A 55569-nucleotide genomic window follows, 5' to 3' on the forward strand; every position below is an offset into this window, starting at 1 on the left:
CGGCGTTTCGATCACCGAGGCTGCCCGCACGCTCAAGATCGGTCGCTCCACCGCGTACGAGGCGCTGGCTCGACGCTGAACAGCGGCTACGCCGCCGCGGCCCGTTTCTGCCGTATTCCGGTGGCACCCGACGAAGACGCGCCGGCCGCGACGGAGCCGGGCGCGTTCGACCAGCCCGTCCCAGGCCATGAAGGCCGCGGTCGCGAGAGCGGCCGCCTGCTCGTACAGCAGCTCGGCCGGTTTGTGTGCGAGGTAGGACTCACGGGTGACGACCGCTTCTGCGTAGGCGCCGCTCTCCTTCAGCCGCGCGATGCCGAAGACCTCATCTCCCGACTTGAACAGCGTGACGCCCGGGCCGACCGCGCGGACCACGCCGGCGAAGTCCGAGCCCATCCCGCGAGGGAAGGACCGGCCGGTCAACATCTTCAACTGGCCCTGGCGAAGCTTCCAGTCGATCGGGTTCACCGAAGCCGCCCTGACCGTGACGGCTACCTCACCGGCCTGGGGCGAGGACAGCTCGAACTCTTCGAGCTGCATGCTCTCCGGGCCGCCGTAGTAGTGGTATTGAATCCTACGCATGTGAAAAATGCTCCTGAGGGTTGATCGGGCGCGGTCCCGCCTTTTAGAGGGCCTTGAGCGCGGCGGTGACGACGTTCGCGAGCGGGGTGGGCGGGCGGCCGATGAGCTGCTGCAGGTCGGTGCTGTCGGTGTACCAGTCACCGCGGCTGATGGCGAAGCTGGTGTCGGCCAGCAGGTCGGCGAACGGCTTGGGCACGCCCCGGCCGGCGAGCGCCCGGGCGTACTCCTCGACCGGCAGGTCCTGGTAGACGAGCGGCTTTCCGGACTGGGCGGAGATCTCGGCGGCCAGCTCCGTCAAGGTGAACGCCTCACCCCCGAGTTCGTAGGCCGTGTTCACCGGGCCGTCGCCGGTCAGGACGGCTGCCGCGGCCGCCGCGAGGTCGGGCCGGGTGGCGCCGGAGATCTTGCCGTTGCCGCCCGAGCCGAGCAGCACGCCGAACTCCAGCGCCGGGGCGAGGTCCCCGAGTTCCCCGCAGTACAGCTCGGTGTAGGCGCCGTTGCGCAGGAAGACGTACGGCAGACCGGACTCGCGGATGCTCGCCTCGACCTGCTTGTGCTCATCAGCCAGCCGCAGCGTACTGGTGGCGGAGTTGACGAAGCCGGCGTAGGCGACCAGCGGGACGCGGGCGGCGACGGCGGCCCGCACCGCGTTCGTCATCTGGGGGAAGCGCAGGCCGTAGAGGGCGGAGGGAATCAGCAGGAGCTTGCCGGCGTCGGCGAAGGCCGCTTCGAGCGTCTCTGGTTGGTCATAGTCGGCGTGCCGGACCTGCACGCCGCGCTCGGCCAGGTCAGCCGCGTTCTCAGGGTTGCGTACGGCGGCGACGATCTCGTCGGCCGGCACACCGCGTTCCAGCAGTTCTGCGATGACGATACGGCCGAGGCGGCCGGTGGCCGCGGTGATGGTGATCATAGTGAGATGGCTTTCGTCTGGAATGATGCATGGTGATAGCGGCCACGTCGGGCGCATGGACAAGCCCGGCGCGACGACCGGCGAGCACCTGGCAGGCCCGCGCCTCCTGACCGAGGCTGTTGCTATGCGGGCCCGCCGGCGCAGGGCCGGGTCAGTGCTGGAGGTCGCCCCTGGCTCGAACCATCGGGAGCAGGTCGAAGACGCTCATCACGCGGGTGATCTTGCCGTTCTCGACGGTGAGGTAGTCGATGCCGCGGAAGTCCTTCAGCAACGGCGTGTCGACGGTGTAGACGGTCGCCGCGTTCGTGTCGTCGCCCAGGACGTCGATGACGGTGGCGCCGACGAGCGAGTTCGCGAACGGCTCGACGAAGCCGCGGTAGCCCTCCACTCCCTCGAACGTGCCGGTCGGGGCCTCGCACACGACGTCGTCGGCGAGCAGGCTCAGGGCCTTGTCGACGTCCTTGCTGGTCCACGCGCGGACGAAGTCCTCGGCGATCTTCTGGGCGAGCGCGTTCGTTGCGGTCACAGCGCAGTTCCTTTCGCAGTGCATGTGTCCCCGCCGAAACGGGGACGCTCGGAGCCGCCCCCTGTAGGCGGCCCGTCTGCCTGCAGCTTCACCGAGGTATATGTCAGGTGCTGTCATATACCTGGGTAATTTTGATGGCATGAGATCCGAGCGCCTGCTGTCGATCATGCTGCTGCTCCAGACCCACGGCCAGTTGCCCGCCAGTGACCTGGCCGCGCGGCTGGAGGTGTCGGTCCGCACCGTCATGCGCGACATCGAGGCGTTGTCGGCCGGCGGCGTGCCCGTCTACACCGTGCGCGGCCCCCACGGCGGCATCGCCCTGCTGCCCGGCTACCGCACCAACGTCACCGGCATGACCACCGACGAGGCCCGCGCCCTGTTCGTGCTGCTGTCCGGCCAGGCGCACGCCGAGCTGGGGCTGGGCCAGGCCCTCGGCTCCGCGCTGCGCAAGCTGATGGCCGCCCTGCCCGCCCCGCACCGGCCCGACGCCGACCTGGCCAGCCGCCGCATCCTCATCGACCCCGTGCGCTGGCGCGGCGCACCGGCACGCCCCGGCACCGGCCCCGCCGTCGACCTGGCCGTGCTCCAGCAGGCCGTCTTCAACGACCGGCGGCTGCGCCTGCGCTACCGGCACGGCCGCGACAACCGCGTCCGCTCCTACACCCTCGACCCGTACGGCCTGGTCAACAAGGCCGGCGTCTGGTACCTCGTCGCCGACCACCGCGGCGAGCCCGCGCTCTTCCGTACCGACCGGGCCCTGTCCGCCGCCATCCTGGACGAGCCCGTACGCCGCCGCGACGGCCTCGAACTAGCCGACGTTTGGGACGGCCTGCGCCGCCACATCGACGACATCCCCGCCCCGCTACCCGTCACGGTCAGCGTCCACCGGGACATCCTGCCCAAATTCCTGCGTATCCACGAGGCCGACCTGGCCGGGCCTCCACCCCTCGACCTCGACAGCCAGCCGGAGCGGGTGCACATTGACCTGCGCTTCCGCTCCGTGGCCGCAGCCGAGGTCCTCCTGGCCTTCGGCACCGACGCCGAAGTCCTCGCCCCGGCCGAGCTCCGCCAGGCCCTGGCCCGCAAGGCGGCCGAGGTCGCCGCACGCTACGCCACCGCCCCCGACCACCGGTAGGACTGCCACTCCACGGGGGGTGAACTCTAGCCGGAGCTGAGCGAGCCGACCGTCACGCGCCACTCGCGCAGCCGGCGATCCTTGGTGACCTGTAGCTGTGTGTACGGGTCCTGATCGACGAGCGCCTGCGCCGCGGTCTCGTCCTCGGCCTGTAGGACGATCATGCCGGCCGTCAGGTCCGTGTACGGGCCGGCCGCGACGAGGCTGCCCTGCTCGAAGAGCTTGTTCAGGTGTGCGAGATGGTCCTCGCGGCGCTCCGCCCTCAGCGGGGTGTCGTTGTAGCCGTAGGTCAGGACGAACAGTGCCATGCCGAGATACTCCTTTTAGCGTCAATCCGGTCCAAGCCCTCCGGGCCCCGCGGCCCGAGTCCCAGCAGTTCCAGGTCACCCCTCCAGCCCGTACACCCGTCGTGCGTTGTCGGCGAAGATGTCGCGTTGGTCGGCGAGCGAGAGGTGGGCCAGTACGTCCTTCCACGCGCCGACCAACTGCGGCATCGTGGTCCAGATCTTCTCGACCGGGAAGTTGGTGCCGAACATGGCTCGGCCGGCGCCGAACCAGCCGATCACCTCGTCCGCGACGAAGGAGATGAGGTCGGGATCCAGCCGGTGGACGAAGGTGCCCTGCCCGGTGAGCTTGACGACGATGTTCTGCCGCTCGGCCAGCGTGGCCATCCCGGCCCGCCACGATTCGAGGTATTCGAGCCCGATGAGCATGCCCGCGTGCACGAGGACGAAGGTGACGTCGGGGAAGGCCGCCGCCAGCTCGGCCGCATCCGGCATCTGTTCGGGAAAGACCTGCAGCTCGAACAGCCAGCCGTGGTCGGCGAGCGCGCCGATGTTCTTACGGAAGACCGGATCCTTCATACAGTCGGGCGCACTGGCGAACCGGAACTCCGGGCGCTCGTGCCAGTGCAGTTGCTGACGGATCCCCCGGATCAGCGGCGTGAGCGCGGCCTGTCGTCGCATGGTGTCCGGAGCGCTCTCGTCGAACATGTCGGCCGCTCCGATGACGGCCATCGGCCGGCCCGTCTCCTGATGAACCTCGTGAAGCCAGCGCACCTCGTCCACAACCCGGTCGAGCGGCCAGTTCGTCTGCACGTAGACCGACTCGCGGATGCCTGAAGCCGTGGCGTCGGCGATGTACTCCTCGATCAGGTAGTCCCGCCTGATCGGCTCGTACGGGCCGAAGATCCGCGGCACCATCGGTCCGGACAGCCAGGGCAGGTCCCCGGCCCGCCAGATGTGGTGGTGCGAGTCGACGATGTCGCCCGAGTAGCGGGTCGCCTCCGGCATGACGATCACTCCCTGGTCAAGGTCTGTACCTGCTCGTACGCCGTACGCAGGTCGCGCACGCCCGCGAGCGCGTCCACGCTGCCGAGCACGGCCGACATACCGCGGGTGACCGGCCGGTACGCCGGGTCGCAGGCGAGCGGCGACCACCACAGCAACCGGTGGCTCAGCAGCGACAACCGTCGTACGGCCGCCTGCATGGGCCGGCAGTCGCCGCGTTCCAGGCCGTCGGAGAGCACGATTGTCAGGGCGCCGCGCGCCACGGTGACATGCCGGGCGTTGGCGAGGAACTCCTGGAGCGAGGCGCCGATCCGCGTCCCGCCCTCGGCGTCCAGGACGACGTCGCTCAACGAGCCGACGGCCGCGTCGACCTGCCGTGCGCGCAGTAGCTCGGTGACGCGGGTCAGCCGGGTGCCGAAGGTGAACACCTCGACCCGATCGAGCCGGCCGACCACGGCGTGGGCGAAGCGGAGGTAGTGGGCGCTGTGCTGCTTCATCGACCCGGACACGTCGATGAGCAGCAGCACCCGGCGCTGCCGCCGCGGACGGTTGCGCCGGCGCAACGTCACGATCTCCCCGTGGCTGCGCCTGGACTCACGGCAGATCCTGGCGACGTCGATCCACGGACCTCGCCGGGCGGGCCGCCGGCGTCGCGACCGGATCGTCGGCACCGCTGCGGGTAGTTCCCGCCGCAGCAGCGAGAGCACTGCCCGGTCGTCCTCGCTCGCCGGGCCGAACACCGGGCGTCTCTCGCGCTCCGAGGAGCCGGCCTTCAGGCCCGCCTCCCCGCCGAACATCGCCGTGAGAGGAGCCTCGTCCCCCTTCCCGCCCGACGCGGGGGCCTCGTCGTCGGGGGACTCCTCATCGGGGATGCGCCGTGCCGTAACCTCCCCGAACCAGTGCTCGAACGTGGGGGAGTACACCTCCAGGTCTTCGTGGGAGGTGGTGAGCGTGGCCACCCCGATCCAGTAGAGGTGCATGGCGTCGCGCGGGCCGACGGCCTCGATCGCCTGAAGGAAGACCCGCTGCTTGGGCACCGGTACGGGCAGGCCCCGATCGTGCAGGTCCCGCAGGAACCCGTGCACATGATCGCCGATGCGTACAAGGAGGGACTGCTCAGTCACCGAACACCTCCGCGGTGTGGCGGCCGAGGAGCGCGAGGTCCTCCTCGTGCTTGACGAGCAGCCCCGCGGACCGGCGCATCGCCTCCAGCCAGCTTGAACCCTCGCGGGTCAGCGTCTGCACGCCGCGGGCCCAGGAGACCGACTCGGCGATGCCCGGGCGTTTCAGCAGAGCCAGTCCGCGGATGCGGTGCACCGCGGCCACGAGGCGGGCCGCGCTCCTCTCGTCCAGGCCCGGCGCCTGCGCCCGGATGATCGCTCGCTCCCGTTCGGCGTCGGGAAAGGGGATCCAGTGGTAGAGGCACCGGCGCTTGAGCGCGTCGTGCAGTTCGCGGGTCCGGTTCGAGGTGAGGACGACGAACGGGACGCTCTCCGCCGTGATGGTGCCGATCTCCGGGATGGTGATCTGGAAGTCGCCGAGGAACTCCAGCAGGAAGGCCTCGAACTCACTGTCCGCCCGGTCGATCTCGTCGATCAGCAGCACCGCGCCGGACGCCGCCCGCAGCGACCGCAGTAACGGGCGCTGCAGCAGGAACTCCTCGCGGTACAGGTCGCCGACGCCGCGCCCCTCCACCTCGGCGGCCCGCAGGGACAGCAACTGTTTGGGGTAGTCCCACTCGTACAGGGCCTGGGAGGCGTCCAGTCCTTCGTAGCACTGCAGCCGGATCAGCTCGCGGCCGAGGATCCGGGCCAGGACGTTCGCGACCTCGGTCTTGCCGACCCCCGGCTCGCCCTCCAGCAGCAGAGGGAGCCCTAGCGTGCCTGCCAGGTGGAGGGCGGTGAGCAGACCCTCGTCGGCGAGGTAGCCCTCCGCGCCCAGCCGCCGGTCCAGAGCGTCCTGATCAACCAGCACGGCCGGCCCGCAGCTCGTCGAGTCCGCGCAGCACCTTCTCGGGGGTGAAGGGCATGCTCGTCAGCCGTACGCCGATCGCGTCGTACACGGCGTTGGCGATCGCGGGGATCGGCGCGTTCGCCGTCATCTCGCCGATCCCCTTGGCCCCGAACGGCCCGTTGTCTGCGGGCCGTTCGAGGAACAGGCTCGTCTGCGCCGGGATGTCGGCCGGCCCCGGCATCAGGTATTCCGTGAAATCGACCGGGCCGTGCTCGCGCGAGTGCGGATAGTACGGTTCGGTCGATTCGAACAACGCGTGCGACAGGCCCATCCAGGCACCGCCCTCGACCTGCTGCGTCGCGAGGGCCGGGTTGAGCGCCCGGCCGATCTCGTAGGTGTTGTAGAGCCGCAGCACCTCGATCACGCCGGTCTCGTCGTCGACCGCCACCTCGGCCACCGTGCACGCGTGCGCCTGGCAGGAGTCCGGGTCCATCTCGCCGGTCTCCGGCACCGGGGAGCTCGGCTCCTTGAGGTAGATGCCCCGGCCGGAGATGGTCCGGCCCTGCCGGAAGTGCGCGGCGAGCGCGACCTCGCTGATGTGGATCTTCTTTTCCGACGATCCCTTGAGGCGGACGAAGCCCGTGCCGTCGGTCTCCAGGTCCTCCGCGTCGACCTCCAGTTCGTCGGCGGCGACCTGGAGCATGACCTCCCTGGCCTCGCGCGCCGCCATGATCACGGCGTTGCCGACGCGGTGGGTGCCGCGGCTGGCGAACGTTCCCATGCAGTGCGGGCCGGTGTCGGTGTCGGCGGTGTCGACGATGATGTTCTCGATCGGGATGCCGAGTGTCTCGGCGGCGCATTGGGCGATGACCGTCCGCAGTCCCTGGCCGAGATCCACCGAGGAGAGCGTGACGACGAATCCGCCCATCGTGGTGGCGTGGACGAGTGCCTGCGACGGGTCGCCGCCGAGGTTCATGCCGGTCGGATAGTTGACCGCCGCGTATCCGCGCCCGTGCCGTAACGCCATCGCTCAGCCCTCCGGTCGCTCGGTCGAGGACATCGCCCGGTACTCCGGCGGAAGGTCGTGCCCCACCAGGTCGGCGGCGCTCTGGATCACCTCGACCAGCGCCGTGCCGGACGCGATCTTGCGATGAGCTTTCATGTCGCCGTCCCGGTAGGCGTTCTTGAGCCGGAGCCGCAGCGGGTCCAGGTTCAGCTCCCGGGCGATGCGGTCCATGTGCGACTCCAGCGCGAAGTCGCCGATCGTGACGCCGAACCCGCGCATGGCGCTGGACGGCGTGCGGTTGGTGTAGACGCAGTAGGCGTCGACATGGACATTAGGGATCGTGTACGGGCCGGGCATGTGCGCCGCCGCCTTCGTGGTGCCGTACGGACTGTGCCGGGAGTACGCGCCCGCGTCCACGTAGAGCGTGATCTTGCGGGCGACGATCCGGCCGTCGTCCATGACGCCGTCCTTGATGGAGATGCGCTCGGCCGCGCGGGGGGAGGACACCTGCATCTCCTCGGCGCGGCTGTAGACGTACTTGGCCGGCCGGCCGGTGAGCATGGCGGCGACGCACGCGAGTGGCTCGACGATGACGTCGACCTTGCCGCCGAAGCCGCCTCCCACGGTGCCCCCGACGACGCGCAGGCTGGTGGGCGGGACGCCGAGAATGAGCGCGGTGTTGTCGAGGGTGAAGAAGGCGGCCTGGGTGTTGGTGTGGATGCGCAGCCGGCCGTCGCCCTGGGGGACGACGATGCAGCCGGTCGGCTCGGTCGGCGCGTGTTCGATGGGGGAGGAGCTGTAGCGGCCCTCGATGATGCGGTCCGCCTCGGCGAAGCCTCGCTCGACGTCGCCGAAGCGGATCCGGCGGCAGTGATGTCCCTCGTACACGAAGTGGTTGGTGCCCGCCTGTTTGATGATCGGGGCGCCGTCGGCCAGCGCCTCCTCGACGTCGAGGACGGCGGGCAGGTCGGTGTAGTCGACCGTGACCCGGGCCGCGCCCTCGCGGGCGGCGTCCTCGGTCTCGGCGACGACGGCGACGATCGGCTCGCCGCGGTAGAGGACCCGATCCTCGGCCAGCACCGGCTCGTCGTCAGGTCCCACGCCGATCAGGCGCAGCACGGTGTACCAGTTGTTCGGCACGTCTTGGTGGGTGATGACCCGGAGCACGCCCGGGACCGCGAGGGCGCCGGAGACGTCGACCCGGTTGATGAGGGCGTGGTGTCGCGTGGACCGGTGGATCTTGACGTGCGTCATCTCCGGCAACGTCATGTCCTCGAAGAAGACCGTGCGGCCGGTGACGTGAGCGCGGGCGTCCGAGCGCGGGACGGCGGTGCCGATGACGGCGAAGTCGTCCGTACGTCCGCCCTTGAAGTACGCGGTGTCGATCGGGGTGAGGCGTGCCATCAGACTTCGGCCTCCGCGTTCGTGAGCGGGGCGCCGCGACGGCGTCGCGCGGCGGCGAGGACGGCGGCGATGATCGGCTCGTATCCCGTGCAGCGGCAGACGTTCCCGCAGATCGCCTCGGTGACCTCCTGGCGGGTCGGATCCGGCCTCCGGTTGAGCAGGGCCGTGGCGGACATGATCATCCCAGGGGTGCAGAACCCGCATTGCGTCGCGAAGAGGTCGACGAACGCCTGCTGTACGTCGTCGAGCCGGTCGCCCTCGGCCAGGCCCTCGATCGTCTCCACGGCAGAGCCGTCGATCGTCACGACGGGGATCAGGCACGAGACCACGGGCCGGCCGTCCAGCAGCACCGTGCAGCTGCCGCAGCCTCCTTGCGCGCAGCCGCGCTTGGCCCCCATCAGTCCCAATGTGTCGCGCAGCGCGCTGAGCAGCGTCGTCGACGGCCGGGCGATCAGCTCCCGCTCGGTGCCGTTCACCTTGAGCGTGACGATTGTCGAGGGCATGCGATCCCCTTTCAGGCCCCCAGCAGGGCGCGACGCAGGTGGACGGGGTAGACCCGAGCGCGGTACCAGGCGGAGGCGTAGGCGTCGTCGAACGGCTCGATGACGTCGGCTCCGGCTGCCTGGGCGACGACCTGGGCGTTCAGCGGCGCGCCCAGCAGAACGCGCTCGGCGCCGGCCGCGCGTACCAGGCGCCGCGCCAGGCCGCCGAGCACGAGACGGATGTCGCCGACCAGGCCGTCCTCGACCGTGATCCGGGCCGCCACCGTCACGATGGATCCCGAGTTGAGCCGCCGCCGGCTCGCCTTGTAGAACCGGAACGCGTCCTTGGCCGGAGCGGTGAACCGGACGCGGGTCACCAGGTCGCCCGCCCGCAGGCCGCCGGTGACGACCCGCTCGAGCGGCTCGCGGCGGGCGCCGTCGGCGCCGAGCACGTCCAGCTCCGCGTCCAGGGCCAGGAGAGCCGCCGCCAGGTCGCCGTACGGTTGCGGCACGAAAAGGTTGCCGGCCACGGTGGCGAGGCTGCGGACCTGCGGTGCGGCGATCGACCGCACACAGCCGGACAGGTAGCTCAGCCGATCGTCGTCCTCGATGTCGGCGAGAGTGGTGGCCGCGCCCAGGGTCACCGTGTCGCCTTCGACGTCGATGCCGGACAGTCCCGCCCTGCGCAGGCTGACCAGCCGCAGGTCGCGGCCGGCCTGTTCGTCCAGGCGGGCCAGCAGGTAGGTGCCGCCGCCGAGGGGCACGGCCCCGGCCCGAAGCGCCGCACGAGCCGCTTCGGGACTCTCGGGTGTCTGAACGGAGGTCAGCATGTGCACTCCAGTTATCGATATCGATAATTAACTTACGTGGCATGATCGAAGAGTCAAGGGCCCTCTACGTCAGGAGGTTCGTTGTCGGAACCCACGGGGAGCCCACGCTCCGCGCGACCGACGCTGAGCCGGCAGATCCGCGACGGTCTGCTGCAACGGATCGTCTCCGGCGAGCTCGGCGAGGGCGACCGGCTCATCGAGACGAAGATCGCCATTGAGTTCGGAACGAGTCAGGCCCCGGTCCGGGAGGCGCTTCGGCAGCTTGAGGGCCTCGGCCTCATCGACGGCCGACCTCGTCACGGCAGCCGGGTGCTTCCCTTCGCCGAGCAGACGATCCGCGAGGCGTACATCGTACGGGCGGCCCTCGAGGAGACCGCGACGCGGCTCGCCATGCTGGCCGGAACCCTCCCCTTCGACCGGCTGGGGGAGGCGGTCGAAGAGATGTACCGCTGTGCCCGCGACAGCGACGTGCATGGCATCGGCCTGGCCAGCGCGCGCTTTCACCGGCACGTCGTGCAGGCCGGCGGCAACGTGCTGCTGACCCGTGCCTGGGAGGCGCTGCAGATCGAGGCGCGCACCGCCATCGCTCTCATGGTCACCGGCCCGAAACTCGAGCGGGTCGCCGACGAGCACCGCGAGTTGCTGGACGTCATGCGCGCCGGGGACGTGGAGGTGGCCTGCCGGCACGCCCGTGATCATCAGTGGGCCTACGCCGACACGCCGCACGACCCTTACGGAACGCCGAAACCTTGACGGAGCGCCCGGATTCGGGCCGGTCTCGTCCCGAGGCTGTGATCGCTCTCGGCCGAGTTGGCACGTGCAAGACTGGGGCTATGGCGACCGGTGTGGGTGGCGCGCAAAAACGTCGAGCGGGCAGGGGCACAGGCCGGCTCCCGACGATGAAAGATGTCGCGGACCATCTGGGGGTTTCGCGTCAGTTGGTCTCGCTCGTTTTGAGGGGCGTTCCGGGGCCGAGCGAAGAGTCGAGAGAACGGATCCTGGCCGCGGCTGACGAGCTCGGCTACCGGCCGAATGCGTCGGCGCGGCTGCTGCGCCAGAACCGTACGCGACTGATCGGTGCGCTTTTCTGGATGCGCAATCCGTTCCAGGTGCGCTTCGTCGAGCGCTTGTTCGTTCGTGCCGCGGAACGCGGATTCGGGCTGGTGCTGGGCCCGGCGACGTCGGATCGGCCGACCGACGTGGTGGTCGCGGAGCTGATGGAGGAGCGGGTCGAGGCGCTGGTCGCGTTCAATCCGGATCCGGCCTCGCGCGCCTTCGCGGATGCGCGCGAGCTTGTGCCCGTGGTGTGGCTCGGGGAATGGGTGGACGAGCCCGATGCCGACAACGTCCATGTCGATGAGATCGAGGGGCTTCGCCTGGCGGTCGAGCACCTCGTGGAGCTCGGGCATCGTGAGATCACCTATGTCGGCGGACGAGGTGGAATTGTCGGCCGTGTTCGTGCGGAGGCGTACCGGAGTGCGATGGCCGCGGTCGGGCTCGCGGAGCACGCCGAGGTGCTCGAGAGCGACTTCTCCGAGGAAGACGGTGCCACCGCCGCGCGGCACATCCTGGGACGAAGCCACCGGCCGACGGCTGTGGTGTGCTGCGGTGACCAGTGTGCGGCAGGTGTGCTGGCGGTGTTCGCGCGGGCGAACGTCGATGTGCCGGGCGAGATCTCGGTAGTCGGTTTTGATGACAGCTATGTGGCATCGCTGTCGTATCACCAGCTGACGTCCGTGCATCAGGATGTCGAGGCGACGGTCGAGGCGACGTTGTCGTCGGTGCTGGATCGGCTGGAGGGTCATGACAGGCCGCGCCGTGTCAGCGCGACGCCGACGAGGTTGGTGGTTCGGGAGTCGACGGGCAGGGCCCGGACCGGCCCGTGAACGCCCGCGCGCATTCACGGGCCGGCCCAGGGCGTACAGGTCGGCCGGCTAGCGGACGCCTCGGATGGGGATGACGACGAGCGCGCCGACGAGCGACACGATCCCGGCGCCCCACAGGAGCGCCGGGTAGTTGTCGCCGCCGCCGATGCCGAGCAGGAAGAGCCCGCATGCGGGCGCGAGGGATTGCGGCAGGGAGTTGGCGATGTTGATGACGCCGAGATCCTTGCCGGGATTGTCGGCGTCGGGAAGGACATCGACGACGAGGGCGGTGTCGACGGCGGCGTAGATGCCGAACGCGAGGCCCATGACCACCTCGGCCAGGTAGAACCCGCCGACGCTGTCCACGAGGGCGAGCATGACCAGGCCGACGCCGAACACGAGGGTGGAGCCGGCGACGAAGATCTTCCGGTGGCGCAGCCTGTCCGAGAGCCACCCGGAGACGGCGGTGCCGATCATGAGCGCGATCGTGTAGAAGAGCACGCCGTTCGCGACCGCGGGGACGGCCTCCTCCGCCTTGAGGCCGAGGTGACCCTGCATGTAGAGAAGCCGGTAGGTGCCGAACAGCATCGAGGCGAAGATGATCAGGAACCTCGACCACCACGCGAGCCCGAAGTCGGGGTGCTTGATTGGGTTCGTCCAAAATGTGCCGATGATCCGCGCGAACGAGAACGGGCGGGGCGGTGTTTCGGGGATGCGATCCGGCGAGACGAGTACGTAGACGGCGACACAGACGACACCGATGATGCCGGGGACGATGAACAGGACCGGCAGGTTGTGGACGAGCAGGACGGCGCCGTAACTGCCCGCGAGGATCGACACGTTCTGAGCGAGTGCGAACACGCTTGAGGCGCGTCCTCGTTGCGCTTCGGGGACGTTGTCGGCGAAGCTCGCGATCAGGGCCGCCGAGGCGGCGTTGGAGGCCAGCTGGCACACCAGCCAGGCGAGGGTCAGCGTCAGCACGCTCGTGCTGGCTGATACCCCCGCCAGGCCGGCGAGAAGTGCGATGATGCCGCCGGCGAGCCACGGCTTGCGCCGTCCCCATCTGGTCTTCGTCGCGTCGCTGAGGGCTCCGAAGACCGGGTTGCCGATGAGCGCGCCGAGTGCGCCGATGGGCAGGACCGTGCCGATCACCGATGCGGGGTCGTCCGGGTTCATCTCCTGTGCTTTGAGCTGCATGCTGACGAACACTGGTGAGAGGATCGCCACGAAGATCCCGAACTGCGCGAGCCCGAGAACGCCGAGAAACCAGTTACTCACCGGCTTCGCTGGGATCGGGGTCGTGGACGGGTGAGCCGGCAGATCTGTAGCCACCGACGCCTCCTTGAGACGGGCTGGAACCCTCAGCGACGCGGCCAACCATGACCGATTTAGCTCGTGCTAATCTGAGGTTGCCTTTACGTTAGCTCGTGCTAACTGCTTTTTCTATAGTGCTGTGAATTGGAGCGTGGGCATGCTGCCTTCCCATCTGCCCGACCCGGACCTCTACCTTCCCGAGAGCGGTGAGCCGTCGCTGCGATGGGGCATCGTCGGGCCGGGTTGGATCGCGGGCGAGTTCGCGAAGGCTCTGCGCGCACACACGGCGCAGCGGCTGGTGGCGGTGTCGTCGCGCTCGGTCGAGCGGGCGCAGGCGTTCGCGACCGAGCACGGAATCGAGTACGTGCTGGGCTCCACCGAGCAGCTCGTGCGTCACCCGGAGGTGGATGTCGTCTACGTGGCGACCCCGCAGAGCGCGCATCTCGCGGTTGGACTGGCGGCGATCGCGGCGGGTAAACATGTGCTCATCGAGAAGCCGATCACCGTCACCGCGGCGGAGGCGCGCACCCTCGCGGAGGCCGCGCGGGCTGCCGGCGTGCTGGTGATGGAGGCGATGTGGAGCCGGTACCTGCCGCAGACCTCGGTGATCCGCAAGCTCCTCGCCGACGGAGTGTTCGGGGACGTGCGGGTGGTGCTGGCCGACCACGGGCAGGCGATCACCGCGGATCCGCAGCACCGGCTCTACCGTCCCGAGCTGGGTGGCGGGGCTCTGCTGGATCTGGGCGTCTACCCGGTGCAGTTCTCCTCGATGGTCCTCGGCACCCCCACGCAGGTTGTCGCGGTCGGTGGGATGACGGATACCGGGGTGGACGCGTACTCGACGCTCGTGCTCACCCACGAGCGGGGTGCGCTGTCGACGCTGTACTCGTCCATCCAGACGCGCACCCCGACGACCGGAGCGATCGCCGGCACCGAGGCGACGCTCAGCGTCGACGGCCCCTTCTACACGCCGACGTCGTTCAGCCTGTCCGGTGCCGGCCACTTCTCGCCGACGCTGCGGTGGAGCGACCCGACCGGGCTGCGCGGCTTCGACGCACTCTCCTGGGAGGCGACCGCCCTGGCCCGATTCGTCGGCGAGGGCCGCACCGAGTCGCCCGTGCACCCGCTGGAGGAGACTGTCTCGATCATCGCCACCATCGACCAGGCCCGAGCCCAGCTCGCCGGGTCCTGAAACCATCCGCGACCCGAGGGAGAGCCCACCCATGACGGATCTGATCACCGCGCTGGAGCAGCAGGAACAGGAGCTGGCTTTCGACGCGTTCGACCACGCCGACGCCTGGCGGCTCGGCTCCCGCATCACCGCGATCGCGCAGGAGGCCGGGCACAAGGTCGGCATCGACATCCGCCGGCCCGGTCTGATCCTGTTCCGCGCCGCGCTGCCGGGCATCACCCCTGACCAGGACGTGTGGATCGCCCGCAAGGCCGCGGTGGTGCTGCGCATGGAGAACAGCAGCGCCCTGGTCGACGCTCGCCTGTCCGCCGCCGGTGTGAACCCGGCAGCGATCGGATGGCTGGGTGCGGACTACGCGGTCACCGGCGGATCGTTCCCCATCCGCGTCCGCGGGGTCGGGGTCGTCGCCGCCGCGACCGCGTCCGGCCTGTCATCGATGGAGGATCATGACCTCATCGTCGCCGGGGTCCGGGCTCACCTCGCCGAGGAGGCCGGCAAGTGAGCGACGAGAAGACCCCCCAGCGGGTGCTGCGGCCTGGTCAGTCCGCGCGCATCCGCGTCTGGGACCGCGCGACCCGCACCGTGCGTACCGTGTTCGAGTCCCGCGATCGGCTCTACGAGGCGCCGAACTGGACAGCGGACGGGCAGTTGCTCGTCAACGGTGACGGTGAGCTCTGGCTCCTGCCCGCAGACGGTTCCGCCCCGCCACGTCAGATCCATGCGAGGGGCCTGCCCGCCGTCAACAACGACCACGTGCTCGCCCCCGATGGCGTCACGGTGTTCGCATCCGCGAACGACTGGCACATCTGGGAGGTCCCCCTCGCCGGCGGGGCGGCTCGCCGAGTGACTGTCGAGGACGGGGGGATGCACTTCCTGCACGGCGTCAGCCCCGACGGGCAGCGCCTCGGCTACGTGCGCCTGGAACCGGAAGGCGACAACTGGTGGGCGTCGGCCACCATCCATACCGTCGGGCTCGACGGGCAGGACGACGTCGCGGTCACCACCGACCCGGGCCCGGCGGACGGGTGCGAGTGGACGCCCGAGGGCGAGTGGATCGTGTTCAACACCGAACAGTTCTCCACCGCCCCAGGGCACGCGCAGCTGGCCCGAGTGCGGTCGGACGGGACCGGGCTGGAGCAGCTCACCTTCGACGAGCGGGTGAACTGGTTCCCGCACGTCGCGCCCACCGGCGATGTCGCCGTGTACCTCAGCTACCCGCCCGGCACGACCGGGCACCCCGCCGACCTCCCCGTCGAGCTGCGGCTCGTGTCAGTCGACGCCTGGCAGGCGCCGACGACGCTGGTGGCGCTGCATGGCGGGCAGGGCACGATCAACGTCCCCAGCTGGGCGCCCGACGGGTCGGCGTTCGCGTTCGTGGACTACCCCACAGGCACCCAGAACGACCTGGTGGCGGACTGACCGACAAGGAGAACCCCGTGAGTACCACCCTGAAGCACCGAACCGCGATCAACCCGCTGCCGTGGATCCTCGGCGACGGCGTCTACCGCCTCGACCGCGGCATCCTTCATGAGGCGATGACCGCCCTCTCCCAGGTCGGGTTCACCCATCTCACCATCGAACTTCCTGCGGACATGACCCCCGCGGAGTATGGGGCCCTGCTGTCGGAGCATTCGCTCGCCGCGGCGCCGGGGTACTTCTCCGCACCGTTCCACGACCGGCAACGGCATGCCCAGGCTGTCGAGGACATCAGGCGGCACGCGCACGCGCACCTGGAGCTCGGTGTCGACAGCGCCTTCATCGCCGCCGACCTGATCCCCGACCGCATCGCGCACCCCGCCGTCGGGCTCGCGCCGGACGCCGACCGCAACCTCGTGATCGCCGAGGGGCTCGCAGCGGCCGCGGAGGCCGCCGCCGCCGAGGGCGTCCGGTACGGGCTGCACCCGCACGTCGGCTCCACCGTGGAGGTCGAGGAAGAGGTACGGGCCGTACTGGACGCCACCGCGGGCAGCGCGCTGTGGTTCGGTCCCGACACCGGCCATCTGCGCTGGGCCGGCGCCATCCCGGAGAAGGTCATCGCCGACTACGCCGACCGGGTCCTGAACGTCCACCTCAAGGACGTCGACGCGACCGCCGCCGCCGGGGCCCGGGAGCGCGACGAGGACTACATGACCGCCACCGGCCGGTCCAAGGTGTGGATCGAACCGGGCCGTGGCGTGATCGACTTCGACGCCGTCCTCACCGCGCTCCCCGATGGTTTCGACGGCTGGTTCGTCATCGAAGTGGACGTTCCCAACCTTCCGACCCCCGTTGAGAGCAGCGCCGCGTCCCTGTCGTTCCTGCATCGGCACCCCTACTTCGCCGGCGGTGCCGTATGACGGCCGGCATGGAGCCGTTGCGGGTCGCGATCAGCGGGACCGGGCAGATCGCGGCTGCCCACCTGCGGGCCGCCCGCGATGTCGGCGCGGTCGGGTCCGCCTCGGAACGGTCCTGCACGCCGTCGAAGCCGGGCTCCGACGCGCTGTTGCGCAGCCCCGCCTCCGCCGCTTGGACGCCGATCGGCACGACAACACGAATGTCGAAGCGCGGCCTGTTCACCGGGCGGCGGGCGGACGTGCCGTTCGAGGAGCTCACCCGCCGCGCCGCGGGATGGGCCATGACGGGCTGGCGATCGCCGAATCGGGCGACCACCTCTCGACGTCGGCAGCGTCGTGCAGCCGGTGTCCTCCCACTCGATCGAGATGGGCCCGTCGTAGCCGATCGCCGGAAGGCATCCTCCCAGGGGATGTCGCCGTGGCCGGAGTCGGGTACGTCCGGTCGCTGCTGTGAAACCTGCCGGAGGCGTCGTTCGACGCCGCGTTAGGCAACCAGTGAATGTGGAGGGAGATCGGCGATGGAGATTGAGGTGTTCGACGACGGCGGCTTCGTCCCGCTCTTCGACGGGAGCACGCTGAAGGGCTGGCATGCCGCGCCGCGCGTGTACGGCAGCCTCTACCCGGGCGGACCGCACGTGCACGAGGTCTTGGCTGAGCGCGGTGTCGAGCCTCCGTACGAGCCGGAGAAGCACCCCGCCGTGTGGACGGTTGAGGACGGCGCAATCGTCGGACGGCAGGACGAACCCGGCAGCGGCTACGGCGGCTACCTCGTCAGCGACCGCGCGTTCGGCGACTTCGAGCTCTCCCTCGAAGCCAAACCCGACTGGCCCGCCGACACGGGCATCATGATCCGGCGCCGGCTGGACACCTGGGAAGGCTTCCAGGTCCTGCTCGACCACCGGGAGTCCGGCGGCATCGGCGGGTTCTTCGGCAACGGCCTGGCCAGCTTCTCCGCCGTCCCCTTCGCGATCCGTTCCCGGCGCGACGCGCACGGAGACGTCGTCGGGCTCCAGGCGGACGATCCCGTCACCAGCACAGAGCCCGTCACACCCGACAAGATCGGCAGGCTTCGCTACGCGGCCGACGTCGAGGACTTCCTGAGCGTATGGCGATGGGGCGACTGGAACGAGCTGCGTATCCGGGCCGTCGGCGCCCTACCCGTGATCACCACCTGGGTCAACGGGCTCAAGATCGCTGAGCTGAACACGGCCACCCTCGAGTCGCCCGACTACGACCCTGAAGCAGTGCTCGCCACCCTCGGCGACAGAGGCCACATCGCGTTCGAGGTGCACGACAACGACGCCGTATTCGGCGACGCCCGCTGGGGACACGGCGCAGCGTGCAGATGGCGAAATATCCGGATAAAGGAACTTGACTAGCAGCCTTCTGCGCCCCGGCGCTATGGGAAGTCACGACGAAGGGCATGGCCGGCGGCAACGACGTCTCCGCCACCACCATCCGGCCCTGGCGCGACGAGCTGATCACCTTGCTGGCCGCCAAGGCCCCACGGCTGGACCGCGCACTGAAGAAGATCGCCCGGCGGGGCGGCGAGGTCGTCCCGATCGACGGCACCCTGATCCCCACCCAGCGCCGCACCGGGACGGCGAACCGGCCGAACTACTCCGGCAAACACCACCGCCACGGCCCGCACGTCCTCGCCCTGATCGACGAACGGGGCTGGATGATCTGGATCTCCGCGGCTCGGCCCGGCCGCACTCACGGCATCACCGCCGCCCGCCGTGACCGCGTCCTGTCCCACCCACGGCGCCGCCGGCCTCGGCGCCGTGGCCGATCTCGGCTTCCTCGGCCTGGACGACGACCCGGATGACCCCGTGGTCGTCACCGGCTTCAAGGCCACCCGCGCCCGCAAGCTCACCACCAGCGAAAAGGAAGCGAACCGGGCGCTCGCCGCCGCACGCGCCCGGTCGAGCACGGCTTCGCCCATCTGAAGAACTGGCGGATCCTCACCAAGCTCCGAACCGATCCCGCCCGCGCGACCGGCCTGCTGCGCGCCCTGTTCGTCCTGACGAACCTCGAAGAAGCCCGCTGACAGATGATCTACACCCGCATGACCACCCCGAACGACCCTCACGCCACCACCCTGACCAGCTACTTCAAGAGGGCGCAGCCTCACTGAAGCTCGCAGCCACGGAGCGTCACGGAGTCCACGTAGGTTTCCGAAGCTCGATCGCCGCCTGCCGGAAAGTCATATTCGGCGCGGTGCCGCTCCGTCCTGCCAGCGGTAGAGGTCGCGCAGCAGGGAAATCTCGGCGCCGTGATGGATCAGCTCCCTGTTGACGTGCAGGACGATGCCCTCCATGGGAAACCGCTCGGGACCCACCGCAGGCGGATTCTCCAGGTCGGCGTCCGAGAGCTCGCGGACCCCCGCGTTCCATCTCCCATACATGTCATCGAGCTGTTTCAGCGCCTCGTCAGCGGTCCCCGCGTAGGCGAATGTCTCGACGTCCTGGCCGCCGAAGTGCCATCCGACCCGATAGCCCAAGCACGAGACGATGATGTGCGCCAACCGCCAAGCAATCGTGGTCACCGGTGCCGGCACCGGGTCAGGGGACGCGGAGTCCATCGTCCATTCCCCCGAACCTTCCGACATCGGTGCGGCCGACGTGCCACGTGGGCGGATGCTCCAGCAGCCGCGCACCGGCTCCCAGAAGTACTCCTCATCGGTAAGCCCGTCCAGCCGCGGCCGTAGGTTCTTGTGCCAGTGCCGGTCCAGTTGGTCCGCGAGCCGCTCACTTCTTGTCATTGCCGCACACTACATACAACGGAGACCTGGCTGCGACCCTCGTGGACGCCGTCGCCGGCCGTGGGCCGCGAGAGCGTATCGCACCGGGAGATGACGCTGGGGGCTGATGTGCCCTTCGGGCCGCGCCGCCGCGAGCGGCTGTTTGACATTAACAACCCGGCTGGCTGGGTTGGGTTCAATGACCCACATGTGACAGCCTCGACCGATGACATGACGGATGATCAAGACCGCAGACACCCGCCCGAGCTCAGCATGAGTATCCCGAGCGAACGCCACGCCAGAGCCTCCGCCCTGCATGTTCGAAGATGGCGAAGACTCATTGTCGTTCCAGCCCGCGATCAGCAAGGGCGCCCTCAAGAAGATCGGTGGCGAAGTCCGTTCACGGCGGCTGGACCACAGGATCAGCTCGGTGCCGGCTGATCAACAATGTCACCTGGCCTTCTCACGACGGGATGATCCCGCGAGGGCGCCCATCACCGTCGGCACCATCCACCTGGAGATGGCAGACAGGGCGGATGGTGCCGGATCGGGCGTGGTAGGCGCGTCAGGAAACCGTCACGGGAATTGACACTGCGCGGGGTCTACGCCGCTGTAGCCGACGTTGCATTTTCCACTTCCGAGCAATACATAATTTCCTGCGTTGTAGTGGTAGAAGAGCACGTTGATGACGCCCTTCCACCAATAGCCCCCGACTACCCTGCAACGCCAAGAATCGTAGTTTCCCCCGAGCTCTACCATCGGCGTCTTGGCGTAGTTGTTGTCCTGGTTGATGCCCTCGATCTCGAAGTCGGTGATGTCACGATGCCCCGGGCCCACGCACACCTCGGCGATCATCCCGTTCGTTCCGCGGGCTTCCGGGGGTTGCGGTGAGGTGGTTCCTGGGGTGGACGGCGCTGCCGCCATCGCAGGTCCGGCGCTGAGTGGCGTCAGGAGCAGTGCGCCGAGTAACGCTAGAGCGACGGTGATTATTCGGCCGCCGTGTTTCGGGACGAGACGTTGCATGAGCATCCCCATTCTGTAGGTGTCCGACGCCACGCCATGACTGCCCCGCGGAATTTGATTGGCCGGCGTCGGAGCGTTGCCATGCTCCCGACTCCGGGAACGACTGAGAGCGTAGATCGATGTCAGTGGACAAAGTGTTACCGTCTGCCGGTTCGACGTGCTGTTGAGTTTTGAAAGGCCGGTGTTGCAGCGCTACGGGTGGTGACGGGTCGGCCATGCCCGATGCATGAGGTACGGCGAGGGCGGAGGGCTGGCCGGCCGATGAGCGCGCCAGGCGGGATCGATTACGCTTCCAGACCGCGGCCTCACGCCGATGGTGGCAACTGGAACGCGTCCTTGCGGCGGGCACAGTTGTCAACCCAGTCGTGAACTCCGCAGCGGATCGAGCGCACCACTCGGCAAGATCCGCGAATGGCGGCTGCCTGCGGTCCAGCGTGGGGCCCTGGCGGCGTAGAGCGAGAAGTCGCTCAGAGCTCTCGGCTCGTGACCTGCGATGACATCACGTCGGTTGCACCAGGCGAGTCGATGAGGCACTCGGTTCAGTTGCGTGCGACGACGAGATGCTGGGTCAGACGCAACGAGAATAGGCGTCAGTTCGGTCCGTTCATCAGGCTGAGGCACTCGCAGAGTTCGAACAATGCTCTCTACCAGTTGCCCCCCGCCCAGGTCCAAGCCCTGCTCGGCACCTCCGCCCGTTACCTCCGCGCAGGCACCGCCGAGTACGCCGCGGTGATCGAGCGTATCTTCGACTACGGTCCCGGCTCCCCGCGCAGTCGCCCTTGACCGCCGATGTCCGCGAGCGCTTTACGCGTAGCCACCGGTCTGGGGTGGTCGGCACCCAGCACGCGCTCGCGGGCAGGAAGCAGGGTGGCGTTTTGATCGCGGGCAGCGGCCGCATCCCCGCTTCCCCGTCCCGGAGGCGAGGGTGGCCCGGGCGCTCGGTGCCACGGGCGCGTTGTTCGACGGGGACGACGGGTCCGGCCGGCGGCGCCAGGCCGGGATCGAGCAGGTATGGGCGATCGCCTCGGCCCGCGGCGAGGGACGTCCCGACCCCGTCCTCTTGGTCGTCCGCTCCGGAGGGGAGCGTTCAAGGACACCTTCACGTCCGCTGGAAGACGCCGTCCGGGTCTGACTTCCAGCGGCCCCACCCATCCGCCGACCACGACACCGCGCGACCTTGCCGACCCGAGAACACCTGAGCACGCGACAGCGGATTACGCGAGGTCACCGGTTCCCTCAGCCCCCGTTGACGGTCATCACCGTCGGTACCATCCGCCTGGAGGTAGCAGACCAGGCGGATGGTGCCGGATTGGGTATGGTAGGCGCGTCAGGAAACCATCACGGGAATCGGCACTGCGCGGGGTCTGCGCCGATGTAGCCGACGCCGCAGCTCCTGGTTCCGAGGTATTTGAAAAACGTCCCGTTGTAGTTATAGAAGAGCACGTTGATGGTGCCCTTCCACCAATAGCCGCCGACTACGACGCAACGCGTGCGGGTGGTGTCCCCTGAGATATCTACTATCGGGGTCTTGGCGTAGTTACCGTCCTGGTTGTAGCCCTCGACTTCGAAGTCGGTGATGTCGGGATGTCCGGGCAATATGCATATCTCAGCGATCATCCCGTTTATTCCGCGGGTTTCCGGGGGTTGCGGTGAGGTGGTTCCTGGGGTGGACGGCGCTGCCGCCATCGCGGGTCCGGTGCTGAGTGGCGTCAGGAGTAGTGCGCCGAGTAATGTTAGGGCGATGGTGATTATTCGGCCGCCGTGTTTCGGGACGAGACGTTGCATGAGCATCTCCATTCTGTAATTTCCCGGCGCCATGCCATGACCGCATCGCGGAAATGGATTGGTTGGCGCCGGAGCGTTGCCATGCTCCCGACTCCGGGAACGACTGAGAGCGTAGATCGATGTCAGTGGACAAAGTGTTACCGTCTGCCGGTTCGACGTGCTGTTGAGTTTTGAAAGGCCGGTGTTGCAGCGCTACGGGTGGTGACGGGTCGGCCATGCCCGATGCATGAGGTACGGCGAGGGCGGAGGGCTGGCCGGCCGATGAGCGCGCCAAGCGGGAGTGATCACGTTTCCAGGCCGCGGACTTGCTGGCACCGGCGTGGCACAGCCGTCCAGGCCTTGGGCCGCTCGGCACCGTCCCATGCAATCCGCATTCACTTTTCATCCACTGACATCGATCTACGCTCTCAGTCGTTCCCGGAGTCGGGAGCATGGCAACGCTCCGACGTCGGCCAATCGAATTCCGCGGAGCGGTCATGGCATGGCGCCGGGCACCTACAGAATGGGGATGCTCATGCAACGTCTCGTCCCGAAACGCGACGGCCGAATAATCACCATCGCTCTGGCCTTACTCGGCGCACTACTCCTGACGCCACTCAGTACCGGACCCGCGATGGCGGCAGCGCCGCCCACCCCAGGAACCGCCTCGCCACAACCTCCGGAAGCCCGCGGAACAAACGGGATGATCGTCGAGGTGTGCATAGGACCGGGACATCCCGACATCACCGACTTCGAAGTCGAGGGCTACAATCAGAACAACGATTACGTCAAGACGCCGATGATAGATATCTGGGGGAACCCCGATATTTGGCGGTGCAGGGTAGTCGGGGGCTATTTCTGGAAGGGTACCATCAGCGTGCACTTCTATAACTTCAACGGGGTGGTCTACAAATACCTCGGAACCAGGCTGTGCTACGTCGGCGTTAGCGGCCCAGACCCCGCGCAGTGCCAATTCCCGTGATGGTTTCCTGACGCGCCTGGCATGCCCGATTCGGCACCATCCGGCTGGTGTGCCACCTCCAGGCGGATGGTGCCGACGGTGATGACCGTCAGCGGGGGAGAGGGAATCGGTGACCTCGCGTAATCAACTGTCGCGTGTTCAGATGTTCCGGGGGGTCGGCAAAGTCGCGCGGCGTCGTGGCCGGGGGATGGGCGGGGCCACTGGATGTCAGACCCGGACGACGTCTTCCGGGGTGGACATGAAGGCGCTCCCCTCCCGAAGCGGACGGCCAAGAGGACGGGGCTGGGAAGTTCCTCTCCGAGGGGGTGACGATGGGGTCGCGAGCCAGCCAGGCCGCGATCTTCCCGTCGCGCGGCCAGGCCCGGCTCGCCGCGCTGGCGTTCGCGTCCGGCAGGTGGCGCGCGTAGTCGGTGCGTATGGTGGCCAGCGGCTCCCGCGTCGTGTCACGCCGGAACCCCGTCACGACCCTGCCGCGCTCGAACCATGCCATCCGGTACGTGTCGGCTCCCGCCCAGTGAGCCGCCACCATGGTCAGCAGCCCCTCGTAGTCGCGGTCGGGCCCGAGCTGTGCCGTGAACATGCGATCGAACCGGCTGCCGACCCACCCACGGTTCTTCAGCGTGCCGTCAGGCCCGCGCCACTGGTAGACGACCTGGCCGAGTTCCAGCTTCGCGTCGGCGCTGGGCGCGGTGATGTCGAGCGGCCGGCCGAGCCGGGCGTCGGCGTTCACCGTCTGGTCGGCGTCCAGTCGCAGCTCCGGGTGGACGAGCAGGGTGACGCCGTCCTCGCTCAGCACCGACGTGTCGAACATCCACCTGCCCTTGGGCAGCCGCAGCGTGGTCATCTCCTCGCCGCCGAACAACACGATCGGCGGCACCTCGGCGTCCAGCCGGACGATGGCCGCCTCGAAGTAGCCGGTGGGCTCGCCCGCCCGGTCCGTGTGCCTGATCGTCAGGTTGTAGCTCTCGACCTCCTTCTCCACCGCCACAGGGGTGCTCACGCTGACGCCGTCGGCGCTGGAGGCCACGACGTACCCGCCGAGGAAGCCGTCGGGCCCGCCGGGACTGGTGTCGGCGGTGACGGCGGCCTCCGCCGTGCCGCCCGCGGGGACGACGATCGTGTCGGGCGACACCGTCAACGCCGCGCCCGCGCGGAGGTCGAGCGTGAGGGTGAGCGGCGTGTCGGAGTGGTTGCGGTAGACCAGTTTCCTGGTGACCGCCTTGTCGTCGCCGTGCGGCCACTCCTGTCGCGGGAAGCCGATGCCGACGGGCTCGGCGGTCACGTTCTGGAGCGTCGCGCGAGCGGCGTCCACCCGGCCCGCGCCCTGCCTGTACACGTTGATGGTGGGGTTGAGCCTGGCCGAGCCCATGAGGGCGGCGTTCACCGCGCCGGAGTCCCATGCCGGCGCCAGGTCATGGGCGATCTGTCAGCGGCCCCGGCAGGTGCGGAGCATGTTGAGCAGGGCCTTTTTCTCCTTTCTTGTCACGAAGAGCTTGTAGTGGTGCTTCACGGTGATCCATGAGGTCGCGTAGCGGCACCAGTAGGCGCGGCGCGCCGGACGCCAGCTCTGCGGTCCCTGGCCACCCTTGGCGATGTTGGCGGAGTGGCTGACGACGATCAGTTCGGGTCGGGTGAGGTCGTTGGCGAAGGCACGCCTGCGTGCCTGGCTCCATCTGCTGGCGCCGGAACGCCAGGCGTACGACAGCGGCACGACGTGGTCGACGTCCACATGCCTCTCGCTCTTCAGCCATTTGCCGTCGTACGGGCTGTACCAGAGGCCTTTGCTGGGGTGGCACGCGGCGTTCTTGCGCACGCGTCGCCCGTCGCGAGCCAGCACCGTCTCCCGGGTGTCGCACTTACCCCTGTGGCGCGCCCATCGGGGTAGGAAACGCTCGCGGGCATAGCCGCGGATCGATAACGCCTTGGCGACCTTCAACTGAGACAACATCCGCCGGGCGAGCGCGGCACCGGCTTCGGCCTGCGGCCGCTTGAGGGTGTCGGCCGACGCCGCCTGCGGGATGGCGATGATCGGGAGAACCAGGAAGGTGAGCACGGCCACGTGGACTGTCCGCCTCAAAAAGATCATGGTTCCATCCATACCCGGTAACTCCCCATCGCGGGCGGCGCCACTCAGCACGTCATGTTCACACTGACGTCGCAGGTGCCGCTCGAACGCTGCGAGGTACCAGTCGCCCCTCTCGGACGCGCAGCGCCGAGCGTGCCACCAACGGTCGGCCCGCCCCGTTGCCGAGCGGCACCGCGGTATGCCGCACGAGCAGGCGGGCGCCGCCTACGCCCGCGACCGCCTGACCGCCCGCTCCGCCTGGGCGATCGAGCAGCACGTGGCCGCCAAGCGGTATCTGGTGGCGGTGGGCCCGGCATACCACGACACGCTGAGCCCGGTGTCTGTGGGCTCGCTGGGCGCCCAGGGCGGGCCGATGCCGGGGGAGGAGGTCGCGGCGTTCGAGTCCCACCCGTGGCACGCCGACGCGATCTCACTGCGCCCACCGCCGCTCCGGCCGGTCGCGCAATTCGGAATGCGTATAGCGGAAGTATAGAAGGATTGCGTCGTCACCACATAGTCTCCAGACAACGAATTGTGGCCGGCGAATGATCGAGGCGATATGGACGGTCAGACAAATGCATTCAGATCAGCAGCTGAGCTCCGCCCGAATCGGCAGATGATCCGAGCCGGCGATGTTCAGAACCTCGCCGCGCAAGCTTGAGATATTTCTGTCGATGAGCATGTGATCCAGCTGGACGGCCGGTCGGTGCGCCGGCCAGGTAGCACCGCGAAGAGCGCGCCGATAGCCGACGGCGACCATTGTGGACGGCCAGAACATATTGAGGTCGCCGACGATCAGCGTGGGAATGCTGGATGGCTTGAGTCGCCGCGCCAAGCGCAATAGCTGGGGGACGCTGAATGGCACTCTATACGTTAAGTGGGTGTTGACGATTCGAAGAGGCCTGCCCGTCGGCAAGGAGACGACGATTACCTGGGCGACCCGCACCGCCGCGTCTCTGGGAGCTCTGCCCAGAACGATGATCTCCTTGCTCTCCATCGGCCAGCTGGTAAGCAGGGAAAGGCCCCATCGGCCGCCCTGATGGGGTTCGGCCCCTGAGATTCCAAGGTCGTGCAGAGTGGTGTGCATCAGGTCGTGACCTGCGGCTTCGACGCCCAGGCTCGCGGCCGCGGCCGCGATGGGATCGTCGCCGCCGTCCGGCGTCCAGGTCTCCTGCAGCGCGATGACGTCCGCCTTCAATGAGCGGCACATCTGAATCAGATCGAACGGTTTGCCGTTTCTGTCGTAGCCGCCGTGCACATTGCAGCTGGCCATGGTGAACGAGTGGTCCGATCGCATGAATGTCCTCTGGCGTAAGAAGGGCGCTTCGATTGCGGGTGCCGACGGTAGCGTACCGGCGGCCCGCCGTTCAAGAAAGACGAGTCGCCGAGGAACGAAAAGGTGGGACGTAGCGTGCGAGTGAGTGTCGGAATTTTTGCCCACAATGAAGAGGGCACGATCGGCGAGGTCATCGATGCCTTCCTCGGCCAGCGTACGGAGACCAGTGAAATAGCGGAAGTCATCGTCGTCTGCTGCGCCTGCACCGACAGAACACTCGACATCGTCAAGAAGGTAGCACGGGCCGACGTCCGCGTACGTGTCCTGGAACGCGAACGGCGCGAAGGAAAAGTGGCGGCCATCAACGCTTTTCTGGCCGTGGCCCGGTCCGAGGTCGTCATCGTGTCCGGAGGTGACGTCATTCCTGAGCCGCACCTCGTCGAAAGGCTGGTCCACCCGATACAGGCTGATTCCCGGTGTGCGATGACCGGCGCCAAAGTGGTCAGTCGCGTGGGAAAGCGGACTGTCACGGCGATGCTGCACAAGATGCTCTGGCATCTGCATCACGAGGTGGCCCGGATCGCTCCGAAGCTGGGCGAGACGGTGGCCCTGCGCCGCTCGATGCTCCCCGAACGGTTACCGCCCGGAGTGCACTGCGATGAGGTGCTCATGGAGTCGCTGGTCGTCAGCTGCGGAGGAACGCTGGCATATGTCACGGGGGCGACGGTCTACAACCATCCGCCGAGGCGGCTGGCCGGACTCTACGGTCAGCGGCGGCGTATCGCCTGCCAGCACGCGAACGCCTATTCGCTCCTCCGGTATCGTCCTGCGACCGCCCGCTTGCGCAACATCGTCGCGGCGGTCGCCGTCATCGTCTGCCGGGACAGCCGGTCGTGGCTGTGGCTGATCGGACTGGCGATTCTCGAGGCGATCGCCAAGTTTCACGGCCACCTCGATTTCCGTCTCGGCCACCGCTACCGGGTATGGCGACCGGCCGGCCGATAAGGCCCCGATCGACGCACGCCGCCGCGACCGAAAGCGCCTGGTAGCCACGGCCAGGTCGCACCAGCCCGCCATCACCGGTCCCTCATTCCCGGAGAGTATGGATTGAGCAACAAGCTGCACGATGTCGCTTTCGAGCCACACGACCTGGACCTACCTGTCGAAACCAGCCATGGACTGCCCCTGACCGACCTCGTGGAAGCCGTCCTGGACAGGCGACATGACCTGCTCAGGGTTCTCACGCAGGTCGCGACGTACCAGGCGGCGGAGGACGAGATCTACCGCTCCCTGCGTTCCATCTCCGGAGCCGCCTGGGAGTTACGCCGCTACAACCCGCGCAGCCTCGCGAAGGTCTCGGCCTTCCTGCCCTCCAACAACCTGCTGTACTCCTACGTCCTGCACGGCATCATCCCCGCCTTGTACTCGGCACAGGTGTCCCTGCGTCCCTCGACCCGGGTGGCGGCCGCATCGTTGGCCGTGCACGAAATCCTGCGGCCGCGGCTGAAAGAGCTCGGCCTGCGCATCGTGATGAGGAAGGCCTCACAGCGCGAGTTCGCGGCGGAGTGCGCCACGGGCGATGTCACCCTGTTCAGCGGGCGGCCGGAGAACGCCGGACGCCTGGCCGCCGACCTCCCCGGCGACGTGGTCATGTTGTCCTTCGGCTCCGGGCCGAACCCGATCGTCGTCGGGCCGGAGGCCGATCTGGACGTCGCGGTTCGCGCCATCGTCAGGGCCAGGATGTACAACTCCGGCCAGGACTGTCTGTCGCCCGACATCGTCTTCGTGCACGACCGGGTGCTCGCTGAGATCACCGGCCGCGTCGAGGCGGCGGTCGCGGCGCTGAACGTCGGCGAGCGCAAGTCGCCCAGCACCGACGTGGCCGCCCTGGTCTACCCGGACGCCGCGGCCGGAGCGGAAGCCTTCCTGCGCCGGTACACAAGCTTCGTACGCCATGGAGGGCACGTCCAAACGAGCGCGAACCTCGTCGAACCCACGCTCGTCGTCTTTCCCTGGACCCCCGGCTTCCACCCACCGGAACTCTTCGCCCCCATAGTCCTGATCATGGGCTATCCAGACGGGGCGGCGCTGGAACAGTGGCTCAACACGCGCGTCGAACTGGAGCGCGGCATGTACCTGTCGGTCTTCGGCGAGCCGCACTTCAGCGGGAACCGCGCCGGAACCTGCACCGTCGTCGCCGGAGCCAGCACCTTCGACATGGAGGACGGGAATCAGCCCTTCGGCGGCTACGGCGTCGCCGGAGGCAGCGTGCGCTTCCGCGGCGTGACGGCCGGCCGGCCGCTGCTGCTGTCAGCCGAAATGAGCCTGCGATGACCTATCTGTCGCCACCCAGCCACGCGCCGACCGGCGGCGACTGCGTGCGGGAGGCGTTCCGGCTGCCCCGGCGGCTGGAGCGCGGGCTGGCGCAGGCGGAGGCGAGCTACGCGGTGGCCTGCGCCCTGGACCGGGCACGCCCCGATGACGCGCCGCCGGACCTTCCGATCGTCGTCGCGGCCGGCGGGTACAGCGCCTTCGGCGGGAACAGGTTCGTCGCCCGCCACGACGATCCGGGCATCCGCATGGCTCCGGTCGACTCGACCGCGCTGGAACCGAGCGGAATCCTCCAGGCGTTCATCGCGATGACCGGCTGGGCCGGGCCAAGCCACCTGATCACCTCCGATCACGACGCGCAGGCGCAGGCGCTGGCCTGGGCGCGTGCGACGCTCGCGCTGGGCCACGCCGACACCGTGCTGATCTGCGAGGTCACCGGTGTCGAGCCGCCGGACTTCGGAGCGGTCGCGGCCACCCTGTGGACGAGTCGCCAGCGGGCCGAAGCCGCGCGCCCGTCCGCGGCCTGCGACCACGCTCGCCACGCGCCACCGGAGGCATCATGAGCGGCTCCTTCTCCTGGTGGCGGTTCATCGCCCGAGTTCTCGCGGCCGCCGGCTGCGGCATGGTCACGGGCCTGCCCTCCGATGAGCCCGGCCTGCTCGATGCGGCTGCCGAGGCCGGCGAGCTGCGGGCGATCCCGGTACGGGACCAGCGCGTGGCGGCCTGTGCGGCGATCGGCTACGCGCACGTCTCAGGCCGTCCGGCCGTCGTCGCGCTGAATTCGGGGCCCAGCTTCACCAACGCCCTCACCGGCCTGCTGGAGGCCGCCTCGCTGGGCAGCCCCGTGGTCGTCGTCACCACCCGGATCCCGGCCGGCCGCGTGGGCAGAGGCGGCTTCCAGTACGTCGACCAGCGGACCATGGCCGGGCCTGTCGTCAAGTGGAGCCACACCGTCGAGCGGGCCGACCAGCTCGTCTGGACGTTACGCCGGGCGGTCCACCTCGCCGGAACGGGCCGGCCTGGCGTGACTCTCGTGGAGATCGCCGACGAGGTGCTCAGAGAACCGTCCGCGTGGGCCGAGCCGCCGGTGATGAGGGGCTTGCCCGAGCTCCGCGCCGTCGCCCAGCGTCCGGACGTCGAACGCGCTGCCGTGCTGTTACGCGAGGCGGCTCTGCCCGTCCTGCTGGCCGGAGGCGGTGCCAGGCGCGCCGGCGCAGGCTCGTTGGTCACCCGGCTCGCCGAACTCCTGGCGGCGCCCATGCTCACCACCGCGAGCGGGCGCGGCACGGTGGACGAACGGCATCGGCTGGCGTGCGGCCTGGCGGGGCTTTACGCCGGGCCCGGCGTCCAGGGGTTGCTCGCGGAGGCCGACATGGTCGTGTCGATCGGGTCCCGGCTGGAGGAGACCGCCACCACGGGCTGGTCCGTCCCGCCGCGACTGATCCAGCTCGACTGCGATCCGGCGGCGTACCTGGAAAGTCTCGAACCCGAAGCCTTCCTGCTCGGCGACGCGGCACTGACGCTGGCGGCGCTGGTCGAAGCGCTGAGCGCCGGGCGCCCGCCTGACCGCCGGCCGCGCGAGGCCCGGATCGCGCAGGTCAAGAGCGAGCTGGACGCCCTGGCCGTTCGGCACGAGGACCGGCTGGCGACTCCCAGCGTGATCAGGGCCGCCGTCGCCGCCGCCGGGGACGACGCCATCATCGTTCAGGAGAACGGCTTGCACGACATGTGGGGGTATCACTATCCGATCCTGACGGCCGGCGCGAATCACACCATCGTGGCCCCCGGCGAGCAGACGATGGTCGGTTTCGGGCTGGGCGCCGCCCTCGGCGCCGCGGAGGCCGCGCCGGACAGGCCGGTCCTGCTCATCTGCGGGGACGGCGCCGCGGAGATGAGCGCCGCCGCCCTTCCCACCATCGCCGAGCGTCGCCGCGGTATCACCGTCGTGATGCTGGACAACCGGGGGTTCGGCTGGCCGCGCCTGCTCCGTGGCGGCTCGGCCGCGGGCATCACCGTCTTTCCCGCCGGCACCCACGTCCCCCAGATGGTCGACGGTCTCGGCGGGGTGAGTTTCGCGCCCGCCACCATGGGCGAGCTGAAGGCCGCGCTCGACGCGAGCCGCCAGGCCAACAAGGCGGGCCGGCTGGCACTGATCACCGTCCAGGTGCCGGATGAGCCTCTGCCGCCCGCCGCACTGACAGCCACCGGCGGTCACCATGCCTGACCTGCTGCCGAGCCTGACCATCGACGGCGCCGAGCTGCCACCCCCGGTGCTCGGCAGGGCCGTCGACCGCCTGACGGCGGAGCTGCAGGCGTGCGGAGCCGGACCGGGGCGCCTGGTGATCCTGTCGGATCCCGCCCCCTTGCCGATCGTCGTGGCGACGTTCGCGGCCGGGAATCTCGGGGCGCCGCTGGCGCTGACCTCCGGTTGGTCGGCCGTCAAGCCGCCCGCATGGGCCGAGGTACGCACCGACGGAACCGTTCGGCGCTCACCCTCGTGGCCTCCGGCCCCGCTCGATGCCGACATCGCGCTGGTGCTCTTCACGTCCGGCAGCACGGGCGAACCCCGCGCGGTCGCGCTCAGCCACCGCTCGATCGCCTACCAGGGCCGGGCGACCGCGGACCACCTGCGGATCGGGCCGGACGATCGCCTGATGCTGCCGCTGCCGCTGCACCACGCCTACGGCATGAGCGTGCTGCAGGCCTGCCGCCACGCGGGCGCGCGCCTTTACGTGGAAGGGGCGTTCGGAGCCGGCACCGTGCTGCGCCGGATCGCGGAGGAGCACGTCACCGCCATGGACGGCATCCCCTCCATGTACCGGATTCTCGGCAGGGAGGCCGCTCGCGACGACCGGGTACGCCGCGCCCTGGCGTCCGTGCGGATCAGAGGCTGCGGGGGAGACCTCCTTTCGCCGGTCCTGCGGGAGACGTTCGAGCGGCAGACCGGTGGACGCCTGCACGACGGCTACGGGCTGACCGAGGCAGGCCCGAACGTCGCGATCAACACCCCGCACGACTACCGCGAGGGGACGGTGGGCCGCCCGCTCGCGGGGACCTCGATCCGGGTCACCGCCCGTGAGATCGAGGTCAGCGGCCCCGGCGTCATGCTCGGCCACCTCGACCTGAGCACGGGCAAGATACAGCGCGACGCCTTCACCCGCGACGGCTGGCTACGCACCGGAGACCTCGGCGACATCGACGACGACGGCTTCCTCACCGTTGAAGGACGGAGCAAGAACGTGCTGATCGTGCAGGGTGAGACGGTCGCCCCGGCGGTCCTGGAGGACGTCATGCGCGGCGCCGCCGGCGTCAGCGACGTCGCGGTGGTCGCGGGCGGTGGCGGGGCCAGAGGCGACCGGGTGCTGGTGTTCGCCGAGTGTGAGCCGGCGGCCGACTCCGGCAGCGTGCTCGCCCGCCTGCGTGAGGTGTGCAGGCGGGCACTGCCGCCGCTCCTGCGTCCCGACGAGATCCATTTCGTGGACGGCCTCCCGCGGACGGCGTCGGGAAAGCTGGACCGAATCGCCCTGGAGACCCTGGCGGCCCGGCGATGACCCGAGTGATGATCACTGGCCTGGGCATCGTGAGCCCGTACGGGGCAGGGTTCTCTCCCTACTGGGACGGCCTGATGAGCGGGCGGAGCGCGATCACGTCCTTTCGCGCCTCGGAGCGGCTGGCGATCCTGGGACCCGGCATGGGCGGGGTGGTCGGCGACCGGATCTGCGCCGAACCGGTCGGCCGGCGAAAAACCTGGATGGCCAGAACCGCCTTCGCCGAGGCGCTGTGCTGCGCCGGGATGGAATCCGTGCCCGACGACGCGCTGATCGTCGTCGCCTCCCAGGTGCCGCGTTCGGCCGGGCCGCAGGAGTTCGCCCGCGAGTTCGAGAGCCCTGACCTCACCGGCAGCGCCGGGGCGTCGGTCCCGGTCGTGCACGTGCCGCACGCCTGCGCCTCGGCCGCTTTCGCCACCGCCTACGCCTTCGACCTGTTGCGGGCGGGAGAGGCGGACGTCGCGTTCGTCGTCGGCGTCGTCGCGCTGAATCCGTACGATCTGGCCAGCATGGGGCTGGTCCGGGCCCTCAGCGATCGGCCCGCCCGCCCGTTCGACACCGGCAGAGACGGGATCAGTCTCGGTGAGGGCGGTGGCGTCGTCGTCCTGGAGACCGAACAGGCGGCGACCCGCAGAGGCCGACGGCCGCGGATCGAGCTCAGGGCGGCCTCGACGCTGCTGGGCGGCGAGAACGTGGCCGCCTCCGACACCGACCTGATCGAACGCTGCGCCTTGACCGCCCTTGAAAGAGCCGGCGATTGCCCGATCGACTACGTGCAGGCGCACGCCACCGGCACCCCGCAAGGGGACGAGGCCGAGGCGATGGCGGTCGACCGCGTGGCCAGGCGGCTCGGCTGGCCACGGGGAGTGCCGATGAGCTCGCACAAGGGGGCCATCGGTCATCTCCTGCACGCCTCGACGGTGCCGTCGATCGCCGCGGCCATCGGATTCCTCATCACCGCGACCGTTCCGGGGACCGCCGGCCTGACGAACCCGATCCCGCTGGAGCGCATCCACCTGCCCGCGGCGTCCGGACCGAGCGGCTTTGCCAGGAACGCGCTCGTCAACAGTTTCGGGTTCTACGGCAACCATGCCTCTCTGGTCATCTCACGTCACGACCAGCAACCCACACCACAGGGGGTGACGTCACGGTGGGCGTTTACAGAGTGAGCAGGTTCGCTCACCTGACGCGGCTGAACGATGCCGCGTTCCTCACCCACGGCCTGACCGGTGCGCGCGTGGCGATGGCCGCCGACCTCGCGGCGGCCGTGGCGGAGCTGCGCGATCAGCCTTTCACCGAGGAGGAGTTCGGCGAACGGGCCCACGGCGGCACGCTCCTGCTCAACGCGCTGAGATCGCGGCAGCTGATCGTCGAGGCCGGCTGCGACGAGCTCGCCGAGGCCGAGCGGTACGCCGGGCTCGCCGACACCTCGCACGCCTCATCCGGCTCCGGCGCCCCTCCCGACCGGGCCGCGTTCTGGGGCGGCCATCGGTATGGAGCCGAGCCCGGCCGGACGGCCGGACGGCCCCTGCGCGTCGTGGCCGTCGGCGGCTGTGTGCTCGACTTCGCCCGCGACGAGCTGCTGACAGCGGGCGACCGGCGCGGATGGGAGGTCGAGCTGTCGACCCACTGGCCGGAGAGCCCACGCGGGCTGACCGCGCTGCTGCCGCCGGGCCGGGTCGATCTGGCCATCCTGCACCTGCCGATCTATCCCAACCTCACCCGCGTCCTGGACGCCGGCGCTCTGGCCAAGGGCGAGGAACGGCGCTCCGGCGTCGCCTACCTCAAACGGCTCTACACGCAGTGGGTACGTTCATTCGCCGCCGCGCTTCCCGACGGCTGCGTCGGTGTCGTCCACAACGTCGCCCCCACGGCCCTGTCACCCTTCGGCCGCTACGAGCACCGCGTGGACTACAACACCCGTGCCGTCCTCGCCGATCTCAACGGCCACGTCGACGAGCTCGTCCGCGACCACCCCGGCCTGATGCTCCTGGACGAGGAGCGGCTCGCCGTCCGGCATGGCGCGCTGGCGCTCTTCGACGACCACCTGCTTCCCTTCGGCCATCACGGCGGCAACCTCGACCCCCGGGTGGACGTCCCGCACCAGCTGCCGCTCTACAGCCGGGTTCTCGCCACCGAATACCTCGACCTGTACGACAGCGCCACCCGGCAGGGCGAGATCAAGTGCATCGTCACGGACCTCGACGGCACCCTGTGGCCCGGGATAGCGGCCGACGACGGCTTCGGCTGGACCGACATGGACCGGACCAGCACCTGGATGGCGCTCGGCCTGCATCAGGCGCTGCTGCTGCTCAAATCACGCGGGCTGCTCCTGGCCACCTGCAGCAAGGGCACCGCGGAGCACACGCTGCGGGTGTGGGAGTCCTCCTCTCACCCCCTGACCGCCCGCCCCGAGGACTTCGTCCTCCACCGCATCAACTGGAGACGCAAGCCGGACAACCTCCAGGACATCGCCGAAACCCTCCGATTCCCGCTCAGCGCCCTGGTCTTCCTCGACGACAACCCGGTCGAACGGCTCGAAGTGGCGCGGGCGCTGCCCGAGGTGCGGGTGATCGACGCCGCCCCGTACGAGTTCCGCCGGATCCTGCTGTCCATGCCCGAGCTGGACCGGCCGGTGGCCGGCGTGGAGGCCGCCTCCCGTACCGAGACCACCCGCTCGATGCTGGCCCGCGGCGACCTCGCCGGGCGCCTGGACCCGGCGGACCTCATCACGGAGCTGCTCGTCGAAGTCGAGATGGCACAGGCCGGGCCCGACCACCTGGCCCGGATCACCGAGCTTTTCCAGCGGACCAACCAGTACACCACGACCGCCTGGCGTCCCAGCCTCGCCGAGATGCGGCGCTACCTTCAGGCGCCCGGCCGCGGCGTCCAGGTGTGCCGGGTCAGGGACAGGTTCGCCGACTACGGCATCGTCGGCGCGGTGGCGTTCGACGGAGAGACGGTCGACTGCCTGGCGGTGAGCTGCCGCGTCGTGGGCCTCCAGATCGGTCCCGTCCTGTTGGCGGCCGCCATTGAGCGAGCCGGGCTGGCGGACCGCCGCCCCACCGGGCGCATCGTGCCGACCGGACGCAACGAGCCGGCGCTGAACCTGTACGCCGAGGCGGGCTTCACCGACCTCGGCGACGGCGCCTTCCGCCTGGAATCGGCCGACGACCTGCGTACGAGCGACCAATGGCCACACCACGTCAAGCACTGCTGAGATCAGGGGACGACATGTCACGCTGGAGCACGTTGCTCATGGACCACGCCCGGCTCGGCGAGCTGGGCCGGCTGCCGAGCGACCAGATCGCCTCACACGCCGATCAGGTGATCCTCACCCGGCCGTCCAGCCGATCGTTGTACCGGCGCTGGGAACAGCAGCAGTGGTCGGCCGAGGAGGTGGTGCTCGACCGCGATCTGAGCGCCTGGAAACGGCTGCCCGCCGGGGTCAGAGGCCGGTTGGAGAAACTGCTGATCAATTTCCTGGTGGGCGAGTACACCGGGCTGGACCTGCTCAGCCCGCTGCTCCTGGCCTGCCCGGACGAGGACTCCCTGGTGTACCTCGGCACGCAGCTCGCCGACGAGTCCCGGCACACCCGTCTGATGCAGCGCCTCGCGACCGAGCTGCTCGGCCTGCCGGACGATCTGGAGAAGGCGCTGCCCGCGGCGTGGGAGAAGATCACGCCTGCCCAGCACGAGCTGAGCGTCATCGAACGTGACCTGATCAGCAGGCTCAACACAGCCAGGCCCTCCTACGTGGACTGGATCCGGGCCGTCACCGTCTTCCACCTGGTCACCGAGAGCGTGCTGGCGTTGCACGCCCAGCGGACCCTGGTGGCCTCGCTGCGGCCCGGCGGAATGCTCCCCGGCCTGCGCGCGGGCTTCGTCGCCATGACCCGCGACGAGTCCCGGCACGTGGCCTACGGCATGCAGGCACTGCGGCAGGGGCTCGTCGAGGGGCAGGAGGAGGCCATCGTCGACGTGCTGGCCACGACGCTCCCGCTCGCGGTGCTCGTCGAACTGGACAAGGACCCGTCCGCCGCCGAGGTCGCGCAGGTCCGCCTGGTCGCCGGAGCGCTCAAAGCGGAGGGTGTACGGCGGATGCATCAGCTCGGCATCTCCGCCTCCGCTCAGGAACATGTGGTGCAGGCCATGGACCGAGCCATCGACGGCCTGGCCGACGCTCAGGTGAGGAGTCAGTCGTGAACAACACCCTGGTCTCGGTCGTGACCCTCACTCATGCCCGCCCTGAGGCCCTGCTGCGCGCCTGCGCCTCGGTGGCTGCTCAGCAGGACGTGGACGTGGAACACATCATCATCGGCGACGACGCCGGCTACCTGAACGATCCGGACTATGTGCGGCGGCTGAGCCGTCAGCATGGCCGGACCATCGTCAAGAACGTCCCGCGAGAGGCCGGGCACGCCGACGAGTACCTTTCGGCGAGAGTGGGCCGGCTCCGCAACCTCGGCATCGACCTCGCCGGCGGCGAGTTCGTGGCCCAGCTCGACGACGACAACGCCTACGATCCTGAGCATCTCAGCTCTCTCGTCACGCTGCTGCGCGACAACCCGGCCGCCGAGGTCGCGCACAGCTGGCGCCGCCTCGTCGACAAGAACGGGGCGAGCTACGTCCCCGACCTGGTCGACCCGTGGCATCCTTTCCCCGCTCATCGGGCCGCATCGTATGAGTCGCTGGAGGCGGCAGGCGTCTTCGAACGCGGATCGAGCGTGGTACGGGACCGGTTGTGGGCGGGTGACCGTCTCATCGGCCGGATCGACACCAGCGAATTCCTGGTCCGCAGGGCATTTCACGCCGAGATGAGGTTCGCCGAGACCTTCTCGGCGGCCCGCCGCAAGCTTCAGTGGAGCGAGGACTACGCCTTCGCCATCGAACTGGCACGCAGGAAGGTGGACGTGGTCTGCAGCCACCGGCCGACCGTCATCTACACGATGGGCGGCTACTCGAACGTGGAGACGGCGTGATGGCGACGCCGAGGCGGCGGGTGGTGATCCTCGGCGGCGCCGGCTTCATCGGCTCGCATCTCTGCGACCACTTCCTCGCACAAGGCTCCGTCGTGGTGTGCGTCGACAACTACCTCACGGGCGCCGCCCGCAACATCGCACACCTGCTGGGACGGCCCGACTTCGAGCACATCGAGACCGACATCAGCGAGGGGCTCGCCGTCGAAGGCGACGTGGACGCCGTGCTGCACTTCGCCTCACCGGCCTCGCCGGCCGATTACCGGCGCTTTCCGATCGAGACCTTGCGCGCCGGTTCGCTGGGAACCTTCAACGCGCTCGCGCTGAGCCAGGCCAAGAACGCCCGGTTCGTACTGGCCTCCACCTCCGAGGTCTATGGAGACCCGCAGGTGCATCCGCAGGCCGAGGCGTACTGGGGCAACGTCAACCCGGTCGGGCCGCGCTCCTGCTACGACGAGGCCAAACGCTTTGCCGAAGCCCTCACCTGGTCGTACGCGAGACAACACCAGTTGAGCACCTGCATCATCCGGATCTTCAACACCTTCGGACCGCGGATGCGGGCCGGAGACGGCCGCGTGATCCCGAACTTCATCGACCAGGCGCTGAGCGACCGGCCGCTGACCATCGCCGGCGACGGCACTCAGACCCGGTCCTTCTGTTACGTGGACGATCTCGTCGACGGCGTGTCCAAGGCGACGGCGGCCGACATCGCCGGCCCCGTCAACCTCGGCAACCCGGTGGAGCACACCGTGCGAGAACTGGCCGATCTGGTCCGGGCCCAGATCGTGTCGGACGCCGCCATCGCGTACTACCCCCTCCCGCAGGACGACCCGCAGATCCGGTGCCCGGACATCTCCCGCGCCCGCCGGCAGCTCGGCTGGAGCCCCGCCGTCACGCTCGCCGAGGGATTGCGCAGAACCATCGAGTGGACTCTGACGGCGGAAGACTCCGTTCAGCGGGAGTCGCAGCAAGTCCCGTCCTCAGGACGGCATTAGGACCGCCGTGGACGGAAAGAGGTGTGAGATCTTTTCACTGTGCCATGCTCATCCCGGCGGCTGCCAGGCAAGCGCTGACCGGTGCGGACACGTCGGCGGCAGCATGCTCGGCGACCGCCGCCAGTCTGACGGCGAACCGCGCCGCGGAGGAGTGGATCAGCGCTTCGTCCGCGCTGAGCGCGATCTCGATGGTCTGCTCGTTCCCGCTCAGGTAGCACTCGAAGATGAAGCGCATGTTCTTGGGGATCGTGCATTCCTTCGAGTCGAGGATCAGGAACCCGTCCCCGGGCGGTTCAGGGCAGCCGAGTATGGTGTCCTCACCGTTCATGGCCATGTAGTTGAACAGGCAGAACCCGTCGGCCTCGCCCCACGGCCCGGCGAGCTCGGCCTCCAGGGGAGGAACCGTACGGGGATCGTGCTCGGCATGCCGGTACCCGCGCAGCGACGCGGTCCAGCCCAGGCTGATCAGCTCCGCGACCGTGCAGTCGCCGGGAAGGTCCAGGCTCATGACGGTCGTCAGGTTCTGCGGGGCGACGAAGGTCGTGCCCCGCAGCCGCTGCCGCCGTGCGCACAGCGACTTCATCATCACCCGCCGCTCGGCGGCGTGCGCGCCCAGCAGGAGCATCACCAAGGTCGACAGCACCGCGGGGACCGACGCCTGACACTGTCGCGCGAGCCGGTGCACGTGGCCGGCCAGTGCGGGGGAGACGACGGTCGCGTAGGAGGCCCGCATCCGGGATCGGGGCCGGTCCGTCGCCACGAACGCGCGCGGGGCCTCCCGCAGCACCTTCGCGAAGTAGGCCGCGGACGCCTCCACCGCCCTGCGCGAGCCCTTGGCCCCCTCCGCGGCGGCCTGCTGGCGCGGCTGCCACACCGGCTTGAGGCGCGGGGTCCCGCCCTTCATCCGGGCGCTAAGAGCGGTGAAGAACTCCTCGCGCAGGTCTCCGAAGCCCACGAAGTCCGCGCACATGTGAGGGATGGCGACAAGCACCGCCTCGACGGCCTGTGGGGTTCCGACCAGGACCACTTTGAGGGGTGCGGGGTCCAGTGGGTCGTACCGTGACGCGATGTTCGCACGGGGGTCGGCGAACAGCTCCTCGGCCGTGGCCCAGTCGCCGGGGACCCATACGGTCGACCACTTCGCGCCGGGCAGCACCTGCTGGCGTACCCGGTCGCTCGGCGCCGTCGTGACGCCTTCGGAACCGGAAAAATCTCCGAAGATCGTACGTAAGGACTCGTGTCGGATCACCAATGCGGCCAGGACCTCTTTAACGTCGTCCGCCGGGACGGGAGGCGTCAGACGCCATGAATCATAAAGAAAGGCACTCGCCATGTCGAAGCCATTGTTCTCGAGGTGCGTATATTGCGCCCACTGAGCCCATGTAAGTGGCGTGGATTGCATCTGGCCTCCTGATCGTCGGACGTCCGGTCATCGTGACACGAGAATCTAACTCGGGTCAACAAGTCGATTGTTCCTGCTTTTTTGATACTTCCGCATGGAGAATTAATGAAAAGAAAAGCCATGAAGCGCGGCTACGGCGCTCTCCTGTGGAGCCTGTTCCTGGTGGACCTGGGCGGCGCCATGGTGAACATCGCCCTGCCGCTGCTGCTGGCCCAGGAGTACGGAGTGACCTTCGCCGTCGGGCTCACGTTCGCGGCCGGGATCCTGCCCCGGATCGTTGCTTCGCCGTTCGTCGGAAGCCTGCTGGTACGTTTCGACCCGCGCCCGATCGCCGTCATCAGCGCCCTGCTGACGGCGCCACTGGTCGCGCTCCTGCCGTTGACGCATTCCCTCTGGCAGTTCCAGGTGCTCAATCTGACGATCGGGATCGTAGGCGCGCTGGCAGGTCCCTCCCGCCTGGCCCTGCGCCCGCTGACCATCGAGGAGGGCGAGGAGCTGCGCGGGAACGGCCTGCTGGTGGCCGCGGAACGGGTTCCGGTGGTGCTGGGACCGGCGCTGGTGGGGGGCGTCGCGGCGGCCGGCCTGGACCTGCGCTGGACGTTCTGGTTCCCCGTCGTCCTGGCCGTGATCGCGGCGCTGCTCATCTTCCGGATCCCGTCGAGCGCCCAGGAGCGTGAGCCGTCGGAGGCGGGCAAGGGCTTCGTACGGCTGATCGCCGAACACACCCGCCTCCTTCTCGACCTGGCGGTCAAGGACTCCTTCATCCGCGGCCTGACGCTGACCGGGTTCACTTACGTCGCCGCGGTGAGCGTGGGACGGCTCGTCCTGCTCGGCCTCAGTCAGGAGCGCTTCACCGACGCCCCAGGCGTCTACGGCTGGCTGCTCGGCGCCATGTCGCTCGGGGCGATCGTGGGCGGCGCGCTCAGCGGACGCCTCAGCCGTTTCCACTGCGGAACCCTTTACCTCGTGGGCAACGTGGCCGAGGCGATCGCCTGGCTCGGCCTGATCGTCGTCCACGACAAAATCGTCAGCATCGTGATCCTCTTCCTCGCCGGGGTACTCGAAGCGATCGCCACGGTGGTCTTCTTCGCGGAGGTGCAGCGCCGCGTGGACGCGAAGCTGGTCGGGTACTACTACGCGGCGCTCATGCCGGTCATCGACGCCTTCGGCATGCTCGGCTTCGTGCTGGGAGGGGCGCTCGCCCCGCTCGGCACGACGTTCTCCACGCTGTTCGTGGCGGCCCTGATGGGCCTTCCGGTTCTCCTGACGGCGCGCTGGTACTACACGGACGGCAAGCCGGCGCAGCAGGCGAAGGTGGCCGGTGCCTCGTCACCGACCTAGCCGGCTCGTGGTCCGGGCCGGATCAGCCGCCTCGCCTTGGGGCGCCTTGGCCACGAGACGCTGAGACATGCCGCCTGAGACCGGTGCCCGCGTTCACGAAGGAAGGCGCTCTTCTCCCAGTACGTGCATCTGCGCGCGGCGCAGTTCGTCTCCCGGGCCGATGCCGCTTTCCGCACGCAACCGCCGGTCGACCACGACGAACAGGTCCAGGGCCTCTGCCCGCCGGCCCGATCCGGCCAGCGCGGTGATAAGGCGGGCGTGCAGCCCTTCGTGCAGAGGCTCATGACGTGCGATCGGGCTCAGCTGGATCAGCGCCTTCTCGTACTGGCCCTGCGCGAGCGCGAGGTCGGAAAGCCGCAGCGCGAAATTGACCCGGCGGCGTGAGCGCTCCACGGCAAGCGGGTGCTGCTGAAGCGCTCGGGGCAGGCCCTCCAACAGCTGCCCGCGCCACAGGCGCAGCGCGTCACCGAGCAGGCTGTGTTCGACGACGGGGTCGCAGCCGACCTGGTTCTCCTCGATCGCCCGGGTGAAGCGGTCGAACTCCAAGACATCGAGACGACCGGCATCGTCGACCTGAAGCTCATATCCTTTTCCGCGTCGCACCACCGACATGCGGCCGGCGCCTGGAACGGGATGCGCTTCGAGCATCACCCGGATACGCGAGATGTAGGTGTGAACCAGTTGCTCGAAGGAGTCCGGCAGCCCGTCCCCCCACAGCAGATCGGTGATCTCGTCACGCTCGACGACCGTATTGGGCTGCAAAGCCAGCAGGCCGAGCAGGCACTGCTGCTTCGGGGTCCCGGTAGGCAGCGCGACCTCACCGCGTGAGGCCGAGAGGCAGCCCAGAATCCGCAGCACGATCGGCTCGCTCTGATAGGAAGGCACCGTCTCGCCGTTCGGCACGCCGCCTGCCCATAAGAGTAACTTCCGGTCCTGCAGAGCCCGCGCAATTCTGCCCAGCGACTCGGGCATGAGGTACAGGACCCTCCCGCGCTCGATCTCCTGCAGAGTACGCAGATCGACTCCCGATTTTTCCGCGAGGTCCCGCTGACTTACTCCGCGTCTCGCCCGGGCGGTGCGCACGATGTCCGCCACCGTGAGCCGTCTTGAGGTTGAAGAGTTAATGCGCTTCATTTATCTCCGCATCGTCCGCTCCGACTGTTCGAAGCCATCAGGATTGTTCCCAGGCGCTTCGAACCGACCATCAACCCTTGTTGTCACGCACAGCGAGGACCCAGGGTGCGCTCATCCTGGGCCTCTCCTGGACCTTGAGTACCATTTGCAGAAAGCGCATCGAACCTTCCTTCCCGTCGGACAGGCAGGTCGGCGCCCGCCACTCGCCACAGCCTGTGCCAGGGGTCTAAGCGATTTCTCAACGAAGTCTCAACGCCCTCCAGAAGGAAGGAAATGCGATCGCGCACCCCTTCTTGCACGGGGGTCGCAGACGGCGGCGGTTCGGCTTCCACTCAACCGTCCGCCCGTTCTTGAAGCTGCTGGGCGAGTCGAAGGCCCTGGGCGCGGCGGCCTGCGGCCGCAAGGTCCTGGCCGCGGTGCCCAGGCTGCCGGAGCCGGCGCCGAACCGGCCGGGCACGTCCGCCTCGGCTACGCCCGGACCTCGACCGCCCGGCAGTCCCTCGACGCGCAGCTCGACTCCCTCGCCGAGGCCGGAGTATGGTCTCACCAGGGAATCGGCCCGTCCTCGGCCAGAAAGGCGCCCGTCGGACCGCCCTCGCCCGCCGTCGCCAGGTCAACCGCGACGGCCGCGCCCTGCTTCGCCGCGCGTATCCCGGTGTGGCGGTTGAGGTCGGTCGCGCAGTAGCCGGGACTCACCGCGTTGACCAGGATCCCTTCGGCGCGCAGTTCATTGGCGTAGAGCACGGTGATCGCGTTCAGCGCGCTCTTCGAGGTGCAGTAAGGGAGGAGAATCGAGGAGTAGGCGGACCACGGGCTGCCCGGGTCGGCCAGGTGGGTGAGGGAGCCGAGTTCGCTGGACATGTTGACGATGCGTGCGGCGGCGGAGCGGCGTAGCAGGGGGAGCATGGCGTGGGTCACCGCGATGACGCCGAACACGTTGGTCTCGTAGACCTGCCGGACGGTAGCGGCTGGGGTTTCACTCGGTTTTTGCGGTCCGGCGGCGATCGCGGCGTTGTTGACGAGGACGTCGAGGCGGCCGAACGTGGCGTCGATGTGCTTGGCGGCGGCCTGGACCGAGATCTCGTCGGTGACGTCCAGCGGAACGAACCGTACGTCGGCGCCGCCCACGCGAAGCTCCTCGGCCGCCGCCTCGCCACGCTCGGCGTTGCGGGCGCCGATCAGCACGGTGATGCCGAGGGCTGCGAGCCTGCGCGCCGTTTCCTTGCCGATGCCCTTGTTCGCGCCGGTGACCAGAGCAGTCTTCTGCGAAGTCGTCATGGCACCCAGCCTCCCCTCACCCACGGGCGGCAGGGAAAGACCAGACGACTCTGGATCTATAGTCCACAGATATGAGTGAGCTAGAGGTGCGGGAGCTGAGGTACTTCATCGCGGTCGCCGAGGAGCTGAACTTCAGCCGGGCCGCGCAACGCCTGGGGATGGCGCAGCCCCCGCTGTCGAAGGCGATCGCTCAGATGGAGTCCCGGCTCGGTGTACGCCTGCTGGAGCGCACCACCCGGAAGGTGAGCCTGACCAACGCCGGTCAGGTGCTGTTCGACCAGGCCCGGATCGCGGTCGACGCGGTGCACGCGGCGGCCCGGCGAGCACGCCGGGCCGGTCAGCCGACACCCCAGCTCGTCGTGGCGGTCAAACCGGGAGGCGATGCCGGGCTGCTGCGGGAGATCCTCGCCGCCTACCGGGGAACGGGTTCGCATCTGCCGCCGCCTGAAGTCGTCATCGGCGGCAGCGGAGAGCCGATCGCCATGTTGCGGGACGGCCGTGCCGACGTAGCGCTGCTGCGCAGCCCGTTCGACGGTCAAGGGCTGGATTCCCAGACACTCGTGGTCGAGCCGCGACTGGCCGTCCTCCCCGCCGCGCACCGCCTGGCCGGACGCCGGCGACTGCGGCTGACCGACCTCAAGGGCGAACCGATCCCACGCTGGAAAGGGGCCGCCCCCTCCACCACCGCCTACTACACAGGATGCGACGGAGCGGAAGCAGGCGATGGCCACACAGGCTCGGCGCCGGCCGACACTCCTGAGGGGCCGCTCGTGGCCAGCGTCGAGCAACTCCTGGAGGTGGTCGCGCTGGGCCAGGCGGTGGCGTTCCTGTCGCTCTCCACCACCAAGCGGCACCAGCGCCCGGACATCGCATACCGGCCGGTCACCGGCCTCAGCCCCAGCGCGGTCATGGTCGCCTGGCCGGAGACCTCGCGATCCGCAGCCGTCGCCGCCTTCGTCCAGGCCGCCCACGACGTCGCCGCCCACCACCCCGACCACATGACGGCACTGGCCTACTGACCGGGGGCACTCACCCCTCGCCATGACGATCACCGCAGGACCGAAAGGCCAGCACCCCCTCACCCGCCATGCGCATGCCGCGTCAGCACGATCAACAGGCAGCGATGGATGTTCCGTTGATCCCCAAGGCCGGAGATGCACCCGGCGTGGGGCGAGGTCGTCGACGTTCCTACCCCTCGTCGCCAAGGGATGATCACAGCGCAACTGCGGGGAGTCTCGTACCCGCTCACTCAGCCTGTCACCTCGCGGGCGAAGCTCGGTTCCGCCGCCTCCAGTCGCGGTACCGCGACCCTCAACCGGCGTGCTTCCGCCAGGGTGTCTCGGCAGACCTCACGCGGCTCCTCGGCGTCGGGGTCGGAGTGCGCCGCGAAATTCACGCGCAGCGGCGTGACATGAGCAGTCAGCCAGGCGAGCACGGGGGCCATCAGCCAGGTGGGCGCCCGGAACGGCAGCACACCGCCCCGGTGACGTCGCAGGTCAAGGCCGCGCGCCTGGAGAAGCGGCAGCAGTTCGCGGCCGGCCAGCAGCGCCTCGCGCAGGTCGCCCGTTGCCCCGGCCAGTTGGGACAGGGATCCCAGCCGCAGGCCCTGCGAGAACATGCCGGCATCCGACACGAAATGGACCCACAGCCAGCCGCGGAAGTCAGGCCGCTCCTTGATCCGGAGCCCGGCCTCGCGAAACGCCTGGCGCACGGCCCGTTCCCGGTCGGTCGGGGGCCGATCGAGTGTGCCGAAGATGACCGACGGCAGCAGTGCCCCGTGGAGTACGCCGTCCGCGCCGAAACCGCCACCGGCTTGGGGAAAGCCCCAGGCGATCTGGTCGACAGGAAGTGCGCCGATCGCGGCCAGCGGCTCGGTCCAGATGTTGCCGAAGACCAGCACCGTGGCCTGGCCGACACGCGGGGACAGGAAGGCCGCCGCCTCCGCGAGGCGGTGGTGGGGCACGCTGAGCACGATCAGGTCGAAGTCGTGGTCCGGCTCCAGCGCCTCGCGGTAGCGCACCGGCCACTTCTCGACGACACGCCACCCCCACACCCGCCGCCGCGTATCGAACAGGTCGAGGTCCACCGCGTCCCCGTACGTCGCCGCACGGCCCGGCCGGACGTAGAACTCGACGTCATGCCCGGCCCGTTCCAGGGCCCAGCCGTACATGGTGGCGATCACGCCTCGGCCGAACATCAGGATCTTCACACTGCACCTCGTGGGGTACGATCGATCTGGAGGTTATCTCCACTTTCCAAAATATGGAGGTCATCTCCACTTGTCAACGCGAGGTAGCGCATGACCGCCGACAAGCCGCTGCGGGCCGACGCCCAACGCAACCGCGAGGCCCTGATCGCCAAGGCACGAGAGGTCTTCGACGCCGGCGACTTCTTCGACCTGCGCTTCGATGACTTCGCCCGCCTGGCCGGGGTGGGCACCGGCACGCTGTACCGCCACTTCCCCACCCGGGAGGCACTGGCCGAGGCGGTCTACCACGGGGAAGTTGCCGCGCTGTGCGACCGCGCCCGCCAGTTGCAGGCCACGCTGCCCGCGGAGGAGGCCTTGGCGACCTTCCTACGCGGCATGGTCGACCACATAGACGCCCACCAGGGCCTTGCCCGGACGCTGGCCACGCTCATGGCCACCGGCTCGGGTACCCTCGCCGAGGGCAGTCGGGCGCTGGAGCAGGCTGTCACCGACCTGGTGGCCGCCGCCGTGAAGGACGGCGCGGTCCGCGACGACGTGGGTGCCGGTGCCGTCATGATGGCACTGCATGGCATCGGTGCGGCCCATGACCGCCCCGGTTGGCGGGCCGAGGCCGACGGTGTCATCACCCTCGTGCTGGACGGGCTGCGCCGGTCAGGGCGCTGACGGTGCTGGAGCGGGCGCCGCGCACGGCCGGAACAGCGGTCGCCACCACGGCGACGCCGAGTGCCACGGCGGTCACCAGACCGAACGTGGACCAGGTGGGCGACGCCGTCCCCGCGCTGCCGACGAGGCCGGCACTGGACTCGGTGAGCAACGGAGCGGTCAGCGCTCCGATCGTCAGCCCGGCCGCGGCCGCGACGGCGGCCACGAGGAGGTACTCCGCGAGCAGCACGGCAGCGACCAGGCTCGGGGTGCCGCCGACTGCCTTGAGGAGTCCGACGCGTCGGTGCTGGTCGGCCATCCGGCCGCCGACCAGCACCGAGAGGCTGGCCACGGCGAGCAGGCCGAGCAGCCAGGCACCGATGAGCAGCAGGATCTGGGAGTCTTTGGCCAGGTCGGTGGCGTCGGCGAGGACGCTCTCCCAGGTCTGCATCGGCATGGCGCCGCCATGATCGCCGCTGCTCCGGTCGACGAATGCCTGCGCTTTGTCCGGGTCGGCCAGCTTCAGGTTCATCACATAGGACAGGGAGCTTCGGTCCGAGGCGAGGCTCCGCACATCCGCCTGGGTGAGCCAGACCAGTCCGGGATTGTGCAGCAACCCCGCCGGCAGATTCCGGTCGTCGGGGATGGCGCCGTTGATGCAGCCGGCGGAGACGATGCAGGACGCCCCGGGATAGGGCGGCATGGCGGCGGTGACCGCGACGCCGACGACCTTGAACGACCTACCGCCCAGGGTGACCGAGTCGTCGACGCCCACATTGAGCGAGTCGGCGAAGGCGGCCTCGAGCACCACGCCGCCGTCGCCGACCCAACCGCCTTGCGTCACCTTGGGCTGATCGACCGTCGCGACGGTGGCGTCGCGCCCCATGGCCTGGACATCCGACGTCCGGCCGGACGCCTCAAGCTTTCCCGCGACGACGGGGTACGGTCCGCTGTGCTCGGTGACGCCGGAGGCGGTGGCCAGTTTCCCGAGCTCAGCGAGGGCGGCGGCCTGGCCGACGTTGGCGACCACGTCGGGTCCGTTGGTCGCCGCCCGGGTGCTCTGGTACGGGTCGCCGGCCGCGTCGCGCAGGACGAGCCCGAGCGTCAGCGTCGTGGTGGCGGCCAGGATGGCGAGCAGCAGAAGCGCGGCCTCGGTGCGGCGGCGCCGGAGGTCTCGCAGGGCGAGACGGATCACGAGGAGGATGCGGCCCACTGCGGTCAGTCCTCCAGCCCGACGAGCGCGCCGAGCTGCCCGGTGGTGCCGCCGGTCAACCTGGACTCGTCCACGAACGCGCCGTCGCGCATCGAGAACATCCGATCCGCGGCGCCCGCGATCCGCGCGTCGTGCGTGACGATGACCAGCGTCTGCCCGGATTCGCGCAGGTCCTCGAAGAGTTGGAGGACGTCCAAGGTGGCGGCGCTGTCCAGGTTTCCGGTCGGTTCGTCAGCCAGGACGACCAGCGGTTCGTTGCTCAGCGTCCGGGCGACCGCGACCCGCTGCCGCTGGCCGCCCGACAGCGCGGAGGGCAGGAACCGCGCCCGGCCGGCGAGCCCGAGCTGATCCAGCAGCTCCTCCGCGCGCCGCCGTGCGACCCGCGGCGAGCGTCCGGCGAGGAGGGCCGCCAGCTCGACGTTCTCGACGGCGGTGAGCTCCTCCATCAGGTGGAAGGACTGGAAGACGTAGCTGACGTCGGTCCGCCGCATCCTGGCCAGGGCCTTCTCTCCGATGTTGTCGATGCGCCGGTCGTTCAGCCACACCTCGCCGGCCGAGGGCCGATCCAGCCCGCCGAGCAGGTGCAGCAGCGTCGACTTCCCGCACCCGCTCGGTCCCGTGATCGCCACCGTCTCTCCCGCGCTGACGTCGAGATCGACGCCGTCGACGGCGCGCACCAATCCTTCCCCTATGCCGTGCTCCTTCCGCAGCCCGCGGGCGCTCAGTACGGGCGTGCCGGCGGCATTGCTCACGATCCACTCCTTCGATGGGTCCGGTTCTGCTTACGGGTTTTGAGCCGGCGCAGGTCCGCCTCGAGCGGGAGCACGATGCCCTCCGCCAACAGCGCTCGGTCGAGCGGGGCCGCTGGGTGTCGGCGATGGTGAGAGGGGCGGCCGGCCCGGCCGCCCGGCAAGCGCGTCAAACAAGCGCCAGCGCCTTGGCCACACCCGGGTCGCGCCCGGTGGCCAGGTCGAGCGCGGTCGTGGGGGCGTAGTGGTCGACCGGCACGCCGATCGTGTCGATGATTTCGCGGGCGGGCCCGAGGTGCCGGACCTTGGGCAGAAGCATGGCGCTGCCGTCGTCGAGGAGGTATGCCTCGCTGGGGCCGGAGACGGCCCCAGCGGTGCGGGTCCCGACGAGGGTGCCCAGGCCGTTGTCCTTGACCGCCGCGCTGAAGTCCTCGCAGGCCGAGGCGCATCCGCGGTCGGTGAGCACGATCAGGCGCGAGTCGAGCAGCGGGACGCTGTCGTCGGTCCGGTTGGGCACACAGTCGCCCTTGAGCGGGCAGAAGTAGCTGGTGACCTTGCCGTGCGCGAACGCGCCGAGCAGCCGCGTCACCTCGCGAGGTGACCCGCCGCCGTTGCCGCGCAGATCGAGGACCACGACCTTCGGTTTGTCCCGCAGCTTGGCGATGACCTGGTCGGCGGCGCCTTCATAGAATCCGGGCAGTTGGACGTAGGTGACGCCGTCGGCGAGTTTCTTTGACGTCACCGCCGGAGGCTGTCGCGTGATGGGGCCCTCTTTGAGCTCGACGGTGCGGGTCCGTCCTGTTGTGGGCCGCTTGAGCGTGAGCCGTACCGTGCCGGAGGCGAAGGCGTCGAGGATGCTCTGATTCACGGTGTCTCCGATGAACGCCGGCACGCCGTTGGCCTTGACGATGATGTCACCGGCTCTGATGTCGGCCTTGGCGGCGGGGCTGCCGGGCAGGACGCGGGTGATGAACATCGGTGGCCGGGCCGCAGGGTCGAGCTGCGATCCTCCCTGCTGAGCCGACACGCCCACGATGCCCGTTCCGGTTGGCCCGCCCTCTTGCGAGGGGGTCGGCCTGACCCAGCGGGCATGGTTGTCGTGCAGTCCGGCGACCATGGAGGTGATCGCGGCGCGCAGGGCGGCGGGGTCGCCGGCGCCGAGGACTTTCGCGAAGGCGGCCCAGTCGGTGTCGCGGTTCCCGGTCAGGGCGGGCAGCCGAAGGTCGGCCCGGTCCGTGCCGCGCCGCATCAGGTCCTGGGTGTAGGCGGCGAAGGCGCTCTTCAGCAATTCCTTCGAATCCATGGCCGGGCCGCTGTAGTAGTTGTCCAGCACGCAGAAGTACGCCTGCCGGAGCGTGTTCACCGATGTCGGCGGTGCCGATTGCGGCGGTGGCGCCGTGCTGGTGGCGCAACCCCCGCCGGGGGTGGCCGATGGGGACGCCGGCTGGGACGTCGTGGCCGATGCTGACGCGGGTGCGGACATGGAGCAGGCCGCCACCAGGACGGCCGCGCAGAGGGCTCTGATCATGGCCGCCAGCCTGGCCTGAAGCGGGTTACACGGTCGTGAACGGATCCGTTAACGCCATTGAAACCCCGGTTCGAGTATGAACGTCGCATGCGGATTCTGGTGGCCGAGGACGAACGCGACCTGGCCGATCTCGTGGCGGTAGGGTTGCGCCGCCATGCCATGGCCGTCGACGTGGTGTACGACGGGGCCGCCGCGGTGGAGCGGCTGGCGGTGCACGACTACGACGTTCTCGTGCTGGACCGGGACCTGCCTGAGATCCACGGCGACCTCGTGTGCAGTGAGCTGGTGGCGCGCGGGAGTCGTACGCGGATCCTGATGTTGACGGCGGCGGCGTCGGTGCCGGAGCGAGTTGCAGGTCTCGGGATGGGGGCCGACGACTACCTGCCCAAACCTTTTGACTACACCGAGCTGGTCGCACGGGTGCAGGCGCTGGGGCGGCGCAGCCAGTCGCAGGTACCACCGGTGCTGACGCGGCACGGGATCGTGCTCGACAGGCACCGGCTGCAGGCCTCGCGGGACGGGCGGCACCTGCATCTTTCACTCAAGGAGTTCGCCGTCCTGGAGGTGCTGATGAGGGCGGACGGCGCGGTCGTGAGCTCCGAACGGCTGCTCGAAGAGGCCTGGGACGAGAACGCCGACCCGTTCACCACGGTGGTGCGGGTCCTGATCAGCCGCCTGCGGGCCAAGCTGGGCGACCCGCCGTGCATCCAGACCGTTCCGGGCGCGGGATACCTGCTGTGACGACGATCCGGGTACGGCTCACGCTGATCTACTCCGGACTGTTCCTGCTCACCTCGGTTGTGTTGCTGGTCACGGTCAACCTCCTGCTGCGCCGGACACTGGACGCGCGGATCGCCGGGCTGACTGGTGGAGGGCCGCCGGCGCCGCAGGGCGTGCCGAACGTTCGGCTGCTACAGCTGCCCGAACTGGTGAACAACGTGATCGGCTACCAGTGGCAGGTGACCGCGCTGACGGTCGGGGCCCTGACGCTGGTCTCGTTGGCCGTCGGGTGGTTGCTCGCCGGGCGGATCCTGCGGCCCATCCACCGGATCACCGCCACCGCACAGCGGCTGTCCCTGTCGACCCTGCACGAACGGATCGCGCTCGCCGGGCCGAAGGACGAGCTGAAGGAACTGGCCGACACCTTCGACGCGATGCTCGACCGGCTCGAACGCTCCGTCGAGGGGCAGCGGCGGTTCATCGCGAACGCCTCCCACGAGTTGCGGACTCCGCTGGCCGTCCAGCGGGCGGCGATCGAGATCGGCCTTCCCGAGGAGGTCGACGAGATCCGCGGCACGCTCCTGCGCCACAACCGCCGTGCGGAGAACCTCATCGACGCCTTGCTGGTCCTGGCCCAGGCGGAACACGGCCTGGACAACAGGAGTCCGGTGGCCGTGGACCAGGTGGTACGGCGCGTCCTGGCGGAAAGAGACGCGGACGGCGTCAGTGTGACGGGGCGGGCAGAGCCGTTCGTCGTCGATGGGGACCCTGTCCTGCTGAACCGGCTGGTCACCAACCTCCTCGACAACGCCGTCCGTTACAACCATCCCGGCGGAACCGTTGAGGTAACGCTCTCCCGTGGAGCGCTGACGGTCCGTAACACCGGCCCGCACGTGCCCCGGGAACGTTTCGGCGACCTCTTCGAGCCCTTCCGACGGCTCCACACGACCCCTGGACAGGGCGCCGGGCTCGGATTGTCGATCGTCGCAGCGATCGCGAAGGCTCACGGGGCCGACGTGCGAGCGAACCCCAACCCGGGCGGCGGGCTGGAGATCGTCGTAGTTTTCGCGAGATCGGAGGATGCACCCTCTCCAGGAGGAACAGCGGAGTGATACATGTGACACAGAATTCATGTTCTGTGTCACACGGCGATGTCACGCGCCGGGCCGTATCAGGCCGCTCTCGTAGGCCAGGATGACCAATTGGACCCTGTCGCGCACGTTCAGCTTGGCGATGGCCCTGGTGATGTGGGTCTTGGCAGTGAGCGGACTGATGACGAGACGCTCGGCGATCTCGTTGTTGGAGAGTCCGAGCGCCACGAGCTTGACCGTCTCCAGTTCCCGGGAGGTGAGGGCGGCCAGCCGCTGCCCAGCGCTGGGCGTGAGGTCCTGCCGGTGGGCGAACTGCTCGATGACGCGCCGGGTCACGCCCGGCGACAGGAGCGCATCTCCGCCGGCGACGGCGGCGACCGCCCGGCGGAGCTCGGCGGGTTCGACCTCTTTGGTGAGGAAGCCGCTGGCTCCGGCGCGTAGGGCGGCGAAGACGTGTTCATCGGTGTCGAACGTGGTGAGGATGATGACGCGACAGCCCAGAGTGGTCGGGTCGGTGACGATGCGGCGTGTGGCGGTGATCCCATCGGTGCCCGGCATGCGGATGTCCATAAGGATCACATCAGGGTGGGTGCTCGCGGCCAGCCGTACGGCTTCGTCGCCGTCCTGGGCTTCGCCGACGACCGTGATGTCCCGGGAGCGGGCCAGCAGGCTGCGGAAGCCGGCCCGTACGAGTGCCTGGTCGTCGGCGAGGAGCACCTTGATCGTCATGCCGTCGAGCCTGCCACAGGGATGTCGGCCCGCACGGCGAAGCCGCCGCCGGGGACGGGGCCTGCGGTGAGCGCGCCCCCGAGTGCGCTCACCCGCTCGCGCATGCCGGCCAGACCATGGCCTTCAGCGACATCGGCGCCGCCTGGGACGCTGCGGCCGTTGTCGGTGATCTCGACGGTGATCGAGCGAGGCTGGTAGCCGATCGTCACCTTGGCTTTACTCGCCCCTGCGTGCTTGAGCGTGTTGGCGAGGGACTCCTGTACGACACGGTGAATGGCGATGGCGGTAATGGCGGGGACGGCCGCGCGGTCGCCATGCTCGTCGAGGGTCACCTCAAGCCCGGCGGCGCGGGCGTCGGCGATGAGAGTGTCCAAGGAAGCCAGATCCGCCTGGGGTGCGGTGTCAGCGGGGTTGTCGCGCAGGACCGTGATGAGGGAGCGGAGGTCGGCCATCGCCCGGTTCCTGACGTCCTTCGCCAGGCGCAGCGCGGCGGCGGCCGCTGCCGGGTCCTCCTCCAGAGCGTCGGCGGCGACATTGAGCTGCACGCCGACGACGGCCAGCGTGTGGGCGATGACGTCGTGAACCTCGTGCGAGACGCGCAGCCGTTCCTCGGCGGCGTGCGCACGGCTGTCGGTTTCGCGCAGCCGCTCGCGCCAGCGCATCGCGGCGGCGTAGGTGAGGCCCGCGGCGATGAGGATCGCCAGGAGCAGCCCTTCCCCCGCGACGTGGAACACGTACCAGGTCGGGTTCCGGTCCAGGACCAAGCGGAAGTCGACCGCCGAGTAGACCAGTTGGGCCAGGCCGATGGCGAGCACCCAGCGCACCCGTGGCGTGGTGGCGGCGGTGAAGTAGGCGACCGCGACCGGCCAGATCCAACCGGCGGGAGACCAATGCCCGGTGAGGTGATAGACGAAGATCCCGCCGATCGACAGCAGCAGCACGGTCATCGGCCAGCGACGTCTGACCAGCAGGAGCGCTCCGAGAAGCAGCCCGAGGGGGATCGTGCCCCGCCAGGGGGAATGCACCCCGGTGGCGAGAGCTACGGCGACGAAGAAGACCAAAGTGAGGGCAGCGAGCGTAATATCGGTGATCCGGGCAAAGTGCCGGACAGACGCGGGTTCGCGTCGTGGGGGCGGCTCGGCCATGCGGAGGCTCTTTCTCGAGGGGTGCCGGGTGTAACGCCGGGTCGGGGCGTACCGGACGTCGCCCAGGTGGTCACATGGGCGACGCCGTCGGGATGTTCGGCTTGCGTAGTCGCGTGGACCGGCGGGCTCAAGGACTGCGGAAGCTCTGGATCTGTTTACCAGCCCGGGTGGGATTGTTCGGATCAGACGTGGGTGACCAGGAGGGTCACGCCTGCCTCGCCGCCACAGTCGACGAACACGGGGCCGACGCCGTTACCGATCTTGGGGTTGAGGGTCGCCTTGGCCACGAATCCCTTCGGATCATCCTTGATGATGCGGATGTTCTGTAGCACCGGGTGCTCCCTGTCGAGCCCGGCGAGCACGGCCTTGAGCCCCTTGCCGCCGCCGCAGTGGCCGGTGATCGTCACCTCCTCGCTGCGCTTGGTGGTGGGATTGGGGCTGACCTGAACCACCGCCCTGGCGCCCTTCGGCGGCTTCGGCGCGGCCATCGCAGCGGTGGCAGCCTCGCTGGCCGTGCCGGCCTGGGCACCAGCCGGCGCACCGGCCATTCCGAGCAAACCGGCCGTCAAGCTCAGCCCGGCGATCGCAGTCATCACTCTCTTGCTCATGGCGATTCCTCCAGTTCTCATCCGACTATCTCGACGAGAAACGCTAGGCCGGGCCGCAGCGGGAGCGCGTCGTCCGTTGATCGTCACTTGACGTTGCACCATTCGCTGTACGCATTACACCGAAGGGAGTAGGCATCAGGCCTCAACCGAACGCACGAGGCCGAGACTGTCGGGGCTTTTAGGACGGGCACGTTCAGGCAGTCGCACCGGGCATGACGTGGGAGGCCGACTTCTTCGCCTTCGGTACTGGTGGAGGCTGAGTGCAGAAATTGACGCCAAGAACGTGATCTTCGTTTCGATGACGCGGCACGTTTGGCCTGGTTGGGGCTTACGTTCCTGGGCCATGCCTTTCGGACCTCTCTGACGAGCAAGCCGCCCGACATGACCGCTTCCCTGGGGAGCCGTCAGCGGCGGAGCTGGAACGGTTCTTCCGGCTGGATCGTGGCGCGCTGGAGGTGGTGCACCGTCTTGGGTGGGCGGTGCAGTGGGGGACGGTCCGTATGCCCAGGGGTGTTCATGGCCGAAGATCCGCTCGCGGTCCAGCGCCGGCCCAATATCCTGATCGGCATCGACGACGGGCGCGTGTCCTCGCACCCGGGAATTGGCCCTCCTGCCCCGGCGGGTCACGTCACCGTCACATCCGCAGTCGCCGGGCGCAGCGGTCTCCAGCCGCCGCCGTCCAGCTTGGCCGGCTCCGCCTCCACGTCCACGGTGATCACGCCGAAGAAGCTGACGGTTCTCGCTGTGCGCCGAGGGAGATGCGGGCCAGCAGCTCGTCGGGAATGTCCCGGCCGGTCGCCCGCGGCTGCCGCACGGCCAGGGAGTAGTACTCGGTAGTCCACGCGATGACAGAGTTGGTCAAAACGGTCAAACACCACGCCTGGTCCGTCTGATCGGCCAAGGCCGGCTTGGAGGGGGTCCCGGTAACAATCGCGGAGAATCCAACGAACCCATCTCTGACCTGCGGTTATTCGCCTTCCTGGGGCGGTTAACGATCTTTGCCGCTACGGTTCGTACTGGTTGTGGTGCTTCCGTGGAGGTTGATGGGGTTGGCGACCCAGTTCTTCTCTGATGAGCAGATGGAGCGGCTGCGGTCGTATCCGGACATCGGCCGGGAGGAGCTGATCCGGTTCTTCACGCTGACGCGGAAGGATCTGGGCTTCATCGACAATCTGGACCGTGGCGGCGGGCGCGGGCCCGCGGCGCGGTTGGGGCTTGCCGTCCAGCTGTGCACACGGTCGGCGGGCGCAGACCCG

Annotated in this window: 58 protein-coding genes and 2 pseudogenes (1 of these 60 only partly in view); 30 read left to right on the plus strand and 30 right to left on the minus strand. The window is 69.0% G+C overall.

What is annotated here, in order from left to right:
* The 3 genes from ABZS69_RS60860 to ABZS69_RS60870 all read right to left on the minus strand — a co-directional run.
* Nucleotides 1–579, minus strand: a 579-nt coding sequence (locus ABZS69_RS60860) for an alcohol dehydrogenase catalytic domain-containing protein (RefSeq protein ID WP_355392190.1), incomplete at its 3' end; no start/stop codon positions are given.
* A 43-nt stretch (nt 580–622) separates the two neighbouring features.
* Nucleotides 623–1489 carry an NmrA family NAD(P)-binding protein gene (locus ABZS69_RS60865; protein ID WP_355392193.1) on the minus strand — a complete coding sequence of 289 codons (867 nt, stop codon included), beginning with the start codon at nt 1487–1489 and terminating at the stop codon, nt 623–625.
* 151 nt (nt 1490–1640) lie between these two features.
* Nucleotides 1641–2015, minus strand: coding sequence for a nuclear transport factor 2 family protein (locus ABZS69_RS60870; protein WP_355392196.1), 375 nt, complete (start codon nt 2013–2015; stop codon nt 1641–1643).
* A gap of 139 nt (nt 2016–2154) precedes the next feature.
* Between ABZS69_RS60870 and ABZS69_RS60875 the strand changes: the two genes are divergently transcribed.
* Nucleotides 2155–3150 carry a YafY family protein gene (locus ABZS69_RS60875; RefSeq protein WP_355392199.1) on the plus strand — a complete coding sequence of 332 codons (996 nt, stop codon included), beginning with the start codon at nt 2155–2157 and terminating at the stop codon, nt 3148–3150.
* A 26-nt stretch (nt 3151–3176) separates the two neighbouring features.
* Here the strand turns inward: ABZS69_RS60875 and ABZS69_RS60880 are convergent, their stop codons facing one another.
* From ABZS69_RS60880 to ABZS69_RS60915, 8 genes are all read right to left on the minus strand, one after another.
* Nucleotides 3177–3458, minus strand: a complete 282-nt coding sequence (locus ABZS69_RS60880) for a YciI family protein (RefSeq protein WP_355392202.1) — start codon at nt 3456–3458, stop codon at nt 3177–3179.
* 75 nt (nt 3459–3533) lie between these two features.
* Nucleotides 3534–4442: an amidohydrolase family protein gene (locus ABZS69_RS60885; RefSeq protein ID WP_355392205.1), complete on the minus strand. Its 909-nt coding sequence runs from the start codon at nt 4440–4442 to the stop codon at nt 3534–3536.
* Between the two features lie 5 nt (nt 4443–4447).
* Complete coding sequence (locus ABZS69_RS60890; protein ID WP_355392208.1) at nt 4448–5563, minus strand: VWA domain-containing protein; 1116 nt, start codon at nt 5561–5563, stop codon at nt 4448–4450.
* Nucleotides 5556–6413, minus strand: coding sequence for a MoxR family ATPase (locus ABZS69_RS60895; protein ID WP_355392211.1), 858 nt, complete (start codon nt 6411–6413; stop codon nt 5556–5558). The genes ABZS69_RS60890 and ABZS69_RS60895 overlap by 8 nt, the downstream gene beginning before the upstream one ends.
* Nucleotides 6403–7419, minus strand: a complete 1017-nt coding sequence (locus ABZS69_RS60900) for a molybdopterin cofactor-binding domain-containing protein (RefSeq protein ID WP_355392214.1) — start codon at nt 7417–7419, stop codon at nt 6403–6405. Before ABZS69_RS60900 ends, ABZS69_RS60895 begins: the two co-directional genes overlap by 11 nt.
* A 3-nt stretch (nt 7420–7422) precedes the next feature.
* Nucleotides 7423–8802, minus strand: coding sequence for a molybdopterin cofactor-binding domain-containing protein (locus ABZS69_RS60905; protein WP_355392217.1), 1380 nt, complete (start codon nt 8800–8802; stop codon nt 7423–7425).
* Nucleotides 8802–9305, minus strand: a complete 504-nt coding sequence (locus ABZS69_RS60910) for a (2Fe-2S)-binding protein (RefSeq protein ID WP_355392220.1) — start codon at nt 9303–9305, stop codon at nt 8802–8804. The genes ABZS69_RS60905 and ABZS69_RS60910 overlap by 1 nt, the downstream gene beginning before the upstream one ends.
* A gap of 11 nt (nt 9306–9316) precedes the next feature.
* On the minus strand, nt 9317–10114 hold the full coding sequence (locus ABZS69_RS60915) for an FAD binding domain-containing protein (protein WP_355392223.1): 798 nt from the start codon (nt 10112–10114) through the stop codon (nt 9317–9319).
* Nucleotides 10115–10195: 81 nt separating this feature from the next.
* Between ABZS69_RS60915 and ABZS69_RS60920 the strand changes: the two genes are divergently transcribed.
* Together ABZS69_RS60920 and ABZS69_RS60925 are read left to right on the plus strand one after the other, a co-directional pair.
* The gene (locus ABZS69_RS60920; RefSeq protein ID WP_355392226.1) at nt 10196–10867 is read left to right on the plus strand and encodes a GntR family transcriptional regulator; all 672 of its coding nucleotides are present in this window, start codon (nt 10196–10198) and stop codon (nt 10865–10867) included.
* Nucleotides 10868–11013: 146 nt separating this feature from the next.
* Nucleotides 11014–12000: a LacI family DNA-binding transcriptional regulator gene (locus tag ABZS69_RS60925; RefSeq protein WP_355392229.1), complete on the plus strand. Its 987-nt coding sequence runs from the start codon at nt 11014–11016 to the stop codon at nt 11998–12000.
* Between the two features lie 48 nt (nt 12001–12048).
* Here the strand turns inward: ABZS69_RS60925 and ABZS69_RS60930 are convergent, their stop codons facing one another.
* Complete coding sequence (locus ABZS69_RS60930) at nt 12049–13311, minus strand: MFS transporter (protein WP_355392232.1); 1263 nt, start codon at nt 13309–13311, stop codon at nt 12049–12051.
* A 139-nt stretch (nt 13312–13450) separates the two neighbouring features.
* Here ABZS69_RS60930 and ABZS69_RS60935 point away from each other — a divergent pair, with 139 nt between their 5' ends.
* The 7 genes from ABZS69_RS60935 (at nt 13451) to ABZS69_RS60965 (ending at nt 18767) form a co-directional block, all read left to right on the plus strand.
* On the plus strand, nt 13451–14485 hold the full coding sequence (locus tag ABZS69_RS60935) for a Gfo/Idh/MocA family oxidoreductase (protein WP_355392235.1): 1035 nt from the start codon (nt 13451–13453) through the stop codon (nt 14483–14485).
* A 31-nt stretch (nt 14486–14516) separates the two neighbouring features.
* Nucleotides 14517–14987 carry a heme-degrading domain-containing protein gene (locus ABZS69_RS60940; protein WP_355392238.1) on the plus strand — a complete coding sequence of 157 codons (471 nt, stop codon included), beginning with the start codon at nt 14517–14519 and terminating at the stop codon, nt 14985–14987.
* Nucleotides 14984–15904, plus strand: a complete 921-nt coding sequence (locus ABZS69_RS60945) for a hypothetical protein (protein WP_355392240.1) — start codon at nt 14984–14986, stop codon at nt 15902–15904. Before ABZS69_RS60940 ends, ABZS69_RS60945 begins: the two co-directional genes overlap by 4 nt.
* A gap of 17 nt (nt 15905–15921) precedes the next feature.
* On the plus strand, nt 15922–16821 hold the full coding sequence (locus ABZS69_RS60950; RefSeq protein WP_355392243.1) for a sugar phosphate isomerase/epimerase: 900 nt from the start codon (nt 15922–15924) through the stop codon (nt 16819–16821).
* Nucleotides 16822–17336: 515 nt separating this feature from the next.
* Complete coding sequence (locus ABZS69_RS60955) at nt 17337–18197, plus strand: DUF1080 domain-containing protein (protein ID WP_355392246.1); 861 nt, start codon at nt 17337–17339, stop codon at nt 18195–18197.
* 44 nt (nt 18198–18241) lie between these two features.
* Nucleotides 18242–18646: a transposase family protein gene (locus ABZS69_RS60960; RefSeq protein WP_355392249.1), complete on the plus strand. Its 405-nt coding sequence runs from the start codon at nt 18242–18244 to the stop codon at nt 18644–18646.
* Entirely contained in the window at nt 18603–18767 is a 165-nt protein-coding gene (locus ABZS69_RS60965; protein WP_355392252.1) for a hypothetical protein, read from the plus strand. The genes ABZS69_RS60960 and ABZS69_RS60965 overlap by 44 nt, the downstream gene beginning before the upstream one ends.
* Nucleotides 18768–19024: 257 nt before the next feature.
* Here the strand turns inward: ABZS69_RS60965 and ABZS69_RS60970 are convergent, their stop codons facing one another.
* The 3 genes from ABZS69_RS60970 to ABZS69_RS60980 form a co-directional block, all read right to left on the minus strand.
* Nucleotides 19025–19582 (minus strand): DinB family protein, encoded by a 558-nt coding sequence (locus ABZS69_RS60970; RefSeq protein ID WP_355392255.1) that lies wholly within the window; start codon nt 19580–19582, stop codon nt 19025–19027.
* Nucleotides 19583–20137: 555 nt separating this feature from the next.
* Nucleotides 20138–20584 carry a hypothetical protein gene (locus ABZS69_RS60975; RefSeq protein ID WP_355392258.1) on the minus strand — a complete coding sequence of 149 codons (447 nt, stop codon included), beginning with the start codon at nt 20582–20584 and terminating at the stop codon, nt 20138–20140.
* A 1338-nt stretch (nt 20585–21922) separates the two neighbouring features.
* Nucleotides 21923–22369, minus strand: coding sequence for a hypothetical protein (locus tag ABZS69_RS60980; protein ID WP_355392260.1), 447 nt, complete (start codon nt 22367–22369; stop codon nt 21923–21925).
* A 682-nt stretch (nt 22370–23051) separates the two neighbouring features.
* Here ABZS69_RS60980 and ABZS69_RS60985 point away from each other — a divergent pair.
* Entirely contained in the window at nt 23052–23330 is a 279-nt protein-coding gene (locus ABZS69_RS60985) for a hypothetical protein (RefSeq protein WP_355392263.1), read from the plus strand.
* 88 nt (nt 23331–23418) lie between these two features.
* Here ABZS69_RS60985 and ABZS69_RS60990 read toward each other — a convergent pair whose 3' ends face one another.
* Both ABZS69_RS60990 and ABZS69_RS60995 read right to left on the minus strand, forming a co-directional pair.
* Nucleotides 23419–24714, minus strand: coding sequence for a hypothetical protein (locus ABZS69_RS60990; RefSeq protein WP_355392266.1), 1296 nt, complete (start codon nt 24712–24714; stop codon nt 23419–23421).
* Nucleotides 24715–24756: 42 nt separating this feature from the next.
* Complete coding sequence (locus ABZS69_RS60995; protein WP_355392269.1) at nt 24757–25428, minus strand: HNH endonuclease family protein; 672 nt, start codon at nt 25426–25428, stop codon at nt 24757–24759.
* Nucleotides 25429–25594: 166 nt separating this feature from the next.
* Here ABZS69_RS60995 and ABZS69_RS61000 point away from each other — a divergent pair, with 166 nt between their 5' ends.
* Nucleotides 25595–25888, plus strand: coding sequence for a hypothetical protein (locus ABZS69_RS61000; protein ID WP_355392272.1), 294 nt, complete (start codon nt 25595–25597; stop codon nt 25886–25888).
* Nucleotides 25889–25981: 93 nt separating this feature from the next.
* On the opposite strand, the gene ABZS69_RS61005 is transcribed toward ABZS69_RS61000, so the two are convergent.
* The gene (locus tag ABZS69_RS61005) at nt 25982–26692 is read right to left on the minus strand and encodes an endonuclease/exonuclease/phosphatase family protein (RefSeq protein WP_355392275.1); all 711 of its coding nucleotides are present in this window, start codon (nt 26690–26692) and stop codon (nt 25982–25984) included.
* A 114-nt stretch (nt 26693–26806) separates the two neighbouring features.
* Here ABZS69_RS61005 and ABZS69_RS61010 point away from each other — a divergent pair, with 114 nt between their 5' ends.
* From ABZS69_RS61010 to ABZS69_RS61055, 10 genes are all read left to right on the plus strand, one after another.
* Entirely contained in the window at nt 26807–27676 is an 870-nt protein-coding gene (locus ABZS69_RS61010) for a glycosyltransferase (protein WP_355392278.1), read from the plus strand.
* Between the two features lie 102 nt (nt 27677–27778).
* Complete coding sequence (locus tag ABZS69_RS61015) at nt 27779–29005, plus strand: aldehyde dehydrogenase family protein (RefSeq protein WP_355392281.1); 1227 nt, start codon at nt 27779–27781, stop codon at nt 29003–29005.
* A complete protein-coding gene (locus ABZS69_RS61020) occupies nt 29002–29565 on the plus strand; it encodes a hypothetical protein (protein ID WP_355392284.1) in 564 nt (187 codons plus the stop codon). Before ABZS69_RS61015 ends, ABZS69_RS61020 begins: the two co-directional genes overlap by 4 nt.
* The gene (locus ABZS69_RS61025; RefSeq protein ID WP_355392287.1) at nt 29562–31226 is read left to right on the plus strand and encodes a thiamine pyrophosphate-binding protein; all 1665 of its coding nucleotides are present in this window, start codon (nt 29562–29564) and stop codon (nt 31224–31226) included. The genes ABZS69_RS61020 and ABZS69_RS61025 overlap by 4 nt, the downstream gene beginning before the upstream one ends.
* Nucleotides 31219–32553: an AMP-binding protein gene (locus ABZS69_RS61030; protein WP_355392290.1), complete on the plus strand. Its 1335-nt coding sequence runs from the start codon at nt 31219–31221 to the stop codon at nt 32551–32553. The genes ABZS69_RS61025 and ABZS69_RS61030 overlap by 8 nt, the downstream gene beginning before the upstream one ends.
* Before the next feature lie 8 nt (nt 32554–32561).
* A complete protein-coding gene (locus tag ABZS69_RS61035) occupies nt 32562–33719 on the plus strand; it encodes a beta-ketoacyl synthase N-terminal-like domain-containing protein (RefSeq protein ID WP_355392293.1) in 1158 nt (385 codons plus the stop codon).
* The gene (locus ABZS69_RS61040) at nt 33716–35770 is read left to right on the plus strand and encodes an HAD-IIIC family phosphatase (protein WP_355392295.1); all 2055 of its coding nucleotides are present in this window, start codon (nt 33716–33718) and stop codon (nt 35768–35770) included. The genes ABZS69_RS61035 and ABZS69_RS61040 overlap by 4 nt, the downstream gene beginning before the upstream one ends.
* 14 nt (nt 35771–35784) lie before the next feature.
* Nucleotides 35785–36756, plus strand: a complete 972-nt coding sequence (locus ABZS69_RS61045; protein ID WP_355392298.1) for a ribonucleotide-diphosphate reductase subunit beta — start codon at nt 35785–35787, stop codon at nt 36754–36756.
* Nucleotides 36753–37532 (plus strand): glycosyltransferase, encoded by a 780-nt coding sequence (locus ABZS69_RS61050; protein ID WP_355392301.1) that lies wholly within the window; start codon nt 36753–36755, stop codon nt 37530–37532. The genes ABZS69_RS61045 and ABZS69_RS61050 overlap by 4 nt, the downstream gene beginning before the upstream one ends.
* Nucleotides 37532–38524, plus strand: coding sequence for a UDP-glucuronic acid decarboxylase family protein (locus ABZS69_RS61055; RefSeq protein ID WP_355392359.1), 993 nt, complete (start codon nt 37532–37534; stop codon nt 38522–38524). The genes ABZS69_RS61050 and ABZS69_RS61055 overlap by 1 nt, the downstream gene beginning before the upstream one ends.
* A gap of 34 nt (nt 38525–38558) precedes the next feature.
* On the opposite strand, the gene ABZS69_RS61060 is transcribed toward ABZS69_RS61055, so the two are convergent.
* Entirely contained in the window at nt 38559–39773 is a 1215-nt protein-coding gene (locus tag ABZS69_RS61060; RefSeq protein WP_355392304.1) for a hypothetical protein, read from the minus strand.
* A gap of 258 nt (nt 39774–40031) precedes the next feature.
* On the opposite strand from ABZS69_RS61060, the gene ABZS69_RS61065 reads away from it, so the two are divergent.
* Nucleotides 40032–41267, plus strand: coding sequence for an MFS transporter (locus tag ABZS69_RS61065; RefSeq protein WP_355392307.1), 1236 nt, complete (start codon nt 40032–40034; stop codon nt 41265–41267).
* Nucleotides 41268–41360: 93 nt separating this feature from the next.
* Here ABZS69_RS61065 and ABZS69_RS61070 read toward each other — a convergent pair whose 3' ends face one another.
* The 3 genes from ABZS69_RS61070 to ABZS69_RS61080 form a co-directional block, all read right to left on the minus strand.
* On the minus strand, nt 41361–42401 hold the full coding sequence (locus tag ABZS69_RS61070; protein ID WP_355392309.1) for a BTAD domain-containing putative transcriptional regulator: 1041 nt from the start codon (nt 42399–42401) through the stop codon (nt 41361–41363).
* Between the two features lie 238 nt (nt 42402–42639).
* A complete protein-coding gene (locus ABZS69_RS61075; protein WP_355392312.1) occupies nt 42640–42948 on the minus strand; it encodes a hypothetical protein in 309 nt (102 codons plus the stop codon).
* On the minus strand, nt 42945–43679 hold the full coding sequence (locus ABZS69_RS61080; protein ID WP_355392315.1) for an SDR family oxidoreductase: 735 nt from the start codon (nt 43677–43679) through the stop codon (nt 42945–42947). The genes ABZS69_RS61075 and ABZS69_RS61080 overlap by 4 nt, the downstream gene beginning before the upstream one ends.
* Nucleotides 43680–43750: 71 nt before the next feature.
* Here ABZS69_RS61080 and ABZS69_RS61085 point away from each other — a divergent pair, with 71 nt between their 5' ends.
* Nucleotides 43751–44698 (plus strand): LysR family transcriptional regulator, encoded by a 948-nt coding sequence (locus ABZS69_RS61085; RefSeq protein ID WP_355392318.1) that lies wholly within the window; start codon nt 43751–43753, stop codon nt 44696–44698.
* Nucleotides 44699–44928: 230 nt separating this feature from the next.
* On the opposite strand, the gene ABZS69_RS61090 is transcribed toward ABZS69_RS61085, so the two are convergent.
* Nucleotides 44929–45888: a 2-dehydropantoate 2-reductase N-terminal domain-containing protein gene (locus ABZS69_RS61090; RefSeq protein ID WP_355392320.1), complete on the minus strand. Its 960-nt coding sequence runs from the start codon at nt 45886–45888 to the stop codon at nt 44929–44931.
* A 90-nt stretch (nt 45889–45978) separates the two neighbouring features.
* Here ABZS69_RS61090 and ABZS69_RS61095 point away from each other — a divergent pair, with 90 nt between their 5' ends.
* On the plus strand, nt 45979–46551 hold the full coding sequence (locus ABZS69_RS61095) for a TetR/AcrR family transcriptional regulator (RefSeq protein WP_355392323.1): 573 nt from the start codon (nt 45979–45981) through the stop codon (nt 46549–46551).
* Here the strand turns inward: ABZS69_RS61095 and ABZS69_RS61100 are convergent.
* The 3 genes from ABZS69_RS61100 to ABZS69_RS61110 all read right to left on the minus strand — a co-directional run bounded on the left by ABZS69_RS61100 (nt 46511) and on the right by ABZS69_RS61110 (nt 49855).
* Nucleotides 46511–47725, minus strand: coding sequence for an FtsX-like permease family protein (locus ABZS69_RS61100; RefSeq protein WP_355392326.1), 1215 nt, complete (start codon nt 47723–47725; stop codon nt 46511–46513). The genes ABZS69_RS61095 and ABZS69_RS61100 overlap by 41 nt on opposite strands.
* Nucleotides 47726–47748: 23 nt before the next feature.
* On the minus strand, nt 47749–48495 hold the full coding sequence (locus ABZS69_RS61105) for an ABC transporter ATP-binding protein (protein ID WP_355392329.1): 747 nt from the start codon (nt 48493–48495) through the stop codon (nt 47749–47751).
* A gap of 166 nt (nt 48496–48661) precedes the next feature.
* Nucleotides 48662–49855, minus strand: a complete 1194-nt coding sequence (locus tag ABZS69_RS61110) for a S41 family peptidase (RefSeq protein WP_355392332.1) — start codon at nt 49853–49855, stop codon at nt 48662–48664.
* On the opposite strand from ABZS69_RS61110, the gene ABZS69_RS61115 reads away from it, so the two are divergent.
* From ABZS69_RS61115 to ABZS69_RS61125, 3 genes are all read left to right on the plus strand, one after another.
* Nucleotides 49848–50039: a hypothetical protein gene (locus ABZS69_RS61115; protein ID WP_355392335.1), complete on the plus strand. Its 192-nt coding sequence runs from the start codon at nt 49848–49850 to the stop codon at nt 50037–50039. The genes ABZS69_RS61110 and ABZS69_RS61115 overlap by 8 nt on opposite strands.
* 68 nt (nt 50040–50107) lie before the next feature.
* Complete coding sequence (locus tag ABZS69_RS61120; protein ID WP_355392338.1) at nt 50108–50761, plus strand: response regulator transcription factor; 654 nt, start codon at nt 50108–50110, stop codon at nt 50759–50761.
* Nucleotides 50758–51852 carry a HAMP domain-containing sensor histidine kinase gene (locus tag ABZS69_RS61125; protein ID WP_355392340.1) on the plus strand — a complete coding sequence of 365 codons (1095 nt, stop codon included), beginning with the start codon at nt 50758–50760 and terminating at the stop codon, nt 51850–51852. The genes ABZS69_RS61120 and ABZS69_RS61125 overlap by 4 nt, the downstream gene beginning before the upstream one ends.
* A gap of 42 nt (nt 51853–51894) precedes the next feature.
* Here the strand turns inward: ABZS69_RS61125 and ABZS69_RS61130 are convergent, their stop codons facing one another.
* The 3 genes from ABZS69_RS61130 to ABZS69_RS61140 all read right to left on the minus strand — a co-directional run bounded on the left by ABZS69_RS61130 (nt 51895) and on the right by ABZS69_RS61140 (nt 54298).
* Nucleotides 51895–52560, minus strand: a complete 666-nt coding sequence (locus ABZS69_RS61130) for a response regulator transcription factor (protein WP_355392343.1) — start codon at nt 52558–52560, stop codon at nt 51895–51897.
* Nucleotides 52557–53621: a histidine kinase gene (locus ABZS69_RS61135; protein ID WP_355392346.1), complete on the minus strand. Its 1065-nt coding sequence runs from the start codon at nt 53619–53621 to the stop codon at nt 52557–52559. The genes ABZS69_RS61130 and ABZS69_RS61135 overlap by 4 nt, the downstream gene beginning before the upstream one ends.
* Nucleotides 53622–53887: 266 nt before the next feature.
* Complete coding sequence (locus ABZS69_RS61140) at nt 53888–54298, minus strand: hypothetical protein (RefSeq protein ID WP_355392349.1); 411 nt, start codon at nt 54296–54298, stop codon at nt 53888–53890.
* A gap of 332 nt (nt 54299–54630) precedes the next feature.
* Here ABZS69_RS61140 and ABZS69_RS61145 point away from each other — a divergent pair.
* Nucleotides 54631–54810, plus strand: a pseudogene (locus ABZS69_RS61145) (hypothetical protein); the annotation flags it as partial.
* Between the two features lie 218 nt (nt 54811–55028).
* Here ABZS69_RS61145 and ABZS69_RS61150 read toward each other — a convergent pair.
* Nucleotides 55029–55214 (minus strand): Tn3 family transposase, encoded by a 186-nt coding sequence (locus ABZS69_RS61150; protein WP_355392351.1) that lies wholly within the window; start codon nt 55212–55214, stop codon nt 55029–55031.
* A 178-nt stretch (nt 55215–55392) separates the two neighbouring features.
* Between ABZS69_RS61150 and ABZS69_RS61155 the strand changes: the two are divergent.
* Nucleotides 55393–55569: pseudogene (locus ABZS69_RS61155) on the plus strand (Tn3 family transposase) (it continues 2746 nt past the right edge of the window).

The sequence above is a fragment of the Nonomuraea sp. NPDC005650 genome, assembly GCF_040605375.1.
Classification (GTDB): Bacteria; Actinomycetota; Actinomycetes; order Streptosporangiales; family Streptosporangiaceae; genus Nonomuraea.

Bases quoted from the DNA above. Each gene is read 5' to 3' on its own strand.
- ABZS69_RS60865 (WP_355392193.1), bottom strand. From the start codon at position 1,489: ATGATCACCATCACCGCGGCCACCGGCCGCCTCGGCCGTATCGTCATC.
- ABZS69_RS60875 (WP_355392199.1), top strand. From the start codon at position 2,155: ATGAGATCCGAGCGCCTGCTGTCGATCATGCTGCTGCTCCAGACCCAC.
- ABZS69_RS60880 (WP_355392202.1), bottom strand. From the start codon at position 3,458: ATGGCACTGTTCGTCCTGACCTACGGCTACAACGACACCCCGCTGAGG.
- ABZS69_RS60885 (WP_355392205.1), bottom strand. From the start codon at position 4,442: ATGCCGGAGGCGACCCGCTACTCGGGCGACATCGTCGACTCGCACCAC.
- ABZS69_RS60900 (WP_355392214.1), bottom strand. From the start codon at position 7,419: ATGGCGTTACGGCACGGGCGCGGATACGCGGCGGTCAACTATCCGACC.
- ABZS69_RS60905 (WP_355392217.1), bottom strand. From the start codon at position 8,802: ATGGCACGCCTCACCCCGATCGACACCGCGTACTTCAAGGGCGGACGT.
- ABZS69_RS60910 (WP_355392220.1), bottom strand. From the start codon at position 9,305: ATGCCCTCGACAATCGTCACGCTCAAGGTGAACGGCACCGAGCGGGAG.
- ABZS69_RS60915 (WP_355392223.1), bottom strand. From the start codon at position 10,114: ATGCTGACCTCCGTTCAGACACCCGAGAGTCCCGAAGCGGCTCGTGCG.
- ABZS69_RS60925 (WP_355392229.1), top strand. From the start codon at position 11,014: ATGAAAGATGTCGCGGACCATCTGGGGGTTTCGCGTCAGTTGGTCTCG.
- ABZS69_RS60935 (WP_355392235.1), top strand. From the start codon at position 13,451: ATGCTGCCTTCCCATCTGCCCGACCCGGACCTCTACCTTCCCGAGAGC.
- ABZS69_RS60940 (WP_355392238.1), top strand. From the start codon at position 14,517: ATGACGGATCTGATCACCGCGCTGGAGCAGCAGGAACAGGAGCTGGCT.
- ABZS69_RS60955 (WP_355392246.1), top strand. From the start codon at position 17,337: ATGGAGATTGAGGTGTTCGACGACGGCGGCTTCGTCCCGCTCTTCGAC.
- ABZS69_RS60960 (WP_355392249.1), top strand. From the start codon at position 18,242: ATGGCCGGCGGCAACGACGTCTCCGCCACCACCATCCGGCCCTGGCGC.
- ABZS69_RS60970 (WP_355392255.1), bottom strand. From the start codon at position 19,582: ATGACAAGAAGTGAGCGGCTCGCGGACCAACTGGACCGGCACTGGCAC.
- ABZS69_RS60975 (WP_355392258.1), bottom strand. From the start codon at position 20,584: ATGCAACGTCTCGTCCCGAAACACGGCGGCCGAATAATCACCGTCGCT.
- ABZS69_RS60980 (WP_355392260.1), bottom strand. From the start codon at position 22,369: ATGCAACGTCTCGTCCCGAAACACGGCGGCCGAATAATCACCATCGCC.
- ABZS69_RS60985 (WP_355392263.1), top strand. From the start codon at position 23,052: ATGATCGTCGAGGTGTGCATAGGACCGGGACATCCCGACATCACCGAC.
- ABZS69_RS60995 (WP_355392269.1), bottom strand. From the start codon at position 25,428: ATGGATGGAACCATGATCTTTTTGAGGCGGACAGTCCACGTGGCCGTG.
- ABZS69_RS61000 (WP_355392272.1), top strand. From the start codon at position 25,595: ATGCCGCACGAGCAGGCGGGCGCCGCCTACGCCCGCGACCGCCTGACC.
- ABZS69_RS61005 (WP_355392275.1), bottom strand. From the start codon at position 26,692: ATGCGATCGGACCACTCGTTCACCATGGCCAGCTGCAATGTGCACGGC.
- ABZS69_RS61020 (WP_355392284.1), top strand. From the start codon at position 29,002: ATGACCTATCTGTCGCCACCCAGCCACGCGCCGACCGGCGGCGACTGC.
- ABZS69_RS61025 (WP_355392287.1), top strand. From the start codon at position 29,562: ATGAGCGGCTCCTTCTCCTGGTGGCGGTTCATCGCCCGAGTTCTCGCG.
- ABZS69_RS61030 (WP_355392290.1), top strand. From the start codon at position 31,219: ATGCCTGACCTGCTGCCGAGCCTGACCATCGACGGCGCCGAGCTGCCA.
- ABZS69_RS61035 (WP_355392293.1), top strand. From the start codon at position 32,562: ATGATCACTGGCCTGGGCATCGTGAGCCCGTACGGGGCAGGGTTCTCT.
- ABZS69_RS61045 (WP_355392298.1), top strand. From the start codon at position 35,785: ATGTCACGCTGGAGCACGTTGCTCATGGACCACGCCCGGCTCGGCGAG.
- ABZS69_RS61055 (WP_355392359.1), top strand. From the start codon at position 37,532: ATGGCGACGCCGAGGCGGCGGGTGGTGATCCTCGGCGGCGCCGGCTTC.
- ABZS69_RS61065 (WP_355392307.1), top strand. From the start codon at position 40,032: ATGAAAAGAAAAGCCATGAAGCGCGGCTACGGCGCTCTCCTGTGGAGC.
- ABZS69_RS61070 (WP_355392309.1), bottom strand. From the start codon at position 42,401: ATGAAGCGCATTAACTCTTCAACCTCAAGACGGCTCACGGTGGCGGAC.
- ABZS69_RS61080 (WP_355392315.1), bottom strand. From the start codon at position 43,679: ATGACGACTTCGCAGAAGACTGCTCTGGTCACCGGCGCGAACAAGGGC.
- ABZS69_RS61085 (WP_355392318.1), top strand. From the start codon at position 43,751: ATGAGTGAGCTAGAGGTGCGGGAGCTGAGGTACTTCATCGCGGTCGCC.
- ABZS69_RS61095 (WP_355392323.1), top strand. From the start codon at position 45,979: ATGACCGCCGACAAGCCGCTGCGGGCCGACGCCCAACGCAACCGCGAG.
- ABZS69_RS61120 (WP_355392338.1), top strand. From the start codon at position 50,108: ATGCGGATTCTGGTGGCCGAGGACGAACGCGACCTGGCCGATCTCGTG.
- ABZS69_RS61130 (WP_355392343.1), bottom strand. From the start codon at position 52,560: ATGACGATCAAGGTGCTCCTCGCCGACGACCAGGCACTCGTACGGGCC.
- ABZS69_RS61140 (WP_355392349.1), bottom strand. From the start codon at position 54,298: ATGACTGCGATCGCCGGGCTGAGCTTGACGGCCGGTTTGCTCGGAATG.